We start from the raw sequence: 57,450 nt of genomic DNA, 5'->3' as shown, positions 1-57,450 counted from the left end.
ACTGTTCTCCATCGGTCTTCAATTACAATTCAATGGATGGAGAGACGAACTCAAGCATATCAGCGTAGCATTATTGTATAAACTGGCCATCGCACCGCTACTCGTGCTCAGTGTGGCACTGTTGCTTGGCATTAAAGGAGATGTAGCCCACATTACCGTATTTGAAGCAGCAATGCCAACCCTGCTGACATCGGGGATCATAGCAGAACAGTACCAGCTTCAATCAAAAACCTGCAACCTCGTGATCGGCATTGGCATAGTTCTTTCTTTTATCACTACAGCCGCATGGTACTTTATCATTAACGCATTGTTGTGAACAACACAGTGGTGCCACTGTTATAAATAAAAATTTCTCCAACTATGCAAAAAAGACAATTAAGCGACACATCGCTTCACATAGCTCCCATTATTTTCGGCGGAAATATATTTGGATGGACTGTAGATGAAAAGAGATCTTTCGAAATACTTGACGCATTTACGGCTTCTGGCTTCAATGCGATAGATACTGCAGATTCCTATTCACGCTGGGCCCCGGGAAATAAAGGTGGCGAATCAGAAACAATCATCGGGAAATGGTTGAAACAAAAAGGGAACCGAAGCCAACTGATCATTGCGACAAAAGTGGGGTCGGATATGGGCAATGGTGTTGATCTTTCTCCAAAACATATCATCGCATCTGTAGAGGACTCGCTAAATCGTTTGCAAACTGATTATATTGATCTTTATCAATCTCATTATGATGATCCCAATACAGCACCGGAAGAAACACTTGCAACATATGATAAGCTCGTGAAAGATGGGAAGGTGCGTTATATCGGCGCTTCAAATGTGACCAAAGAAAGGATCGAAGCCTCTTTGCAGATCAGTGCAGAAAAAGGATTCGCAGCATATAAAACACTGCAACCGCTCTATAATCTTTACGACAGGGAGATCTTTGAAACACAATACCAGGATTTCTGTGCGGCAAACAATATCAGCGTAATTCCATACTACTCGCTTGCCAGCGGCTTTCTGACAGGTAAATACCGTTCAGAAAAAGATCTGAATAAAAGCCAGCGTGGCGGCGGTATTCAAAAATATCTTACCGAAAAAGGTGAGCGGATCCTTGATGCGCTCGACAAGGTAAGCGAAGCACACTATGCAACGCCTGCACAGGTGGCGATCGCCTGGCTGATCACGCAACCAACCGTTGCCGCAGCTATCGCGAGTGCAACATCCACTGCACAATGGGAGGACCTGGCAAAATCAGTGAACCTTCAGCTAAATGAATCCGAGCTCTCCTCTTTGACAGAAAGTTCAAAGTAATGATATAAAGAAACCCTTTATGCAAAAAAAGATAACCTGTTTTGTATCCTTATTACCTGACGTTTTTTTCTCTCTTAAAACGGTAAGAGGATAGGGATTCAAAACAGGTAAGATCTTACCATTGATCCGGCATTCTATCAGACCAATATCCCGGCAGAACTGACAGCAGTATCTGCGGAAAATATTAAGGTTTTACTAACCAGTAAATCTACGTTTTATCTTCCCGGGGCATATTATTTGTTTTAAGTTGCAAAAAATAATCTGCATGAATTGGGTAGACATTTCCCTGGCAATAGTTTTTCTGATCGCCTTATGGGCGGGCTGGTACAGGGGTTTTATTGTAGGATCATTTGACCTGCTTGGATGGGCGGGCAGTTTTGTGATCGGCTACCTGTTTTATCCGCATGCTGCTCAGTTATATGGGAAATGGTTTCCCAACCTGGGGCCGTGGTTACTTCCTATCTCGTTTCTTTCCATACTGGTTATTACACGGCTGATATTTGGATTGATCAGTGCAAGAATTATCCGCGCGATCCCGGACACCATGCAACGCTCGGGAGCAAACCGTCTTTTGGGATTGATCCCTGGCGCTATCACCGGATGGATCAGTACAGTGATCTTATCCGCCCTTCTCTTGTCACTTCCGTTAAAAGACAGCATCACACAGGGAAGCCGCGACAGTAAACTGGCGAGCCAGCTTGCCATGCAATCAGAATGGGCCAATAAAAAACTCGCGCCTGTATTCGATGAAGCGGTAAGACATACGATGAACAGCCTGACCGTTCATCCGTCATCCAATGAACAGATAAATCTTCACTTCACATACGACAAGCCGCAGGTACGCCCTTTTCTCGAGGCAAAAATGCTTGAACTTGTAAACGAAGAAAGAGCGAAAGAAGGACTTTCTCAATTGAAAGCAGATCCCGAGATGACAAGGGTCGCCAGAGCGCATTCAAAAGACATGTTTGCACGCGGTTATTTCGCCCATGTGAATCCCGATGGAGCCAACCCATTCGATCGTATGCGCGCAGCCAATGTAAAATTCAAAGCCGCCGGCGAAAATCTTGCACTTGCGCAGACACTTGAAATAGCCCATGTCAACCTGATGAACTCTCCCGGGCACCGCGCCAATATCATGAACCCGGCATTTGGCCGCCTTGGCGTCGGCGTACTCGACGGAGGATTCTACGGTCTGATGATCTCGCAGGAATTCCGGGACTAAAATATAAGAGATGGCAGAAAGGGAAGGTTAGTATTGCAGAGAGGGAACAATATTTCTCATAACATACTATCTCTTCCCTGTTCTCTTAAATATTTTGTTATAGAAAGATAATGTCCGATAGCTGCATGTTCTTCTTTTGATCATAAACCATCTTCTTTTTCTTCCTTTCCCCCGTTTTCCACTTAGCTTGGCATAGGGTTGGTTTTATATACGTATATCTATATAAAACCCAGAATTATGAAAGCGAATATCATCTTATTCTTTTTGTTTACGAACCTGATACTGCTAAGCAGTTGTGGTGCGGTGGAAACTGTTTTTAAGGCAGGAATGTGGTGGGCATTTTTTCTTGTCGGCCTTGTTGTAGTGCTTATCCTGTTCCTCATCTCTAAAGCGAAAAAATGAGTAGTATAATAAATATCGCGGCGATATCCGGAAGCCTGCGGAAAGGGTCATACAATACAATGTTGATGAATAGTCTCGAAGACCTGCTTCCTGAAGGAATGAAGCTGACCATTGTAAAGTACGATGACGTTCCGATGTACAATGCTGATCTGGATCTTCCGGATGCAACTCAGCGGCCGGAGCCCGTGGTAAAATTACGTGAGCAATTGGCTGCCGCGCAGGGCATCGTGATCGTTTCACCTGAATATAATTATTCTATTCCTGGTGTCATAAAAAATGCGATCGACTGGGCATCACGTGGAGAGGATTCCCCACTTTTAAAAAAGCCGGTTGCGTTGATGGGTGTGACGCCATACACGTGGGGAACCACAAGAATGCAGGTCGCGTTTCATCCGGTATTTGAATTCCTGAACATGAAGCCTGTTTATAAGCCGGAGATCACGGTTGCGCAGGCAAAAGACAAGTTTGATCCCTCAGGAAAGCTGATTGATGAAGCGACGAAAAAACTCGTAAGGAAGAAACTGGAGGGATTGAAGGAGATGATCCAGGGATAGAACTTTGGACGGCGGACTACAGGCTACGCATCATAAAGTGCAAAGGCCGATCTTGGCAAGGACGACAGGCCACAGGCTGCAGACGACCCTATTTTGGCAAAACGTAGTCCTGCCCTGAGAAAGAATCGTCTGCCGTCCACTTCAACCTTTCTCCTCTTAAGTTGTTATACCCTCATGTCAATTCTCTTCAGCCCATTATCTATAAAGGATATAACATTTCGCAACAGGATCGTCGTGTCTCCCATGTGTCAGTACAGTTCCCGGGATGGATTTGCCAACGACTGGCATCTGGTACACCTCGGCAGCCGTGCTGCAGGTGGCGCGGGCCTGGTCATCCAGGAAGCTACCGCAGTATCACCGGAAGGCCGTATCAGCTATGCAGATCTCGGGATCTGGAGTGATGAGCATATTGCACAGTTAAAACGTATCACGTCATTTATACACGAACAGGGGGCTGTGGCCGGCATTCAGCTTGCCCATGCCGGCAGGAAGGCCAGTACGGAACGTCCATGTATAGGTAATAACCAGATCAAAGAAGGAGAAAACAGCTGGCAACCCGTTGCGCCTTCCCCGATCCCATTCCGGGAGGGAGATATCACTCCTGCACCCCTTTCGCAGGAAGAGATCAGGGAGTTGATCCATCAGTTCAAGAAAGCCGCAGCAAGGTCACTGGAAGCGGGATATAAAGTGATCGAGATCCATGCTGCCCATGGTTACCTTATCCACCAGTTCCTTTCCCCACTCAGCAATTCCCGTGAAGATCAGTACGGCGGCAGCTTTGAGAATCGCACCCGTTTTCTTCTTGAGATCATTGACGAAGTGAAAACAGTTTGGCCAGCCAATTTGCCATTATTTGTAAGAATCTCTGCAACTGACTGGGCAGAGAAAGGTGGTTGGGACCCCGGGCAAAGTGTGCAGCTTTCGATGATCCTGAAAGCCAGGGGAGTAGATCTGATCGATTGCTCTACTGCGGGTATGCTTCCACGTGTGTCAATTCCTGTTGGGCCGGGTTACCAGGTCCAATTTGCTGAACTCATAAAAAAAGAAGCCGGTGTTCTTACCGGTGCCGTAGGCCTGATCACCGAAGCAAGACAAGCCGAAGAGATCCTCCAAAAAGGCCAGGCTGATCTGATCTTACTTGCAAGACAGCTTCTCCGTGATCCATACTTCCCCTTACATGCTGTAATGAACTGAATGCGGAGGTCAAATGGCCGGAGCAGTATGTGCGAGCAAAGTAATCCCAAAGTAAATTGATCGGGATTATGAAATTTGGGAATGGCGATGTTGCGGGCACCTGCCATTCCCAAAAATCCCGTAAATCCAGTAAATCACAATTATCTTTGCACCCTACTCGAACAGTTGCTGGCCATATTGTTTCTTCAAGCAACTTTATGAAAACAAGTATAAACAGTTTATTCAGGGTTCCCCAAAAATTGATAATGCCTCTGTTATTGTCGCCCGCCAGATGGATCGGTGGTGGTGATCCGCAAAGTGGTTCCTATAACAATAAGCAGATCAGAATGGCCGTATCGGTATTCTTTTTTTGCCAGGGACTCTGCTTTTCTTCCTGGGCCAGCCGCATTCCGGACATCAAAAGTGCACTCCACCTGACGGATGCCGCATTGGGCAGCATCCTGCTTGCGTTGCCTGCGGGTCAGCTGACGGCGATGCCATTTTCAGGAAAACTTGTCACACATTTCGGTAGTAAAAAAGTATTGCGCATCTGCCTGGTGCTGTATGCGATCTGTCTCACCAATATGGGACTGGCTACGCAGCCATGGCATCTTGCGCTTGCGTTATACATTTTTGGCGTTTGCGGAAATATGTGCAATATTTCAGTGAACACACAGGCGATCGCTGCGGAAAAATTATACGGCCGCCCCATCATGACTTCTTTCCATGGAGCATGGAGCACCGCAGGTTTTACCGGTGCCGCGATCGGTCTGCTGATGGTCGGACAACGCATTTCACCCTATATCCATTTCTGGATCGTGACCAGTATCGTTTTTATCGCCATTGTTTTTTCACAACGGTACCTGCAGGCAGGCCGCTCTTCTGTAAAACAGGAAAAGAAAAAGTTCTTCTCAAAACCCAACGGAGTATTGGTTCAACTCGGCATCATCGGCTTTTGCAGCATGGCAAGCGAAGGCGCCATGTTCGACTGGAGTGGTGTTTATTTCAAACAGGTGGTGGAAGCACCGGAACAATTGATCGTTCTTGGTTACGCATCTTTTATGATCATGATGGCGACTGGTCGTTTTGTTGGTGATAAACTGATACTGCAATTCGGACGGAAAAAAATGCTCCGCATCAGTGGTATCATGATCTCATCAGGTTTATTTATCTCTGTATTATTCCCTTATCTGGCAACGGCCACACTTGGCTTCCTGATCGTAGGCCTCGGCGTTTCCTCCATCGTACCAATGGTGTACAGCAGCGCAGGTAAGATCCCCAATATTCCGCCGGGCATTGCGCTTGCTTCCGTATCCAGCATCAGCTTCCTTGGCTTCCTGATGGGGCCGCCGCTGATCGGCTACATTGCAGAAATATCCAGCTTACGTTATTCATTTGCCGTGATCGGCTTACTGGGATTTGGCATCGCGGTAATGGTATCGAAACTGAAAGCGATACATTAGGACGTTGACCGTTGTCCGTTGTCCGTTGTCCGTTGTCCGTTGTCCGTTGTCCGTTGTCCGTTGTCCGTTGTCCGTTGTCCGTTGTCCGTTGTCCGTTGTCCGTTGTCCGTTGTCCGACACAAATTAAAAGAGCGTGGTTATCGTTAAAAAACGATAACCACGCTCTTTTAATTTGTATACGAATATGCAATTCTATTCACCACGCTTGAATTCCGGACAACGGTCAACGGACAACGGACAACGATCACAGTACAACGGTCAACGATCACCGGTCAACGGTCAACGTACAACCACCGTCACCACAAAATCCGTACTCTCCGGATCGCCGGCCATCATATTGGGGCTAACATATAAGCGATAAGTGCCTTTTTGCTTTGCCGTGTATTCGATCGTTTGGCCAAATGGTCCGTCTGAACTTCCGTCCGGCATGTAGATATGACTGAACCGGATATTTGCACCCGCTTTGTCCGGGATTACCTTACCGGTGAGCTTGTTTCCTTTATCGAGATCAAGATAGCAGATCACCGGTGTACCTTTTTTATCAATATGTCCTTTACCGCTTACAGAATCTATCCCCCCTCCTTTAAGCACCAGGTGAATAGTGCTGTCTTTTTGCACAAAAGCAATATCCACTTCAGTTGGTAGTGGTTGTGCAGCCGCTGTATCTTTCGCTTCTTCCTTTGCTTCTTTCACGGGAGCTGAATTATTACAGGAAAGAAAAAAGAGGCTGCCGGCGAACAGGGACAATATTCTTCTCATGATGTTATTTTTTATATTCATTACAAAAAGGCTGCCCGATTATTCCTCCTCGCTGATAGCTTGCTCTGTGGAAATACCGGCAGTTATGTCCGATCTTCTTTCGCCGATCTGCTGGCGCCACATGGCGTAATACAAGCCTCTTTTTTCGACAAGGTTATCATGCGTTCCCTGTTCTACGATCTTTCCTTTTTCCAGAACAAAGATCGTATCTGCATACATGATCGTGGAAAGGCGGTGTGCGATCATGATCGTGATCGGATCTTTCTGCAGCGATATATCACGGATCGTTTGTGTAATGGCTTCTTCTGTTAACGAATCCAGCGCAGACGTTGCTTCATCAAAGATCAGCAGGCGTGGATGCCGCAGTAAAGCACGGGCGATCGCGATGCGTTGCTTTTCTCCCCCGGATAATTTCATTCCTCCCTCGCCTAACATCGTATCAAGGCCTTTCTCCGACCGGCGGATCAGGTTATCACAGGATGCTTTATGCAGCGCGTCCTTCATTTCAGCTTCTGTAGCATCTGGTTTTACGAACAAAAGGTTGTCGCGGATCGTACCATAGAACAATTGCGTCTCCTGCGTTACAAAACCGATCTGTCTGCGCATTTCATTATACCGGATATCGGCTGAGGGAATATCATTGAAATAAACAGCGCCGCTTACAGGCCGGTATAAACCGACCAGTAATTTAACCAGTGTCGATTTGCCCGATCCAGACGGACCCACAAACGCAACAGTATCTCCATTCTTCACCGTGAAAGAGATCCCATCGATGGCATTCTCCGCGGACGTCGAATGCCTGAACACGACATTTTCAAAACGCAATGTCTCCAGCACGCCCAGCGCAATAGGTTCTTCAGGACGAGTCTCTACAGGCTTTTTCATCAACCGGTCAAACGTCATCAAAGAAGCCTCCGCTTCCCGATAAAAAAGAATGATATTACCAAGGTCCTGCAATGGACCGAAGATCGTCGTGGAAATAAATTGCATACTGATCAACTCACCCGTGGTCAGCACCTTCCGGAAGATCAGCCATAGTAAAATAAAAAGGATCGACTGCTTTAATAATGTCAGTGATGCGCTTTGCAGGAAAGACAGGGTACGCACTCTTCTCACCTTGAGCATTTCCAGGTCGAAGATCTTTTGTGTTTGCAAACGAAGACGCCGGATCTCGGGATATGTCAACCCAAGGCTCTTCACCAGTTCTATATTCCGCAACGACTCAGTGATCGCTCCCGACATCTGATTTGTTTCCCTGTTGATCGATCGCTGGATCGTTTTGATCCGTTTACTGAGCAATCCTGTCAACCCTCCTAATACCACCACACCGATCAAAAAAACAGGGATCAGCAACCAGTGTTTGGTGATCGCATACCAGATCAGAAAGCCAATACCGATAATAGAAGAAAACAGGATATTTATAAATGAATTGATAAAGCGTTCAGTATCCACCCTCACTTTCTGCAAGGTGGATAAGGTCTCACCGCTTCGCTGATTTTCAAACTCGGGAAAAGATAAACGCAGTGTTTGGCGAAGTCCATCATTAAAGATCTGCATCCCGAACTTCTGCACGGCCAGCCGCATTACATAATCCTGGAATGTTTTAGCCAGCCGGGCCAGCAGGGCTATCCCAACAGCTATTGCAAGCCAGAACACTACACCATTGACCAGTTCATGTTCCGTCTGATTGACCTTATTGCCGGCATAGTCATCCACGATCTTTCCAAAGATCAGTGGATCTACCAGCGTAAGCAATTGAGCAATGCCCGCGAGAACCAATGAAAAGAAGATAAGCCAGCGCTGGGGTTTGAGATAGGTCCACAGTATTTTCACGAGAGATTGATTGGTGTTTGGTTAAAGGTACGGAATGTCAGGGACCGTTGATCGTTGACCGTTGACCGTTGTCCGTTGTCCGTTGACCGTTGACCGTTGTCAGCCACAAATAAAAAGAAAAACTATAGTTGCTGACAATAGCTTCTTCAAGTTTTGGTTACACAGGAAAATCAATTCTTCCCGATCGCCGTGTCTTCGGACAACGGTCAACGGTCAACGGACAACGGGCAACGGACAACGGTCAACGAACAACAGTCAACGAACAAAAAAGGCTCCACTTTCGTGAAGCCTCTCCGACTATTGCTTATTCAACGCATCAACGTTCAAATTAATCACGTCTTCTTCCTCCGCCTCGCTGCCCTTCATTACCACCACCGCGGCGTTCGGAACCCTGGCGGGTTTCCATTTGACGTTGCGGCTGAGGTCTTTGCTGTTCGCGATTCATCTGTGGTGAAGACTGACGTGCGGGTCTTTCAACATTCATTCTCCTCTGCGCATCGTTATTGCCTTCTTTTCTTTCGAATGTGCGCCTGTCCGGCTGACGATCTGCCTGCTGACGATTCCTGTCAGGTCTTTCAACAGGAGCAGACGGACGTTCTACTGTTTCCCGCGGCTGACGGTTGAACATGTTCTGACGCTCAGCATTGTTACTGTTATTGTCACGCTCGTTATTCCGCTGCCTCCAACCCGTGTTACGGTTTTCATTAACCCGTTCAGGAGTGGTCGCAGGACGCTCACGATTATTGTTATTGTCGATGTTATTTGCATCATTATTCCTGCGGTCATTCATCTGCCTCCAACCGGTATTGCGGTTCTCATTTGTTCTCTCCGGGCTGGTATTTACACGCTCACTCGTGTTATTGTTATCACGACGGCGTTCATTTGCCTGATTCCAGCCAGTGCCTCCATTGTTGTTGTTATTATTGCGCTCATTCGCCTGTCTCCAACCAGTGCCGCTGTTTCCATTTCTTCCATTACCCTCATTTTGTCCGTTACGGTTGTTATAGCGATCAAAATTGCGTGGAGCAACGGTGCGGTCATTGTCGCGGCGGATCGATGGCCTGTAAAAGGAGACCTCATTATTGCGAACTCTTGTTCTGCCAGGTGTATTTACTTCGCGGAAGCGGACAGGCTTTATACGTCCTGCATATCGCTCAGCATCACCCCGGCGCGGACCGTTCACAAATATGTTATTGGTGGTACGACGGTTATAGTTGTTAATGATGGTGGTGTTATTGATGATCGTTACGTTCTGCCTGGAAGGAATAAAGTGATTATAGATCCTTGCAGAAGAAATATAACGTCTGGGTGTAAAGCACCAGTAATCAACCGGAGGATTATAACTGCCAATATTAAAGTTGATACCAAAACTAAATCCCGGTTGGATCGGCGCCCATCCATAATAGTCTCCTCCATCTCTCCAGGCTACCCATGCCGGTGACCAGTCATAGCCCGGCACCCACATCCAGCCATACATTGGATCCATGAACCAGCGGCCATAGTGGAATGGAGCCCATCCCCAACTGTAATCCGAAGCCCACATCCATTCGTAATCATCTGACCAGACCCAACGGCCATTGGTTCCATAAGGCCTGAAGTCTGACCCAACATTCGGCATCCAGACATACCCATAGTCAGGGTAATCCATCCAGCGCCCGTGCGGACTAAGCTCATCATAAAAATCCTGGTAAGAGATCTGCACGCCTACGCCCACCTGTGCAGAAGTTGGGTTCTTAACCGAGGCGGTCAGTACCAGGGATACGGACAACGCCAGGATGGATAAAATGCGTTTCATGTTCTAAAATTTACGGTTTATAATAACCATTGAGAATCTGAATGATATCCTCTACTCAATCGTTTGTGTAAATATGAGCTAATTTAATGCCATCAGGTTGCACAGGAATCAGGGATGAACGATTGTTAGGAAAACATTTGGTGAAAAGTGTTAACAAATTCGTTGACCGTTGTCCGTTGACCGTTGACCGATGGCCGATGGCCGTTGTCCGATGGCCGATGGCCGATGGCCGATGGCTGATGGCCGATGACCGATGGCCGATGGCCGATGGCCGATGATCGATGGCCGATGGCCGATGATCGATGGCTGATGGCCGATGACCGATGGCTGATGGCCGATGGCCGTTGTCCGATGACCGATGGCCGATGACCGATGGCTGATGGCTGATGATCGATGGCAGATTATCAAACTTTCATAGGGAAAGTCTTTTCTTGTCACCATAGGGTTCGCCATATTGCACAATAACTATATTTATACAGGACAGCAAGTCGGCCATCGGCCATCGAACATCGGCCATCGTCCGTTACTAAGACCCTTGCTGGTATAATCGAACATTCCCTAACTTTAACCACACCTCAAACACAAACCATGGATCAACGCATTATCAATCTTTATGATGAATACACCCATATTCCGCTGAGCAGAAGCGAATTTCTTCGTCGCCTTGTTATGCTGACCGGAAGTACGGCAGCTGCACTTGCTGTATTACCGATGATCGAAGTAAACCAGGCCCATGCGGCAGTGACGAAAAGCGAGGATCTTTTTACAGAGTATATCAGGTATGCGGGAGTGAATGGCGAGATGCAGGCCTATGTTGCACGTCCCAAGGCGGAAGGCAAATACCCGGCAGTGGTGATCATACATGAAAACAGGGGACTGAATGCGCATATCGAAGATGTGGCTCGCAGAGCGGCTAACGCCGGATATCTTGCTATTGCTCCGAACGCCCTCGCCCCGCTGGGAGGCACGCCGGCGAACGAAGATGAAGCCCGCACAAAATTTCAGCAATTGAAAGCGGAAGACAGCCTGCAGAACTTTATTCGCGTATTTGATTATCTCGGAACACGTAAGGATTCCAATGGGAAGTACGGCTGTGTCGGCTTTTGCTGGGGTGGCGCAATGGCAAACAACCTGGCGGTAAATGTTCCGTCCCTGAAAGCCGCTGTTGCATTTTATGGACGGCAGCCCGAAGTGAAGGATGTAGAAAAGATCAAAGCAGCCATACAATTACACTATGGTGGCCTCGATGAAAGGGTGAACGCTGGTATACCCGCCTATGAGGAAGCACTGAAAAAGAACAATATTCCGTATGAAGTCTATATCTACGAGGGAGCAAACCATGCCTTTCACAACGATACGGCACCGACCCGGTATAACGAGGCAGCCGCCAAACTGGCCTGGTCGCGCACCATCGGCTTCTTTGGGAAATACCTGAAGTAAGTTGCTTTAGAAGAAAGTTTAGCTGATGGCCGATGACCGATGTTCGAATGCCGAATTCCCTATCTTCGCCGACGGTGCAATTGAAAGACTACTATACAATACTTGAAATACCTCCCTCCGCTACACTTGATGAGGTAAAAAAAGCCTACCGCAGGCTTGCGCAACTGTATCATCCCGATAAAAATAATAATGACGTGTATGCTTCTGCTCAATTTGCTGAGGTAAAAGAAGCTTATGAAACGCTTAGTAACGCTACTCTGAAAGATCAATATCTGCAGCAGCGTTGGTATGCACGGAGCCTTGGAAGAAAAACGACCCAGGGCCCTATCACACCAGAGTATGTTCTGAAGCAATTACTGGAACTGGATAAATATGTTCGCCTGCTTGACGTACACCGGATGGACCAGGAAGGCCTGCATCATTATCTCGAAGACTTCTTATCTGAAGATACCATAGAGAAAGTAAACAGCTTTAAACAACCGGCACTTAACAAAGAGATCGTACTGATCGCTCTTAATACCACACACCCTCTTTCTTATTCGCTGATCTCAAAAATCACTCAGCGTTTAAAAAAACTGGAGGTAAATGACGAAAGAGTTCACGACAAAATTGACCGGTTCGTACAGGCACGTAAAACGAGTGATTACTGGGAGAAGAGAAAGATCTGGCTTATACTGATCTTCGTCGCAATTATCTGCGGCATCATTTGCATTGCAGCCTAGGAGAAAAAGTAAAAAGTAAAAAACAGATTCCTGATCATTTGAAGAATATCTCAATTTTCAGAACTCTGTTTTTTACTTTTTAATTTTTAATTCCCTAGCTGTCTTTCCCTGCCATTTTATCTTCTATCTTATGCATGAAGCTGGAGATCGGACCTTCCATTTTGTTGGTACGATCATCGAGAGTATTATCGCCCAGCAGATATCCCATCTGCATTGCCGCAGGCAGGTATACCAGGATATTATGCCGCTGATCACCCATGATTGCTTTTACTTTACCTGGGGTCGGCGTATTCTTTACAAGTTCCTGAACCAGCCGCACTGCTTCTGCTGCAATACGTTCCATGGCGATCCTCGACTTTTCAGCAGGTACGCCTGTATATCGTGACACCTTTTCTACCGCCACATCTTCCTTACGTTCAAACAGCAGTTGCAAGGCGCCGGCATCCGGATCTGCCTCCAGGATCTGGGACGCACCAGTTTCTGACTGGCTCTGCTTATATAAACCCGCCAGCACGGCTGGAATAGCCGCCTGCCCGAGCTCATGGGTAAATTTGTGGCCATTATCACTTTTCAGCTCCTGCTGATTTGGGTCTATCTTCTCCAACGGAGGATAACCCAGATTTTGTTGTATTGTATCTATTAAATTGGTAGCCATAACATTGATTTCCTTATATAGAAGGAAAATTATGCCATACTTAAGTCAAAACTAAAAACTGGATGCTGACAGACAGGCGTATTTCAACTCCAGGATTCTTTTCTTAATTTTTACTTTTGACTTTTGACTTTCTACTCTCTTCACCTTCCACAGCTTATCTTTGCGGAATGCATTATGTTTCTGTAGAAAATCTGGCGAAAAGCTATGGTATCCAGCCTCTTTTTAAGGGCATTTCATTCCATATTGAAGAAGGTGATAAGATCGCACTGGTAGCCCGCAATGGTTATGGTAAGTCGACCCTTTTAAGAATACTTTCCGGTAAAGAGACCGTCGATGAAGGAAAAGTGTGGATCAATAAAGATGTGGACGTAGTACTTTTTGAGCAGGACCCACAGTTTGACGAAACCAAATCGATACTCGATAATATCTTCTTTCACAATCACCCCGTAATAAAAGCGATCCGTGATTTTGAGATCGTAAGCGAATCAAATGATCTGGACAAGCTAACAGACGCGATCGTACAAATGGACGAACTCGGTGCATGGGATTTTGATGCAAAAGTGAAACAGATCCTCGGCAGGCTGAACATACACCATCTGCAGCAACCGGTCAATACACTCAGCGGAGGACAACGTAAACGCGTTGCTCTCGCAAAGACCCTGATCGATATCGGCTTCGAACATAAACACGTATTGCTGATCATGGACGAACCGACCAACCACCTCGATGTGGAAATGGTAGAGTGGCTCGAACATTATCTCGATAAAGAAAATGTAACCCTCCTTCTTGTAACGCACGACCGCTACTTTCTTGACGCTGTTTGCAACGAGATCTGGGAACTGGAAGGAAGCAACCTTTACGTGCATAAAGGCGATTACGAAAACTTTATCGAAAAGAAAGCTGCAAGGATCGAGAACGAATCAGCCAGCATCGATAAAGCACGTAACACTTATCGTCGTGAACTGGAATGGATGCGCAAGCAACCAAAAGCACGTACAACAAAGTCCAAAAGCCGCCAGGATAATTTCTACGAAGTAGAAAAGAGAGCAAAACAGAAAATTGAGGATCAGCAACTGGAGCTGCAGATGAAAATGAACCGTCTTGGAGGCAAGGTGGTTGAAATGAAAAAAGTATACAAATCCTTTGGAGAAAAGATCATCCTTAAGGGTTTTGACTATACTTTCTCCAAAGGTGAACGCATTGGGGTAGTAGGAAAGAATGGCGCAGGTAAATCTACGTTCATCAATATCCTTCAGCAGATCGAAATGCCCGATAGCGGAAAGATCAATATCGGCGATACAGTGATCTTTGGTAACTACTCTCAACAGGGCCTGGTAGTAAAAGAAGATATGCGTGTGATCGAGTTTGTGAAAAATATTGCGGAAAATTTTCCCCTTTCTAACGGCGCGTCGATGACCGCCGCCCAGTTTCTGGAATTGTTTTTATTTAATCCGGATAAACAATACACTTATATCAGCAAATTAAGTGGTGGAGAAAAAAGAAGATTGCATCTTTTATCCATTCTTTTCCGCAATCCGAACTTTTTGATATTGGATGAACCAACCAACGACCTCGATCTTCCCACACTTGGCGTACTGGAAAATTTCCTGAGCGAGTTTCCCGGTTGCCTGCTGATCGTTTCTCACGATCGTTATTTTATGGACAGGCTTGTAGATCACCTCTTTGTGTTCGAAGGAAATGGAGAGATCAGAGATTTCCCGGGCAACTATACACAATACAGGCTGGAACAATCAAAGCCGGAAAATAAAAATGCCGCCAAACAGGAGGTTAAACCTGCCGAACCCGCTCCTGTGGAAACACCAAAGCGTCAACTCACCTTTAAAGAAAAACGCGAGTTCGAAACGCTAGAAAAAGAATTAAAAGACCTGGCTGCAGAAAAAGAAAAAACTACTGCGAAGTTGAGTGACAGTGGTTTACCTTATAACGAAATACAACAACTCTCTAATCGCATCAGCGAAATAACGCAACAACTGGACGAAAAAGAGATGCGCTGGCTCGAATTGAGCGAAGCGCAATAGTTATACACATATGGCTGCGGGATTGTCCCAATAAAGTTTCTTCCTGTTTATCATAGCACCCTGAAGAAATATTTTCATGACGCGGAACCAGTTATGCACACTGGTCGTATATAGTCGTGCGCGACCCGTAGCGATGGCACAGATTTTGGATTTTCTTAACGCAACTGGATGATTGATCAGACAGTTTATATCCAACATCTTAAGAAAGAAACCGTAATCGTAAAAGTCCGATGTTAAGAACTTTCCCTATCGTGCTATTGCATGGTAAAAAAACGGAGAGTACTTTAGCCTCAGATTTCGATACACACCCAATTCCTGCGAAAACAATTCCAATCTCCTGAATTGTTTAATTAAAAGGTTACCCTACCCATGAGCAGGACATTTACACCAGATCAGGAATTGATCGATCGCCTCTTACTGAATGACACGGATGCATTTGAAGAATTGTATTGCCGTTATTGGTACAGCCTGTATAATTACAGCGTTAAGAAGTTACAGTCTTCCACTGATGCACGTCAGATCGTAAAGGATATTTTTATTGACCTGTGGGAAAAGCGTCATACACTTCCCGCTAACTTCTCTGTATCTCAACATCTGTATTCTTCTGTAAGAAGAAATGTAGTTACCTGTCTTAATGACAAGCTTGAAAATGCTGACTACTCAGAGTTACTCGAGCAGCAGATTGCAGCAGGTTTTACCGTAGAAGCATTACAGGACGCACGTAAGCCGGTGCAGAAGAAACAGCTCGCACCGACCGCTTCAGAACTGATCAGACAAAACACCATCTCCCGTGAACAACCACGCAACCACGTATTGAATATGGCCAGTATGAAATGGCTCGTCAGGATGGTAGCAGCTAAGCTGGACTAACCCGACGGTGATAAATACCCTACTTCTTACCTAAAAGGAAAAATTATGAAAACAGAAATCTTACATAAGAAACTCGAAAGATATGTGAATGGTGAAGCGATGCCCGCTGAAACTAGGCAAATTCAAGCCTGGCTTTCCTGCACTACTTCAGAGACAGAACTCTCTGCAACCGACAAAATGAAACTGGAAGCGGACATCCTGAAAGAAATACAGGACGAGACAGCATATCCTCTCTTTTACCCTAAACAGGAAAAACCCTGGTGGCAGAAGATCACTGCGATGTTCTAGACTAAAAGTTTTAAGAAGATAAAGAGTTGGAAGAGGTCATTAAGGTGAAGATTATTCCCTTGATGACCTCTTTCCTTTTTCTCTCTTTTTTTACCCTCCTTTCATTTTATCCTCTTTTCTCCTTATCCCGGATCAAGCGTAAAAGTTGTGGGATGGTTGTCTAAATGTTTAATGTTTAAAAGTTTAAAGTTTTTGCTTTTGCTTTTGCTCCGGTCCCTCGCCTGATCTAATCAGGCCTGCCGGTATGCTGTAAACGGGTTATTATACTTGTCCACTTACGGTTTTTTAAGCGATGGCTGTCTGATCGGGCACAAAAACGTGAGCACGCCTTGAAGCGATATATGCTCCTTAGATACGACATTCTGGCACGTGAAGCCAGCTGATATGTTGACTGATGATAATCATTCAGGCTCAAACTTCGCGTGTTTTTGAAATGCTTGTTAGTCGTCGTTAGTTCGTCTCTTGGTCGTCCTTTGGCCGTCCAAAGTTTGACGGGATCTTAGGCAGTGAAAAATGGTGACAAGCTGACACGCTGAGGGCGATAGCTCTTTTGAGCGACTGGCCCAGGTTCCCTCCTCCACTTCGCTACGGTGGAAGGGCCGCCAGAAGTTTATGTGAGGGATGCTCATCCCGAACATTTCAATCCAAGCCATTTTGTAGACCATCCCCAAACTTTTCAACTTGATCCCTTACCCTCGTTTCCCTCTTTCCTCCTCTTAGCGTAGATTTGTGGCCAAATCAGAAATATCTTATGATCAGTAATTCAGCGAACTCGATTTTTGAGGCTTCTATAACAGATTACCACGTGAAGGATCATGTTGATACCCCAATCAATAACCCCTATCCAAAAGATAAACTGGAGCACTTACTTTACCTGAAGAACTGGATCGATACGGTACAGTGGCACCTCGAAGATATTATCCGTAATCCGTCGATTGATCCTGCTGAAGCACTTGCGCTCAAAAGAAGGATTGATTCTTCCAACCAGGAAAGAACGGATGTGGTGGAGTATATCGACAGTTATTTTCTTCAGCAATATGCAGAAGTAAAACCGCTTGGTTCAGCTTCTCTCAATACAGAAAGCCCGGCATGGGCGATCGACCGCCTTTCCATCCTCGCACTGAAGATCTATCACATGCGCGTGGAAGCGGAAAGAACAGATGCAACGCCTGTCCACATTGCCGCATGCCAGCAGAAACTATCTGTATTACTGGAGCAACGTAAAGATCTTTCTGCAGCAATAGACGAATTGCTTGCAGACATTGAACAAGGTAAAAAATATATGAAGGCGTACAAACAAATGAAGATGTATAACGATCCTTCATTGAATCCTGTCCTGTACCAGCAGCAAACCGGCGGCAACAATGAAGCCTAAACATCTTCTTGTTATACGAAATTCAGCACTTGGTGATGTAGCGATGACAGCACCGGTATTGCAGCAATTATTGCAGCAATATCCGGAATTGAGACTTACTGTTGTTACTACACCTGCATTCTCCCCGATCTTTGCACCGCTGGAAAGAACAGACGTGATCGGGCTGGACAAAAGAGGACGGCATAAAGGTTTCTTCGGCATCTATAAATTGTTTCAGGAATTGCGATCCGCCAACCGCTTTGATGCCATTGCGGATCTGCATAACGTACTTCGCTCAACTATTCTGAGGAACCTGTTTCGCCTGACAGGTATTCCTGTCGCTAAAATTGATAAAGGACGGAAAGAGAAAAAAGAGCTTACCAGAAAGGAGAACAAGAAACTGGTACAGCTCAAAACATCTTTTCAGCGATATGCAGATGTATTTGCAGCACTGGGTTTTCCTGTGAAACTGGACAAAGAAGTACAGCCCTACGCTAAACAGACTTTGCCGGCTGCCGCTGCTTCATTATTTCATCCCGGGAAAATTCACATCGGCATTGCGCCATTTGCAAAGCATGGAGAGAAAATGTATCCGGTTGATAAAATGCTCCTGGTAATACAGCAATTGCATTCAGCTGATCAACATCAATTGTTTTTACTGGGAGGAGGAAAAGAAGAAGTGAAGCTATTGAATGAATGGGCTGAACAATTCCCGGGTATCATTAATCTTGCTGGCAAGTTTTCATTCAGCGAAGAGCTGGCGATCATCAGCAATCTTGATAAGATGATCAGTATGGATTCTGCGAATATGCATCTTGCATCACTCTTTGGTGTGCCGGTGGTTTCTATCTGGGGAGCTACCCATCCGTATGCAGGATTCTATGGGTGGGGGCAGAAAGCGGAACATGCCGCACAGGTGGATCTGTATTGCAGGCCGTGCTCAGTGTTTGGCAATAAGCCGTGTTACAGAGGTGACCATGCGTGTATGGAGCAGTTGCCGGAGAGTCTGGTGATGGAGAAGGTCTTTCAAATCTGACTGGCGTAGTTTCCCGCAGATTATGCAGATTTTTCCTGGCGCTGTTTGAAAAGTTCGTTGTCAAACAGATTCATCTTTTTATTTAATGCGCAGATCCGCAGATATTTCTTTTACAAGGAATTCATCTGCGGATCAGCGTGATCTGCGGGAACCTTACGCCAACCCTATATAAAACTACTCTTCCGAATAATTAAGATCTTTATGAAAGGTCTCTTCCGTAAAATAGGCAGACACTAATGTGATCGCCATCACTATACAACCCGTGATGATCCCGCTTTGAACAATATCCCATCCCCAGGTTTTCTGAAACAGGTCCAGGAACATCATATTGATCAACGGCAATGCCCCGCGAACCATATTGGGAACAGTGGTTGCAGCTGTTGCCCTAAGATTCGTACCGAACTGTTCCGCTCCCATCGTTACGAAGATCGCCCAGAACCCTGTACTGAAACCAAGTGCCGCACAGACGGCATACATCGCTACATCTCCCTTGATGATACCGCTAAAGAATATAATGCCCGACAGGATCGTGAAGGCGTAAAATAAGTACAAAGCCTTCTTCCTGCTTTTGAAATACTGGCTGACGAGTCCGACGGCAATATCTCCTACGGCAATGGCCGCATATGCATACATGATAGCCCGGCCGGATTCGATCGCATTTGTACCATAAAAAGCAGTGGCAAACCTGTTACTGTAATTCACCAGGATGCCGATCACATACCATGTCGGCAATCCGATCAGGATCGCCAGTATGTATTTGCGGAATCGTTTCTTGTTGTTAAAAAACATAAGGATATTACCGCGTGATACGCTTTTATCCTTTGTCTCTTTGAACATTCCACTTTCCGCAACCTTAACGCGGAGGAGTAATAATCCTATCCCTAAAGCGCCGCCTATTTTATAACAGAGACGCCAGTCGTTGGTAAACTTGAATGTGAAATACGCGAATACCGCACCGAACAAACCAATACCCGCCACCAGCGATGTGCCGATGCCTCTTTTATTCTTCGGTAACAATTCGCTTACAAGTGTGATGCCGGCACCGAGTTCCCCCGCCAGGCCAATACCTGCTACAAAGCGTGCATAGGCATACTGATCTGTTGTTTGTACAAAACCGGTGACAAAGTTGGCCACCGAATACAAAACGATTGAGCCAAAAAGCACTGACAGCCGTCCTTTCTTATCCCCCATTACCCCCCAGAGAATCCCACCGATCAGCAAACCGATCATTTGCCAGTTGATGATCTTTGTACTGGCACCCAGTACGGCTTTAGCATTCAACAGGTCAACACCAAGATCTTTGAGACTTGGTTCCCGTACGATAGTGAACAACAACAGGTCGTAGATATCTACAAAATATCCGAGGGCGGCGACGATCACAGCAATGTTGAGGATCGACTCCTTTTTGGCAGGCAATGTCATGGCGGATTATGGATTTACATTAGTGTCAGTTGGTGGTGGCACCACCGGTTTTTTTGCAAAGAAGAGTTTGTACACAACAGGCAGTGTGGTGATCACAACGATAATGATCGTGATCGCCTCGATATGATCTTTGAGGCTGAAACCGAATTTGCGCTCCACCCATGTCTGAAGGAAATAGCCACCCAGCATCATGGATGTAACCCAACAGATACTGCCCAGTACGTTATAGAACAGGAACTGTTTCTTTGGCATCTTAACGATACCGGCAACAATGGGCGCGAACGTGCGGATCACCGGTAAGAATTTGGCCAGGAAAACTGTCGCCTTGCCATATTCATGATAGAAGTCACGTGCTTTGATCAGGTGTTTCTTTTTGAAGATCCAGGTATCGCGGCGTTCAAACAGCAACGGGCCGGTCTTATTACCAAACCAATAGCCCACGATATTACCAACGATCGAGGCAAATATGATCATCAGGATGATCGCGATATGATAGAAACCAAAATCAACATGAACATCTCCGCTGATTCCCGCCAGTTCTTTTACCAGGTTATTCATGAAGATACCTGCGGCAAACAATAGCGAATCACCGGGAAGAAAAAAGCCGACAAAGAGTCCTGTTTCGGCAAAAACAACAAATAACAGGAAATAAAGCCCCCCATTTTCAATGATCCAGGTGATAAATCGTTGGATCATTCCATTTCCATCTAACAAATAAATCTGTAATAAACTTTCCATGCGTTAAATATATAAATCAATCTTGGATGATACTAGGCCTTATGTATTGGTATTAAGTTAAGGATCCTGCGGCGGGGTCCACCAGCTCTCCTTCCCATTTGCTCACCACGCTGGTTGCAAGCGCATTACCCACTACGTTAGTGGCTGTGCGGAACATATCGCAAAAGTGGTCGATCGGGAGGATGAGCGCAATCCCTTCCGGCGGAATATTGAACATGGCACAGGTAGCGGTAACCACCACCAGTGACGCCCGCGGTACGCCGGCAATCCCTTTACTGGTAAGCATCAGCACGAGGAGCATGGTCAATTGTGAGCCAAGGTCCATCTGGATACCATAAGCCTGTGCGATCGCGAGGCTGGCGAATGTCATATACATCATACTGCCATCCAGGTTAAAGGAATAACCCAGGGGTAGTACGAAAGAAACGATCTTGTCTTTACAGCCAAAACGCTCCAGTTCTTCCGTTAGTTTCGGAAACACCGCTTCACTGCTGGTAGTGCTGAATGCGATAAGTAAAGGTTGCGAAATGCGGCGAAGCAATTCCTTCAATCGCTTACCCAGCACAACATATCCAACTCCCAGCAGAATGACCCATAACAAGGCGATCCCTATCAGGAAGTAAGCAAAATATTTAAGATAAAACTCAAAGATCCCTAATCCATTAACGGCGATTGCGGCAGAAATAGCGCCGAAAACACCTAAGGGAGCAAAGTTCATCACATAGCCCACCATCCTCAAGATCACATGCGCCACCGCGTCAAGTCCCTTCACCACAATTTTGGCTTTATCGCCAAGAGCGGCACAGGCAATTCCGAAAAATATGCTGAAGACAACCAGTTGGAGGACTTCATTGGTAGCCATCGCCTCTACGACGCTTTTAGGGAAAACGTGCTCAACAAACTTGGCAAGAGAAAATTCCTGGGTTTTACCGATCAGATCCTGAGCACTGCTTGCATCCACAACAGCATCTTTGATGACACTGCCCGGCTGAAAAATATTAACAAGTAAAAGGCCTAAAAGTAAACTTGCGAGTGAGGCTGTAACAAACCATAACAAGGCTTTTCCTCCAACACGGCCTACGCTTTTGAGGTCACCCAGTTTAGCGATCCCCACCACAAGTGTGCTGAATACAAGTGGAGCGATGATCATCTGGACCAGCCGCATGAAGATGGTGGTCAGCAGTTTGATATTTGTCGAAAACGACTTGATTGTTTCCGGAGAGGCCTGATCATGAACAAGATATCCAACCAGTATACCGATCGCCATTGCGACGAGGATGTATAGGGTGAGCCTGTTTCCTTTAGACATAAGCAATTGGTATAAAAAGAGACTTTGTTTGGTTAAGAATGAACCTTAGTCGTTTGCAGGCAACCTTCGCCATAGCTCCCGGCTGCCGGAGGCCGAAAATCGGAAAAAATACCGGGAAGTAAAAAACATTTCCCCAAGGGAGTGTGCATTTGTTAAAAGAAATAAAGGCTGAATTAAATTATTGTTTACTTTACGACCTTAATTTTCGAACTAAAACATAATAAAACTACTTATGAGTTTATTTGTGAAGAAGCCCCTCGGCCAACTGCTGGCACAAGCTGCTGACAGTGAGAAAGGCCTTAAACGGACTCTGGGGGCCGGCAACCTGATTGCCCTCGGGATCGGTGCCATTATTGGCGCTGGTTTGTTTGTAAGGACGGCCGCCGCCGCGGGACAGGCAGCGGGCCCTGGTGTTACACTTTCCTTTATCGTTGCTGCGGTCGGTTGTGCTTTCGCCGGTCTTTGCTACGCAGAATTTGCCAGCATGATCCCGATCGCGGGTAGTGCTTACGCCTATTCCTATGTAACGATGGGAGAATTGGTTGCCTGGATCATCGGTTGGGCGCTTATCATGGAATATGCCCTCGGTGCTGCTACTGTATCTATTGCCTGGAGTGAATACTTAAACAAGCTATTGGGAGGGGCTATTCCGTATGAATGGTGCCACTCGCCGTTTGAGAGCTTTACAGACTCAACCGGCGTTCTTCACAGCGGTATCATGAACGCCCCGGCTCTTGTAATACTTTTATTGTTAACCCTTTTGCTGATCAAAGGAACGCAGGAATCTGCCTTTGTAAATGCTATCATCGTATTTATCAAAGTAGCGATCGTTCTCCTCTTTATCGCACTCGGCTGGCAGTATATCAAACCAGAGAATCATACACCTTACCTGATCCCTGAAGGAACTCCGGCTGTAGTAGACCAGGGAGGCAAGGTCATTGCCGAATATACCGGCTTCTTTAAACATGGCTGGGGTGGTATTCTTGGTGGTGCTGCTATCGTATTCTTCGCCTTTATCGGCTTTGATGCGGTAAGTACGGCTGCACAGGAAGCAAAAAATCCGAAACGCGATATGCCGATCGGTATCCTCGGCTCACTCCTGGTTTGTACCATCCTTTATATCCTGTTCGGACACGTACTGACAGGTGTGGCGAACTGGAAAGATTTCGTAGACCCTGAAAAAGGCCGCGAAGCCTCTGTTGCTTACGCGATCTCCCAATACATGACCGACTATGGCTGGCTGGCAACAGCAGTTACTGTAGCGATCCTGGCAGGCTTCTCCTCCGTTATCCTCGTGATGCTGATGGGCCAAAGCCGGATCTTCTATACCATGAGTAATGACGGTCTGATCCCTAAAGCGTTTGGCGAACTTCACCCGAAATTCAAAACACCTTATAAAGCTAACTGGATCCTTTTCGTATTCGTGGGTCTGTTCGCGGCTTTTGTTCCTGGACACGTTGCGGGTGATCTTACGTCGTTCGGTACCCTGTTCGCGTTCGTACTTGTAAGTGCAGGCGTCTGGATCCTTCGTAAAAAGGAGCCCAATATCGAAAGGCCTTTCAAAACCCCGTTGGTACCAATCGTGCCGATACTGGGAATTGTTATCTGCGCGGGTATGATCGTTGCCCTGGACGCTCAGACACTGAAAGTAGCCCTCGCATGGATGGCGCTCGGCCTGGTTGTATATTTTGCATACAGCCGCCGCCACAGCAAGCTCAAAAAGAATTAAAAGGTCAAAATTAAAATTAAAAAAAGCCCGGTTGTGTCGGAAAACTCCTTCATAACCGGGCTTTTTTTAATTTTTAATTTTGACTTTTTACTTTTTACTTTTGCCGGATCATTCAACGTATAATATACTAACAACAGATACCGATGGGAAGAATTTTCGAGGTACGTAAGTCCACCATGTTTGCCCGCTGGGACCGCATGGCCAAACAATTTACCCGTATTGGAAAAGAGATCATCATTGCCGTAAAAGCAGGCGGCCCCGATCCCTCCAGCAACGCCGCACTCCGCCGCTGCTTCCAGAATGCCCGCAGCGTAGGCATGCCAAAAGACCGGGTGGAAGCCGCGATCAAAAGAGCACAAGGAAAAGAACTGGTCAACTATGACGAGATCCTGTATGAAGGGTACGCTCCGCATGGCGTAGCCATCCTCGTTGAAACAGCTACAGATAACCACGTAAGAACAGTTGCCAACGTTAAGTCACACTTTAACAAAGGCGGCGGCACGATGGGGAACAGCGGAAGCGTTGCCTTCCAGTTCAAAAAAATGGGTGTGTTCAAACTGAAACCTGAAGGACTGAATGCGGAAGACCTGGAACTCGAACTGATCGATTTCGGGCTGGAAGAACTAGGAGAAGGCACCGGCGAGAACGGCGAAGAAGTGCTGGTCGTTCGCGTAGGGTTTACAGATTTCGGAAATATGCAGAAAGCCCTCGAAGACAAAAATATCAACCCAATCAGCGCAGAACTGGAATGGATCCCTTCTACCACCGTTCCCGTTAATGACGAACAGGCAGAAGATATCAGCAAACTGATCGAAAGACTCGAACAGGATGAGGATGTACAGAAGGTATTCCATAACATGGGATAAGTGCCCATCAGTTTAAAAGTTTAAAGGTTTAAGAGTTTAATAGTTGTTTGTCAACCGTTAAACTCTTAAACCTTTAAACTTTTAAACTAATGAGCGTGCAAACTGTTTTAACTTGTGTTATGACAACAGGCCACCCTATCGTGCTATTCGACGGAGTTTGCAACTATTGCAACTCGTGGGTGAACTATGCGATCAGGCATGACAGGAAAGCAAAGCTGAAATTTGCAGCGTTGCAGTCTGAGATTGGTCAGGAATTGAGGAAACAATATGGATTGGACCCTTCCATTGAAAGCGTACTGCTGATTGACAAAGGAAGAGTTTACGAATATTCGGATGCGGCTTTGGAGATTGCAAAGCGGCTCGACTGGCCGGCAAAAGCCATTTATGCGTTGAAGATCTTTCCCCGCTTTTTACGGACACCGGTTTACAAATGGATCGCTCGCAACAGGTATAAATGGTTTGGAAAGAAAGACGCCTGTATGATCCCAACTCCTGATATTAAAAGTCGTTTCTTATAAAGCCTAGCGCGCTTTGCGTTCCCTCTGCGTGCTTTGCGATACCTATTGGCCTGGCGTAGGAGTATCGCAAAGCACGCAGAGGGAACGCAGAGTATGCTAAGCAATTACAATAAGATCTCCCTTTCATGTAAAACACGCACTGCCCTCCAATTAAAAGCCGGAAAGTTTAATGGTTTTACCGGCGTTATCACTACGCGCGATTGTCACGATTATAAAATCGCGGTAAACCCAAATGAAATCTCACCGCAATGATCCTGATCACAAAGATGACCAGTATACAAACAATTTTCGCCAGGTCATTATCAATACCAAACTTCAGGAACAGGAAATAGAGTAAGCCCCCGATGATGCTGGCCAGTGCGTAGATCTCTTTTCGGAACACCAGTGGAACTGTATTCAATATCACATCCCTGATGACGCCACCGAAACAGGCGGTGATAGTTCCCAATGCAATGGAGACGCCGATGCTGAAGTTCATCTGTATTCCTTTTTCGATACCTATAAAAGTAAAGAGGCCGAGCCCGAGTGCATCAAACACAAATAATATCATATTGAACTTACGGATGAACGACCCAAAGAACATACTGGCAATGGCGGAGGAAAAGATCACGATCGTGGCAGTAGGATTGCGGAGCCAGCCCACGGGAAGGTCTCCGATCATCATATCACGAAGCGTTCCACCGCCTATGGCCGTGATAAAAGAAAGGATCAATACGCCAAACGGATCAAGCTTCTTCTCCATCGCAAAGAAGGCTCCTGATACCGCAAAGGCAAAGGTTCCGAGAATGTCTATCAGGTAGAGAAAGTCCATGCGGGATAATCTTAGGTTGAAGATAGATAATAAGCATGTTACGCGGATCTCCTCGCGCAGGTAATCGAAGCGGGTTTAAACAAAAGATCCCGTACAAATCTGCACGGGATCCGCTATTTAAAATTTCTTCCTTTTATTCCGCCATCATTTCCTTGATAGCCGTTTCAATCTCTTCCACGTTCGGCTTGCTGAAATAATCTCCATCACTTCCATAAGCAGGACGGTGTGCTTTCCCCGTTACTGTCCGTGGTGCCACATCAAGATATTTATATCCCTGCTGTTGCTCCATTACGTGATTGAACATATAAGCAGCAGCTCCTCCGGGTACATCTTCGTCCACAAAAAGGATCCTGCTGGTCTTTTTCAACGATTCCACGATCATGTGATCTGTATCAAAAGGCAAAAGCGTTTGCACGTCTATGATCTCACAGGAGATATTATACTTTTCCAGGCCTGTCGCGGCTTCCTGGATAATTCGCAATACAGAGCCATAAGAAACGATCGTGATATCCGTTCCTTCACGGATGACTTCAGGTTTCCCAAGCGGCACAGTCATCTCCAGCAGATTGGAAGGCAGCTTTTCTTTCAAACGATAACCATTCAGGCATTCGATAATGATCGCCGGGTCGTTTCCTTTCAATAAAGTATTATACATTCCCACCGCCTGCACCATATTTCTTGGAACGCAAACATACAATCCGCGCAGGGAGTTAACGATCATACCCATCGGAGAACCGCTGTGCCAGATCCCTTCGAGCCTGTGACCACGGGAGCGCACGATCAGCGGACAGCTCTGCTGTCCATATGTCCGGTAATGGAGACTGGCTACATCATCACTCAATGGCTGAAGGCCGTACAACAGGTAATCCAGGTACTGGATCTCAGCGATTGGTCTCAACCCACGCAAAGCCAGGCCTATGCCCTGCCCCATGATGGTCAGCTCACGGATGCCTGTATCGAAGATGCGGTCTTCGCCATGCTTTGCCTGCAGGCCGCTAAAGCCCTGGTTCACGTCGCCAATATTGCCGAGGTCTTCACCAAAAGCAATTACTTTTTTATTATGCGAAAAGAGCTCATCGAAATACTTGTTCAGTACTTCATAACCGTTGATCTGCTGAACTTCTTTAGGGAACACTGCTTTTACTTCCGGCACGCGCAATGCGCTTTTCGCTCCTTCATTGTAAAGCTTTGTATTGTACAGCTCTTTATTTTCAGCCTGAAGATCTTTATAATAATCTTTCGTCCAGAAGGCAGCATCATTCTTTCCCGCGATAGCGATTGCTTCATAAAGGGCTTTCATGATATCGCGGCGAAGCGGCTCACGGTTCAGTGTCAGTTGGGAAACGATCTTTTTCAATGCGGCACCCTCTTCAGGTAAGCTGTTGGCCATCGTATTGAGGAGATCAGTTGTTTTCTCAACCTGTTTCTTAATAGGTGTCAGGTATTTCTGCCACGCATTATCCTTGCTTTCTTTTACGTCTTTTTTAGCCTGGCGTTCTATCTGTTCAATCTCGTCTTCGTCGCTGAGAGAATTTTCGAGGATCCACTCACGCATTTTCTTGAGGCCGTCCCATTCCCTTTCCCAGGCAAGCCGTTCCTGCGTTTTATAACGTTCATGGCTGCCGGAGGTAGAGTGTCCCTGCGGCTGAGTGATCTCTTCTACATGGAATAGAACGGGAACATGCTGTTCCCTGGCAATGCGCAAACCTTCATCAAAGGTTTCGCACATACCGGCATAATCCCATCCCTTTACTTTATAGATGTGTAGCCCGTTTGTATTTTCCTGCTTTTGTAAACCGCTCAGGGCTTCAGAAATGGAGCCTTTGGTTGTCTGGTATTTTTTTGGAACGGATATGCCGTAACCATCATCCCAAACAAAGATGGCGAGAGGTACCTGCAGAACTCCGGCCGCATTCACTGTTTCCCAGAAATGGCCCTCCGAAGTGGAGGCATCGCCGATCGTGCAAAAACATACTTCATTGCCATTATCTGAAAGACCTTTTAATTCTTTCAATTCGGGTACCCGTCGGAATAACCGGGAAGCATACGCCAGTCCCAAAGATCTCGGCATCTGGGCCGCTGTGGGAGCCATATCGCTTGCCGTATTGCGGCGGTTGGCAAGATCGAGCCATTCCCCGTTCTCATCCGTCAGTGGCGTACAGAAATGGGACACCATCTGCCGTCCGGCATTGTTAGGATCATTATTGATATCAGGATCGGCATATAACTGGGAGAAAAAATGATCTACGGTCGACTGACCGATGGCGAAATGGAAGGTCTGATCACGGTAATAGCCGCTCCGGAAATCGCCCGGCTGGAAGAACTTGGCCATAGCCACCTGCGCTATTTCTTTTCCATCCCCGAAAATGCCAAATTTGGCTTTCCCGGTCAACACTTCTTTTCGAGCTAAAAGACTGGCTTCCCGGCTGATACATGCTATGCGATAGTCGCTGAGCACCTCTTCCCTGAATTTATCGAAGGACAATTTTGCATCTGCCGGCATCGTTAATGGAGTCGTATTTTCCATGCAGCAAAAATAGGGAGATTAGGGTCATTTGAGCCGCTCCCAAAAAATAGAGTGTTAACGCTGCAACCCTTATTTGAAGTCTTTCATCTTTGATGTACTTTTGAAGCCCTAACCCTTACGTATGAAGAAACTTTTTACGCTTACTGCATTTCTGATCGCTTTTTTTGCGGCCAGCGCCCAGTCAACCGGCGCGGCACCAGAGGTGTTGAAGTTGAAAGAATCTGACCATAATTTCGGAGATATCCCCCAGCACAAACCGGTTTACTATTATTTCGAGGTTACAAACAGCGGGAATACTCCTCTCAAGTTGGATAATGTACAGGCCTCTTGCGGATGCACCACCCCAGAATGGAGTAAGGACGCGATCGCTCCGGGAGCTTCCAGTAAAATTAAGGTCGGCTTTAACGCCGCCCTGGAAGGCCCTTTTACAAAAGATATCACCATTATTTACAATGGCAACCAAAGCAACCGGTTGACCATCCACGGCAACGTCTGGAAAGCCCCCGAAGGCGCCGCTCCTGCCAATGCATCCGTTCAGTTTTTAAAAAAGCAATCATTATAAAATACAAACCATGAAGAAGATCGTTCTTTTCGCAACCGCTGTTTTTTTTAGTGTAGTAGTTATGGCCCAGGCAAAACCTGATGATGTGGCAAAATTCAACACAGAGAACCACAATTTTGGTAAGATCAAACAGGGTACTCCCGTTACATATTATTTCGAGATTAAAAATATAGGCGACAAACCGCTGGTGATTGCCAACGCAAGCGCAAGCTGCGGTTGCACAGTGCCTGAAAAACCGGAACAGCCGATCGCTCCGGGCGGTACTGGAAAACTGAAAGTTGTTTTCAACGCGGGAACTCTCGGTCCATTGAAAAAAGATGTTTATGTAACTTTCGCTGGTGTGGAGCAGGTTAAAACTGTTCACATCACAGGTGAGGTAGTTGCAGCCAACTAATCGACAAACACGTTAATCGCTTTTAACCTATAATAAGTGTCCCCTGCAGTTCTCTGCGGGGGACTTTTGTTTATACCCAGGAATAAAAGGTCTAAGGTTAAACCCGTAAATGTCTACATCATTTTCGCCCGGAAACAGGGTATCAACTGTAACGTAATTTTACCGCAGCGGGAAAATATTCATCATATTCATTTCCCCACCGGACGATCATGATCACAACATGATATTTTTTTAAAACTCCTTCACTTCATTTATCCACAATCCCAGGGCTGAAACCCTGATTCCCAATCTCCATCATTTTCCTCGTATTAACACGGCACGAAATTTCCAGTATACTATCTAATAACGTTTGCAATGAGCCACGAAATTCACCAATTAGAGAAAGGATTTTCTCTGTCCGGACTGACAAGTTCGGTAACAAGTTTTGTTCACACTCAGCTCGACAGATTCGAAAAGAGTGTTGAAAGAAGAGTGTTGAATCCGATCAACAATTACCTGAAAACGCCGGATGAGATCGACGCAGATCTTACACAGCAGGTTAATTTTCAACAGGTAGTTGTAAGCGTAGAGGTCGATGGATCCTACGGTAAATTAAAAGCGTACAAGGACGGTTACAATAACATACATGACCTCGGCCTAATCAACCAGGAATTTATGGAAGAGAACTACTAGTTATTATAGAATTGACGAATATAACATCTAGTAGTTACAGGGGCAGCCAATGAAATGGCTGCCCTTTCTTTATGAACACGAATGAACACGAATGGCCGCGAATGAACACGAATGGCGCGCATGAGCACGCATAAAGTCCGACAGCCGGGAACATGCACATTCCCGCATAGAGGTCCTAAGCCGGTCTGAGTCTATTCGCGATTATTCGCGGCCATTGGCGCTCATTCGCGTTTTATGTACATTCGCGTTATGCTAAACATTTCTACCCGTGGCCAGGAAATGCCACCCTCCCCCATACGGAAACTGGTACCGTTTGCCGAAGCGGCCAAAAAGAAAGGAACAAAGGTTTATCACCTAAATATTGGTCAGCCAGACATTGAAACTCCGCCAGCCATCATGGATGCGGTAAAGCATGCCGACCTGAAGGTTCTGGAATACAGCCATAGTGCGGGAAATGAAAGCTATCGCCGCAAACTGGTTGAATACTATCAAAAAGTAGGCATCTCCGTTTCGCATGATCAGATCATGATCACAACAGGTGGATCTGAGGCGATCCTTTTCGCATTTTTTACCTGCCTGAATCCAGGTGATGAAGTGATCATTCCCGAGCCGTTCTACGCCAACTACAATGGTTTTGCCTGTACCGCTGGTGTGGAAGTGGTTCCGATCACCTCACATATCGAAACCGGTTTCGCCCTTCCCCCGATCGCTGATTTCGAAAAAGTGATCACATCCAAAACAAAAGCGATCATTATCTGCAGCCCGAATAACCCGACAGGCTACCTCTACAGCCGCGAGGAAATGGAGGCCCTGAAAGATATCTGTCTTCGCCATGATCTATACCTGTTCAGCGATGAAGCCTATCGCGAATTCTGCTATGACGGCGAATACGTAAGCGCTATGCAGCTGGAAGGAATGGAGCAGCATGTGGTATTGATGGACACGATCAGCAAGCGCTACAGCGCCTGTGGTGCAAGGATCGGTGCACTGGTTACCAAAAACAAGCAGGTATATGATGCTGCCATGAAATTTGCTCAGGCCAGGTTAAGCCCTCCCGGCCTTGCCCAGATCCTCGGCGAAGCAGCGGTTGATCTTCCTGATAGCTATTTTGATGGTCCGAAAAAAGAGTACCAGGCACGCCGCGATCTGCTCGTATCCCGCCTGAACGCTATGCCGGGTGTATTCTGCCCGAATCCGGGCGGCGCTTTCTATGCCATTGCACGCCTTCCTATCGATGATGCGGATAAATTCTGCCAGTGGCTGCTGGAAAGCTTCAGCTATAATAACCAGACCGTGATGCTTGCACCGGCAACTGGTTTTTATGGAACTCCTGGACTTGGAAAGAACGAAGTACGGCTGGCTTATGTACTCAACCTGGAGTCTATTGCCGGTGCAATGGATTGCCTGGAAAGAGCATTGGAAGAATATCCGGGAAAAGTAAAAATTGAAGAAAAGAAACAGGCTTTGGCCTGAAAGTAAAATAGACTGAATTAAAAATCCCCGGGACGAATTCCCGGGGATTTTTAATTTCCACTCGAAGAAGAACAACGAGATCTCTACCGGAAATAGGGCGTAAGAATAAGCAGGCCTTGCACAGCCGGGACGTCTTCACACGTTTCACTTCAAAATTGATCGCTGCTCAATGAATTGTTTGGCAAATAACTTTATTTCATCCCGCACTGCACGGAAGCTGTTCATTATATCGGTTTCCGTACCTGTAGCTTTTGCCGGGTCGGTAAAATTATGATGGATCTTTTCAGCATGCCCCGGAAAATAAGGACAGCGCTCTTTAGCATTATCACATACCGTGATGATATGATCAAACTCAACACCTGAATACTCTTTAAGATCATTGGAGGTGTGATGAGATATATCAATCCCGTCTTCTTTCATGATAGCTATTGCGCGGGGGTTCACGCCATGCGTTTCAACACCGGCACTGTAAACCTCCGCTTTCCCTTTTCCAAAGTGTCTTAAATAGCCTTCAGCGATCTGACTGCGGCAACTATTGCCCGTACAAAGAACAAGGATCTTTATCATGTTTGTTGTTTAAAAGGCATCAGCCGGATCAGCTCGATAACGGTGAATTTCGGATCAGGCCCTAAAATCATGTTAGCAATATGACCGATGATATTCGCGTTCAGAATGATCAGCAGCAATCAGGTGTGCAACAATCCTTACCAGCTTGCACAGGTTTTTCCGCATACACGGTAATGCTATAGATCCCCGTGTTACTGTTTCGGAACTGTTCTGTTTCTTCAGCAGAAAGGTATTCTGAAAGTATGTCGTCAGGAATGACGATCGCTTTTGATTTCTGAATCGTAACAGCGGTAAATCCATTTTTCAGGATCAATGCGAGATAGTCGTCTTTTTGAATTGCCCCGGAAACACAGCCGGCATACATTTCAGCACCTTCCTGAATGGCAGAAGGTAGGTTTCCTTCAATGACAATATCAGAGATGCTGAAATGGGCGCCCGGCTTCAACACCCTGAGAATCTCTTTCAGCACGGCATCCTTATTTGGGACAAGATTGAGGACACAATTGCTTACGATCACATCAGCGATTTCCGCTGACACCGGCATCTTCTCAATATCGCCCTGCCGGAATTCGACGTTATTAAATCCGAGTTTTTCAGCATTCTCCCGTGCCTTTTGTATCATCGCCGGTGTAAAATCAATACCGATCACTTTGCCGCTCTCTCCCGTTTCCGCACGGGCAATAAAAGCGTCGTTACCGGCCCCCGAACCAAGATCAATAACGATATCCCCTTTTTTGATCTTTGCAAATTGAGTAGGTAGTCCACAGCCCAAACCCAGATCTGCTTCCTGCTTATATCCGTCAATTGCCGTGTAATCATCGGTCATGATGTTATACACTTCCGTTGAGCAACCTCCCGATCCGCAGCAGGACGCTGCATTTTCGGCTTTATCCTGTAAAGCGATCTCGCTGTACTTCTGCTTTACCAGCTCTTTTAATTCCTGCTCCGTTTTCATATCTGATCTTTTATTTTTTATAATCGCAATATTGCGATGAATAAGTGTAAAAAAATTTAACAGCAGGTCCCCTTATTTACATAGGAGACGAAGAACGTGTCGAAGGCTGACCTGTACTGATTCCATACTTTCGGGTCTATGCAATAGCAAACGCTGGTTCCTTCGATGGTACCCTGTATCAATCCCACACTCTTTAATTCTTTCAAATGCTGGCTGATGGTTGCCTGCGCAAGGCCTAATTCTTCAACAAGGTCTCCGCATATACACGCCTGGCTCTTCACCAGGTATTGCAGAATGGCGATACGTGCGGGATGAGCAAGTGCTTTCATCATCTGCGCAAGCTTGTTTTGCTTTTCTGTAAATATTTCTGATTTAGTCAATCCCATCAATCGCAATATTACGATAAAATATCCATAAACATCCATTCCGTATTGATACATTTGTTATATGCAGACATGACATTGAATTTCAGGGATTTTTGATTCTGCTTATCATCATGTATGCAAATCTTACATTTTATGTTAGAGTTGCATACATAATAAGCCGGCGACTCGAAACAAAATCAAAGATGCCTTAACGCGTAGTCCCTCTGTTGCTCTTCTGGAAATAATGCAGATCGCATCTCGAACCGCCCCTAACGTAAATTGCCTGAGAAAATAGATTTAAATTCTAAGCCTTATTACCCAAACCAATACTGCCCCAAACTTGGTGAAGCAATACATCTTTAGTTCACTCTTTGCATAATCTGAAAAACATTTCCTTCAGGATCTTTCCCATCGAAATGGATGTAAGGAAAGCCTTCAAATGACTTAATTTCCATCACTGACACATTGTTACGGATAAGCAACTCCCTTAATCCGGCCAGATCTTCTGTAGTTTGAAACACCAGCTTCACATTACTTTCAGCAGTTGAGCCTGCGGCAGTATTGGAAGGAGTTGCCTTGTGAAGCGCCAGTTCACAGATCCCCGAGTTCAATACGACCCATTCATCTGGTATTTCTTCCAGCACCTTGAACTGAAAGTTGTCAACATAAAAATGCCTGAGTGCATTTACATGCTGCACAAACAAGATAACTCTGCCGAAGGATAAATGCATATGCTTCCTGATTTAGCTGGATGAAAAGTACAAAGGTTAATGGAGATATAACTCTAACAAAGATCGTCAGACTACAGTCGGTTCTCCAATAGCCTAACACAACTTATCCGCTATCTTTTAATGGCTGTTTGATGGCCGGTTATATCCCGACCAGAAAACTCTTATGATAATTAGGGATTTCAATCCAATAATATCATATTACAGAGGCCAAATCGGGTGAATTACCTAGCCGCAGTATAACTAAAAAAGCCCAAAATACTGGAAACCAATATTTTGGGCTTTGTACCGGAGAGCAGACTTGAACTGCCGACCTTCGGGTTATGAATCCGATGCTCTAACCAGCTGAGCTACCCCGGCTTTTTCCGGTTGACCCATGATACCTTACGTACCACAGAAAGGTATTTTTTATACCATCAAACGGGCGGCAAAAATAAAGGTTCTAACTATAAGTTGGAAATCATTTTCTTAAAAACTTTGCAAATACCCCGGAATAATTGAAGTACAACCGTTAATCCGCATCTTTGCAAGGTTCCGCAGAGAATGAATTACCATGAGCGTCAACCTCAAACAACTCGCAAAAGCCCTCAACCTGGCCCCCTCCACTGTCTCCCGTGCACTGCGTGACAGTCATGAGATCAGTGCGGACACAAAGGAAAGGGTGAAAAAACTGGCCGCTGAGCTGGGTTTCGAGCCAAACCCCTTCGCGAGCAGCCTCCGGCAGAGCAAGAGTAAGACCATTGCGGTGATCGTTCCGGAAATTGAGAACAATTTCTTTTCGCAGGCAATGAACGGCATTGAGCTCGTCGCCCAGCAAAAAGGGTATCACGTACTGATCTATATCACGCACGAGAATTTCGACCGCGAAAAAAGTATCCTGCAATTACTCCGCAATGGACGGGTTGACGGCCTGCTGATCTCCATATCAAACAACACGAAGAACTTTGATCACCTGGATGAATACGTACACGCAGGCGTACCGCTGGTGTCCTTCGATCGCGTGTACGAATCCGCCGCTATTCCTTCCGTTACAACAGACGATGTAACCGCTGCACGGAAGGCCACCGAACATTTACTCGCCGGCGGATGCAGGCATATCGCCTTCCTGTCACTCGCCGAAGGCCTCTCTATCAGCAGCCGCAGAAAACAGGGGTTACAGGATGCCCTGAAAAAGCACCGGCAGGTAACGGCTACCACAATAGAATGCAGCAATGATGATGAAAGCAACCGCATACTGATCAGGAAACTCCTGCAGCAAAAACAGCGGCCGGACGGCATCTTTGCAGCCGTTGAGAAACTTGCCGTGAATGCTTACGAAGTTTGCCAGGAGCTAAAGATCTCCGTCCCGGGCAAATTGAAAATAATCAGCTTCTCCAATTCCGCATCAACCGCATTGTTCGATCCCCCACTCTCCACTATTGTACAACCAGCAAGGGAGATCGGGGAAGAAGCCGCCAAGATCCTCTTCAAACTCATCGACAAGAAAGTATTGATCCCTTCTGAAAAAAAACAGATCCTTCCATCTTTCATCAATGCACGGAAGTCATCGGCCCCAAAGTAAATTTGCAACGCCTGAACAGAGCCGCAACCGAGGCAAAAAGATCATCCGGTGTCAAAGCGTTTCAGCTCATTCTTCCCGGTACCCGGCAGTCATTGCGATACGTGCCCGCCAATCCGCGGCTTACCCACACTGATTTTGTTTCTTACCAACCGGCTGAGTTATCACCTCTTCACCTTCTTTTCACATTATCTGAATACTCCTCTTTGGCTTGCCGGTTTTCGGAGACGAACAGAGGAGGATCCGGGAAGGCAAAGAGGAAGCAATGAGGAGGATCCGGGGAGAAATTGCCGAACTCCACGGGGTTTGAAGCTGCTCACCTCCCATTTCCACCCTTCACCCAATTCTCCCGACAGTTTTTCGGGGGCCACAGCTTCTTTAGATCAAAAAGACCTGCTGCTGTTTCCCGCTCAGCTAAACCACCCATATATTTACCTGTTGAATCTGCTACTGACCCGGCGGGTCTCAGGGGAAAATATTCCCCATATTGTAGACATGTTTCATCGATAGGAAATTCATTCTCAACACAATAGTTCGGCCCTTTTTTAGTACTTTCACTGATTCTATTTAAGCATAATAACCGATTTATCACTACTCGATCACCCCGGAGTTTCTTATGATTCTTATTGTTGACGACAAACCGGAGAACATTTACTCATTAAAGGCATTGCTTACCCTTCACTCGTTCCCTGTGGACACCGCCCTTAGTGGTGAAGAAGCTTTGAAAAAAATACTTGCGCATAATTATGCGCTTATCATCCTTGATGTGCAGATGCCCGGCATGGATGGATTTGAAGTAGCTGAATCTATCTCCGGCTACAGCAAGTCCAAAGACATCCCCATCATTTTTTTAACCGCCGCCAATACAGACAAGAAATATATCACACGCGGTTATTCTTCTGGCGGTGTAGATTATATCACCAAGCCCATCGATCCTGATATCCTGCTGCTGAAAGTAAAAACGCTTTACCGGCTGTATGAACAAAGCCGCAAGCTGAATGAGATGCATGACAACCTTGTTGTTGAAGTGGAATACAGGAAAAAAGCAGAAAGGGAAACCAGTGAAAAAGCTGCGGAACTTCGCTCTATACTTGAATCCATTCCGCAGATAGCTTTTACCATCCGGACTGACGGAACACTGGAGTTCACCAATCACCGCTGGCTGGAATACTCGACTTCCCCAGGTCACTTTCCACCGGTGCACCCGGAAGACATAGATATACAGGAAGAGGTCATCAAGGCCATTGCTTTGCAGAAGCCTGTTGAACTTGAAACCAGGTTGAAAAGGATTGCAGGAACAGACTACAGGTACCATTTGCTACGCCTTGTTCCCGTATTGGAGAATGATACCATCGTGAAATGGGCCGGCACCTTCACAGATATTGAAGACCAGAAGCAGGCCAGCCGAAGAAAAGATGAATTCCTCAGCATCGCAAGTCATGAACTGAAAACGCCCCTAACGAGCATCAAAGCATATATCCAATTGCTTGAACGCGAATCAAAAGATAATTCGCAATACAAACCATATGTAGACAGGGCCCTTACGCAGGTAAGCAAGCTCAACAGCCTGATCACCGACCTGCTTGACATATCCAAAATCCAGAGCGGTAAGCTCGAATTCAATAAGAAGGAATTTGACTTTGATGCAATGCTCAAAAGCCAGTTGGAAATGACGAAACAGAATCATCCTGATTATCATCTCGATCATCATGGAACCACGGAAACACTGGTATATGGTGACGAGATCAGGCTTGAGCAAGTGATCACCAACTTCATCTCAAACGCGATCAAGTATTCACCCAAAGAAAAAAAGATCGTTATCGAAACCCGCGCAGATGATCAGCATGTTCATTTTGCTGTAACGGATTTTGGCATTGGCATTCCAAAAGATGAACAGAAGAACCTGTTCCGGAAATTCTACCGGGCACAGGGCGCAGCACCGCATTTCCAGGGCATGGGCCTCGGACTGTATATCTGTTCAGAGATCATACAGCGGCATGATGGAAGCTTTGGCGTAAATAGCGAACCCGGAAAAGGATCGACCTTCCATTTCACCATCCCTTTTAAAAAACAACTTTCCTAATACGTTTTTTCACCTATGCAACCCAACCACATTAAAGCTTTGCAGGCCGGATTCGGACTCTCATTGCTGATACTGATCGCTACGTCAGCGGCCTCTTATATCAGCATCCGCAATCTGATCTATAGTTCAGGCGAAGTCAATCATACCAATGCAGTCCTGAAGCAACTGGAAAACGCTATCTCCTACGCAAAAGATGCGGAGACTGGTCAGCGTGGCTATCTCGTGACCGGAGATTCTGTCTTCCTCGATCCGTATTGGGATGCCGCAGACAAATCGATGCTGGCGCTTGATACGGTGGGCTCATTAACGACAGACAACCCGTTGCAGCAGGAAAAACTCACCCGTCTCCGGAATACCCTTGCCGCAAGATTCGATATACTGGACGAGTCTGTCAAGAGTAAAGAAATAAACAAACCCGAGCTTGTACTCGGCAAAGCTGTCATGGACAGCGCACGGATCATGATCAATGAGATGCAAACCGTCGAGACCAATCTCCTGGCTGAACGTACGGCAAGCCTCAACGCATTCTCCAGCTTCACCCCGGTGATCATTATCATCGCTGCGCTCATTGCCCTTTTCATCACGATCTATTTCTACAGAAAAGTAAGCGAGAACTTCAAGGATAAGATCAAACTCGCAGATGCCCTTCAGAAAAAAGACATTGAAATATCACAACGCATAGACATCATCAAACGCATCGCCAGCGATATTTCCAAAGGACAATACAAGATCAGGCTGAATGTAGAACAGAACGATAACCTGGGAGAGATCTCCACCGCGCTGAATGCAATGGCCAATTCCCTTGATCAGTCATTCACCGAACTTGGGGAAAGAGAATGGCTGCAAAGAGGCATCTCCCAACTGAACGATCACATGGCCGGAGAAAAAGATGTATACACGCTTTGCGCTTCGATCATCGGCCAACTGGCAGAATATACCAACAGCCAGGTCGGCGCATTCTATCATTCAGAAGCAGACGGAACCCTGGTGTTGAAAGGAGGATATGCCTATAAGCCTGATGGAAAAAATGAGCGCATCTCCATCGGTGAAGGAATTATCGGCCAATGCGCACAAAACAGAAAAGAGATCCTCACACAGAATATCTCTGCTGATGACTTCCTCATCTCGTTCGGCGCAGGCGAGCTAAAACCTAAAAACATTATCGCGATCCCCGTCTTCTTTGAGAACAGGGTAAAAGCTGTTATTGAATTAGGTTCCATTCACAGCTATGACGAAAAGACGCTGGACTATCTTAAATCAGTCAGCCATAATATCGGCATCAGTCTTAATACTTCCGTGAACCGTGCAAAACTGCAGGAACTGCTGGAAGAAACACAGGCACAATCGGAAGAGCTGCAGGCCCAACACAGCGAACTGGAAAGCCTCAATACAGAACTCGAAGCACAGGCAGAAAAACTCCAGGCTTCAGAAGAAGAATTGAAAGTACAGCAGGAAGAATTGACAGAAGCAAACCAGGAATTGCAGGAACGTTCAAAACTCCTGGAAGAGAAAAACGAACTCGTTGTCAGCCGTAACATCGAGATCCAGAAGAAATCAGAAGAGCTTGCATTGAACGCTAAATACAAATCTGAGTTTCTTGCAAACATGTCCCACGAACTGCGTACACCACTCAACTCGATCTTATTGTTGTCGAGATTGCTCGGAGAAAATAATGACAGCAATCTCCGCCCTGACCAGGTCGAGTTTGCAAAAGTGATCCAAAGTTCCGGCAATAGCCTGTTGTTGCTGATAGACGACATCCTCGACCTGTCGAAGATCGAGTCAGGTAAAATGGAGCTGGAGTATGAAACCGTTGCACTCGAAGAGATCGCCCGCGATATCAATATGACCTTCGCTCCCATCGCAGATGAAAAGAAGATCCGCTTCACCATACAACTCGAAAAAGAAGCTCCGGTTGCCATTGAAACAGATAAACTCCGTCTTGAGCAGATCATCAAGAACCTTGCTTCAAACGCGATCAAGTTTACGACTGAAGGCTTCGTGGAAGTAAGCATTCTTAATTCTCCTGACCGCAACGATTACCTGGAAATTAAAGTAAAAGATACCGGTATCGGCATTGCTTCAGAAAAACAGCAATTGATCTTTGAAGCTTTTCAGCAGGCAGATGGTTCTACACGCAGAAAATATGGTGGTACAGGATTGGGCCTCTCCATCAGCCGTCAGCTTGCCGTTCTCCTGAAAGGTGATATCAAACTTGAAAGCGCATCCGGTGAGGGAAGTACATTCACACTTTCAATCCCGAAAAGCAAACAGGCTGCGGAAGAAGCAGCTGCAAGAGAAATTGAAATAACGGAAGACGTTACAGAAGAGATCATCCAGCCGGCGACAGTCTCACCTGCGCCTTCATCAGGGCAGTACATTGCTTTGCAGATCCCGGAACCAATTCCTGACGACAGGGATTCACTTGGAGAAAATGATAAGGTGATCCTGATCATCGAAGATGATACACCATTTGCAAATGCCTTACTGGAGTTTACCAGGAAAAAGGGATATAAAGGATTGATCGCTGTCCGTGGTGATCACGGCATTGAACTGGCCAGGCAGTTCAGACCCATCGGCATCCTGCTGGACATCCAATTGCCGGTCAGGAGTGGCTGGGAGGTAATGGCGGAATTAAAAGCGGATAAGCTTACACGTCACATCCCCGTCCATATCATGTCGTCATTCGAAGTAAAGAAGCAGAGCCTGCTGAGCGGGGCCATCGACTTTATCAATAAACCAATGGCTTTCGAGCGGATGGATAATATCTTCCGCAAGATCGAATTCTACCTCCAGAAGGATTCTAAAAAAGTGCTGATCATTGAAGATAACAGCAAGCACGCCGAAGCACTTTCTTACTTCCTCGGCACACACCAAATCAGCTCGGTCATCTCCAACAAGGTAGATACCGGCCTTGAGTCATTGCAGAAAAATGAAGTAGACTGTGTAATACTCGATATGGGGATCCCGGATATCAACGCTTACGAAACACTGGAAGCGCTGAAGATCAGCAAAGGAATGGAGAATATTCCCGTGATCATCTTCACAGGTAAGAGTCTTTCCCGCAGTGAAGAAGCACGGATCAAGAAATACGCTGATTCAATAGTGGTGAAAACAGCTCACTCCTATCGCCGGATCCTTGACGAAGTATCGCTGTTCTTACACCTGATGGAAGAAAGCAAACAGAAAGACAGTATCAAAACAGGAAAATCACAACCGCTTTCGGAAGTATTGCGAACAAAAAAAGTACTGATCGCTGATGATGATGTCCGCAATATCTTCTCCCTTACCCGTGCACTGGAGCAACACCAGATGGAGGTAATGGCGGCGATTGATGGTAAAGAAGCACTGGCGTCGCTCGAAAAAAATCCCGATACAGATATCATCCTGATGGATATGATGATGCCCGAAATGGACGGCTATGAGACCATCACACGGATCCGTAAACATCCGAAATGGAAAAATCTGCCGATCATTGCGGTAACAGCCAAAGCAATGACGGGAGACAGAGAGAAATGTATTCAGGCCGGCGCATCCGATTATATATCCAAGCCCGTAGATCTTGATCAGTTGATCTCGCTGCTGAGGATCTGGCTCTATGACAGCACTGCTAAAAAATAAATATACAAGCGATGGCGGGAAAGAAAATACTCGTAGTGGATGATGATCCTAAAAACATCTTTGCACTGGTGGCCACTCTCCGTGCAAAGGGATTCACAACAGCTTCAGCGAACAGTGCTGAGGAAGGCATTGCTATCCTGTTGCGTGATACCGATATTGGTCTCGTGCTGCTGGATATGATGATGCCGGAGATGGATGGCTACCAGGCCATTTCTGTCATCCGTGCACACGACAGCCTGCGCTCGCTGCCGCTCGTGGCTGTTACCGCCCAGGCAATGAAAGGCGACCAGGAAAAATGCCTTGAAGCCGGCGCAGACGCTTATATTTCAAAACCTATCGATGTCGAGTTGTTATTAAAAACACTGACACGGTATTTAAACTGATCCGGACTTGGACAAACCATCCGATATACAGATCACAGAAGAAGACCTGACGCTCCTGATCAATGATATCCATCTCACACATGGATATGATTTCAGCGATTATTCAAGGGCTTCCTTCAGACGGCGCATAGAAAGACTGATCACCATCGACCAGCTTTCAAGCTTTGCCGAATTGCGCTATCGCGTGCGGACAGACCCGGCATACTTTGCACATGTGGTGGAAGAGATCAGCGTCACCGTTACAGAAATGCTGCGTGATCCCGCATTTTATAAGATCGTTCGCAATAATATCATACCGGTACTGGCTACTTATCCATTCATTAAAGTGTGGCACGCGGGATGCGCCACCGGGGAAGAAGTATACTCAATGGCGATACTGCTGAAAGAAGCGGGGTTGCTCCATAAATCGCTTTTATATGCTACGGATATGAATCCGGCAGCATTAGCTAAAGCAAGAAAAGGGATCTTCCCCCTGAGCCAGATGCAGCAGTATTCAAGGAACTATATGCTTGCCGGAGGAACACAGGACTTCTCGTCTTACTACACCGCGAACTATCACTTCGCCAGCTTTGATTCCCGGCTAAGTGAAAAGATAATTTTTGCGCAACATAATCTGGTGACAGATTTTTCTTTCAATTCATTCCAGCTGATCTTTTGCAGGAACGTATTGATCTATTTTAATAAAGATCTTCAGAATCGCGTGCTGAAGCTATTTGATGACAGTCTTGAATTCAACGGCTTTCTCGCACTGGGTACAAAAGAAAATATCCGCTTCTCCAGCATAGCACCCAATTATAAACAGATCATCGGAAGAGAAAAGATATGGCGAAAGATCAAGTAAACTCCCGTCCCTCGATGATCATTATCGGAGGTTCGGCTGGCAGCCTGCAGGTAGTCTTTTATTTGCTGGGAAACTGTCCGCCTGACTTTGATATACCGATCCTGATCGTTCTCCACCGTGATCCTCAGGGAATCTCACGGCTTGCAGAATTACTGGCAACCAAAACCACACTGACCGTAAAAGAAATTGAAGATAAAGAACCGATCGAAAAAGGATGTGTGTATGTGTGCCCGCCGGATTACCATACATTGTTTGAAGACGAGAGCAGCTTTTCCCTGGATTATTCAGAGAAGATCAACTTCAGCCGCCCCAGCATTGATGTCACATTCAGATCGGGTGCAGATGTGTTTGGCAACAGGCTGGTTTGCATATTACTTTCCGGCGCAAATGCCGATGGCGCAGACGGATTGAATTATGTACGAAGCCATTCCGGTATCAGCGTCGTACACTCTCCGGAAGAAGCCGAGGTGCGCTATATGCCTGAACAGGCATTGCTTCAGGGCAAGGCAGATCATGTACTGCGCAAGGATGAGATCATGCAGTTCATTCTCCGGCTCGCCTGAACGATCTGTCCACAGGTCAGTGCATATGATTGTAGATCGTGATCAGCAGGATCACGTCGGTGATCGCCTGTACGGTATGCGGTACCCCCGGATGACAGGCGATGATATTGCCACTCTTCATATCCACATCACCATCAGCTGTAGTAACACGGGCGTCCCCTTCTACCACCTGCATTGTCATATGCGCCTGCACATTATTATGATCGAGGACCGCTGACGCCTGTAAGGCCGTCACCACCAGCGAGAGTTCCGATGACTTAAAAACAGTGATACCGTTACGGTCATTCTTTTCCCACGCCTTCTCCCGCCTGATCTGATCTATCACCGCCGGGATATCCACAAACACATAAGGAGCATCGATCACCCGGTCTCCGTCTGGACGATTCATCGTCGCTTCATTTCGCTTGATTTCCATTTTTCTCGTTTTCTATAGTGGCGAAAAACTATGCCATGGCTGTCTGATGTTCATAACCACAGGTTCAGGCAGATCTGTTACGCCATCTTATTTAAAAAATACCCATTAAAGGCAACAAATTCCACAAGACTTATTTTCCAGCATACACATCGCTTTATCTCCAGGCATTATACCTCCTTTTTACACCATGTATTTGCTGGCTGTATCTACAGGTAAACACTGAAAATGATGCCTGTCCGGCTAAAGTTATAAGAATAGATATTGGTAAGCGCTTACCATGGATAAGATGGCATATAGTTAGCTGCGTTTATACAAAATCACAGGTATGAAAACGACGCGTTGGGGCATTATCGGACCAGGAAGCATCGCCCGCACTTTTGTAAACGATCTTTCTTTGCTTTCAACAAAGCAGGAAATTGTAGCGTTGCTTGGGCGCTCGGAAGACAGCACTACCTCTTTTGCAAAAGAGTTCGGTATCAGGCATTACTCCCTCGATCCCGCGCACTGGCTTGATGAGGTGCAACCGGATGTGGTTTATATCGCTACACCGCACCCGGACCATTTTGAACAGGCGCTCGATTGCCTTCAACGAAAAATACCGGTGCTTTGCGAAAAACCGATGACCGTCAATGCCGACCAGTGCCGGCAATTGATAGAGGCATCAAATACCAATCAGACCTTCCTGATGGAAGGCATGTGGATCCGTTTCCTTCCCAGCATTCAACTGACGCTGGAGATGATCAATAAGGGCATGATCGGAAAGATCCTTTCAATAAAAGCTGCCACAACGTTCAAGGCTCCGCCGGATGAGAACAGCCGCTATTTCGATCCTGAAAAAGGTGGTGGCTCATTGCTTGACCTGGGCATCTATCCCGTTTACCTCAGCTTATTGCTGTTAGGAAGACCACGATCTGTCAAAGCGATCGCAAAGCTTTCTGATGAACATATCGATGAAGCCTGCTCCATGATGCTGCAGTATCGTGATGGCGCTTACGCGATGCTCGAATCATCCCTGATCTCTAATTCAGATGCACCTGCAGAGATCATAGGCGAAAAAGGAACCATAAAGATCCATCATCCATGGTTTGAAAAAGCTACCGGCATTGAGTTAAATATCGAAGGCGAAGGAAAGATCATCTATCCTTGCTCATGGGAAGGTCATGGCATGCATTATGAAACGGAAGAAGTATTGCGCTGCCTCGAAGAAAACAAACTGGAAAGCAAAGATCATTCGCATACGATGAGCCTTGATCTGATCACATTACTCGATGAGATCAGACGGCAGATCAAAGTTGTATACCCGCAGGCAGATACTGTTGAACTGTAGCGTCATTAACGATATATAATCTACTTGCGTAACAGTTTCTCGCGAAGGACATAAAGGAACCGCAAGCGCTGAAAAAATACTCAGCGTTGCAGTCAGTTTGCGTCCTTCGCTACTATTATCTATTACGCTGTTATGAACAGATCCAGCAGCAGCACACCGATCAACCCCAGGACAGAGATCACCATTTCCATCACACTCCATGACTTGAAGGTTTGCTTTAACGAAAGGCCGAAGAACTCTTTGAACATCCAAAAACCAGTATCGTTAATATGCGATCCGAACACGCTTCCGGCTCCTACAGCCAGCGCCATCAGTTCCGGAGAAGCTTTTCCTGATAATACAAGCGGCGCAACAATCCCGGCTGCGGTGATGGCGGATACAGTGGCGGAACCGATCATCAGCCGCATCAATGCCGTCACCAGCCACCCAAAAACAAGTGGCGGCATGGCCCATTGACTGCTAAGGGAAGCAATATAGTCCGCAGTACCGCTATCCGTCAGCACCTGCTTGAATACACCACCGGAAGTGATGATGAGCAGGATCATGGCAATATCTCCGACAGCCTTACCAGCCCAGTTCATCAGTTCAGCCGTGGGCTTGCCACTTGTTCTTCCAAAATAAAAAACGGCGAGCATTACAGTGATCAGCAATGCAATCGTAGAATCTCCGACGAACATCAATACCTGTCGGACAACATTCTCTTTCTCAAGGAAATTACCCGCGATCACAGCCAGGCTGATCAGGAATACCGGCAATAATGCAATACAAAAACTCGCTATCGCCCCGGGCAGTTTATCAAAGGGCGATTCATTTTCATCAGAGAAGAATTTACCCGAAGCCGGTTTGATCTGGCGCATGAGCCTGCCAAGCCCGGGACCAGCCAGTACCAGGATCGGAATACCAATGATCAGACCGTATATGAGTGTCAACCCCATATCTGCTTTGAATGCATTCACCAGTAATACCGGACCGGGATGTGGCGGAAGAAAACAATGCGTGACAGAAAGTGAAGCCGCCATCGGGATCGCGAGATACAAAAGAGGTAGCGATGTTCTTTTAGCGATAGAAAACACCAGCGGAACAAGGATGATGAACCCTGCATTATAATAAAGCGGAATACCAACCAGGAACCCGGTCAGCAGAACAGCCCACTGGATATATTTTATGCCGAACGCATTCACGAGCGACGACGTGATCTGGGTGGCCGCTCCGCTTGCCTCAAGTAATTTACCCAGAATAGCCCCGAGACAGATGATCAGCACAAGGCCTCCCAATGTGCTTCCCACGCCCTTCTCCATCGACGACAGCAATTCCGCGGGTGACATCCGCAGCAGCAGACCCGCTACTATGGCGACGATCAGCAATGAAAGGAACGGACTGATCTTTTTGGCAGTTAGGAACACCTGAAGTGCGATCGCGAAAAGGACTACAAGCAATACCATCCGGATGAATTTAAGCTGAGAAAGATTTTGGGGTTGTTCATTGACTGTCGCTGACAGCCAAAGTTGTTAAGTTAAGCAACAATTTCTGTTCTTTCTTACCCTGCCTGGAGCCTCGCCCGTATGGATCGGCCTCCGAAGGGTAAGAAGGCAATAAAGAACCTAAGCTGTCCATATTTCTAGCTTATTCAGCAGTGTAATGAGCGCCCCGTCGCCTGAAACTCAATTAAGGGTGATTGGGCGTCCGGGATGGGAGAACTAAAAATATGGTATTTTTATCCTGCGGACGGCCAACACCGGTGATCGCCGCCTAACAGTTTGCAACACACGAGGTATGAAGCCAAAAAGAGACGTAACCATCTATGATATCGCCAGGAAACTGGAACTATCCTCCGCAACCGTAAGCCGCGGTCTGCAGGACCACCCCGCCATCAACAAGAATACACGCAAACGGATACAGGAAGCCGCCAGGGAATTGGGCTACCGCCATAATAACTTTGCCAGCAATCTCCGCAAGCAAAAGACCAATACGATCGGCGTGATGGTACATGAGCTGAACAGTAACTTCATTACCTCCGTATTGTCCGGCATAGAAAAGATCACTGCAGAAGCGGGATATGATCTGATCATTGCCCACTCATCAGAAAGCTATACTAAAGAAGCCGCCAACGCACTCAACCTTTTTCATAAGCGGGTTGACGGGCTCATCGCTTCACTCGCATTTGATACTACCAGTCTTGAGCATTTCAAACCATACGAAGAAAAAGGTATTCCCGTGATATTTTTTGACCGTGTGGAAGAACAGGGAGATAGCACTAAAGTGATCATTGATAACTACGCGGCCGGCTACCAGGCAACCAAACACCTGATCGACCAGGGCTGCGAACGGATCGTGCTGGTCACCGCAAATCTTCAACGGAACGTATACGCACAACGCCACCGCGGGTATGAACATGCCTTGCGCGACAGCAATATACCCTATAGCAAAAACCTTGTACTCATTAAAGACCTCAGTGAGCAGTGCGGTGTGGAGGCTGCTATGCAGATCCTTTCCATGAAACCAAGACCGGACGGTGCTTTTATCACCAACGACTTCTCCGCAGCCGTGTGTATGCAAACCCTGAAAGAGCATGGAATAAACATACCCAAAGACATTGCGGTAGTAGGATTCAACAATGATGCGATCAGTAAACTGGTAGAACCGCGATTAACTACAGTTGACTATCCCGGTGTAAATGTCGGAGAGATAGCCGCACGTAACCTCGTGAACCATTTAAAAGGGATCTCAGACATCAAAACCACGAGTACGATCATCGTGAATTCTGAGCTGATAATCAGAAAGTCATCCCTGAAAAGTGAAGCCAAATAGTGTCAGCGCATAAAAAGATCTGCAACCTGCTCTTTATGCATACGCCTCACTGCGTCTTTTAAAGGAAAATTTGCGCTGATTGAAGTAAACTTCCATAGCAGATCTGAGTGCGGCAAAAGTATCCGGAAATTGATTGATACCCGCTTTGGGGCAAACCCACACATCGCCGGCTGTCCTGGTGAAGATGATCTCGTTACCTTCATCAGTGCTGGCACATTCAGCTGAAACCTCCGCATTTTGGGGAACAACAACGATCACGTCTTTAACGGCCCCGAAGTTGAAGACCAGGAGGGATTTAATATCCTGCCCGCGGTGCCGGAATTGAATGTGTGCTATCATAAGAATGATTGGAAGAGTAATGCGCTGATATCAATTTACGACAAAAAATAGTCCTGCCCTAATTTATTACCGGTCCCATCCGGTCTGGCGCTGTCCCAAAAAACGCAGAGGGCCTCAACGGATGCAAAAATTTCAGCAGGAATTCCATTACGTCCTTCGGCCTCCGGGTTAACAGCAGCTATTAAGACGCTTCCTGTACAACCTTGCGGAATGGCATCATTTTTTTAGTTATATATGAAACGCCTCTGTTATGAACAGGATAAAATCACTAGCCATTTTCAATACTTTATTCTTCCTTGTACATGTATGTCTCTCTTACATGACCCAGTTCAACCTGATCAATGCCAGCGATGTAGGAGAAGTATCAGACCGCTATGAATCCCTCTTCACACCCGCCGGGATCACCTTCGCGATATGGGGAGTTATTTACACTGCACTGGGCGTTTTCTGCCTCTACCATATCATTATGGCCTTCAAACATGACAAGGACCATCCTGCAAATGTTGATCTCTCCAACATCGGAGGCTGGTTCATTTTCAATAATATCGTAACCGCGTCATGGCTTTTCTTCTGGACCAATGACCGGATCGCCCTATCCCTGCTTATGATCATTCTGCAATTGTGCTCGCTGATCGCGATACATATGAGACTGGGCATCCTGGACCGGAGGCGTGAGTCGGGCTCTATCGTCTGCACACAATGGCCGCTCAGCATATACCTGGGATGGATCTCTATTGCTACCATCGCCAACACCAGCATCTATCTCGTTGCCGCAAACTGGGACGGGATGGGGATCAGCGCAGTTCGCTGGACCGTGATCATGATCGCCATTGCTGTAGGCATTACACTGATGATGGTATTCGTACGGAAGAACGTGAGCTTCGGCCTCGTGGTGATCTGGGCCTTATACGGAATAGTGTTGAAGCGCCAGGATTCATCCCCCGAACTTTATCAGCTTCTGATCATGACGGCATGGACGGGAATGATCATTGTCGGGATTGCCTGCATCATCCAGTTTATCCTGAATCTGAAATATCACCGCCCCGGCCCACACTTCCCCGAGGCTAAATATTCATTGAAGTAATCTGATACTATATCATTTATGGATCTCAGGTCACCCTATCCCTACTGGCTGCTGCGCCATGGGATCATAAACACCTACCCTTCGCTGCAAGAAAATATCAAATCGGATGTCGTGATCATTGGCGCGGGTATCAGCGGAGCACTTGTTGCGTGGGAACTAACAATGGCAGGGCATCGGGTCGTCATCGTTGACAGAAGGCATGCCGGTACCGGCAGCACTGCCGCCAGCACGGCATTGCTGCAATATGAGATCGATACACCGCTCCATCAACTTATAAAAAAAGTTGGGCAGGACCACGCCATACGCAGCTACCAGCTCTGCCGGGACGCTATCTATGATCTGCAGAAGATCTGCAAAAAATTGAAAGATGATAAACTGCTAACGCTGAAGCCAAGTCTTCAGTTTGCCTCATTCGATTCCCATGTCAAAAACCTGGAGAAAGAATATGAGCTGCGCGTGGAAGCCGGATTTGATCTGCAGTGGATGGAACAACGTGAACTTAGATCTGTCTTTGGCTTCCGCAAACCTGCCGCCATCCTTTCCAAAGACGGCGCAGAAGCAGATGCCTACAGGATCACTCACCTCCTGCTGAAAGAATGTATTGATCTTGGCGCGGAAGTATATGACAATACAGAGATCACACAAATTAATCATCAGAAAAATGGAGTTGAACTGCTGACTTCGACGAAATGCCGTATCAAGGCAAAAAAACTCGTGATCGCCTGCGGTTACGAGTCGCAGAAATATATCCCGAAGAAAGTTCAGGAGTTGCAATCAACCTTCGCAATCGTCAGCGAACCATTCGGAACAAAAGACTTCTGGCATAAGAACGCATTGATCTGGGAAACGAGAACACCGTATCTCTATCTGCGGACAACTGATGATAGCCGTATCCTCATCGGCGGCAAAGATGTTGAATTCTCCGATCCTTTGTACAGGGATCAGATCCTGTCCCGCAAAGCAAAAGATCTGGAGAGATCCTTCGCAGATTTATTTCCGAAGATCTCTTTTAAAACAGATTTTAAATGGGCGGGAGTATTTGCGTCAACAAAAGATGGGTTACCATACATAGGCTCGATCCCAGAAAGACCGCACACTTACTTTGCACTTGGATTTGGAGGGAATGGCATCACCTTTAGTGTGATCGCAGCAAGAATGATCAAACAAATGATCGGGGGAAAGAAGGATGATGATGCACCTGTTTTTTCCTTTAACAGGTAAAGCTCTAACGCGCTATAGCTAATCCTTCAGTGACATCCGGCCACCGCGGAATATGTGTTTGCCGCCTCGTGAAGTCAATCAAAAGAAATACCCAAAGGCGAAGGAGAACGTTAGGAAAATGTACGATTTTATCAGGAAGCCATTTTCAAAGCAGTTCCAGGTTGTCTCTCGTACACCTGTTTTTCCTCCAGCCATGTTAAGCTTCCCTCTGAAGCACGCACAAACCAACATGCTTTAAGTATAATGATTGAAATGATGGTCTTATTTTTTTTAACAACAGACTCCACCTTTCCAGTAATATAGATATAGTCATCCTTGTATTTCTGTACAAGTCTTACCTGTTTGTTTTGCAGCCCTTTCACTTCATCTTCCGTTACACAATCAAAACAATGATCGGTTCCGGAGGCTGCTTTCACCTGTAAGGAAACGGGGCTGTCTTTCACGCGGAACTTCAGCAGTCCTGACTGGATCGCATTGATCTTCTGCTGGATTATTTTTAATGCATTACTCATAGGTACTATGTTGAACTTTTGGAAAAACGGATTGCTCGCGATGCTCAAGGGAGAACGTCCGCAGGAACCAGCTGTATGCCTGTTTTACATATTTCTCGATCTGGGACTCTGCCTTTTCTGCATTTGGTTCTGTGTACTCTACCTCATTCATGTCCATTCTTAAGAGTACGATATCTTCCTTGTGACCATTGTACATGTAATTGACCACGGTTGCTTTCCCACTTACTTCTACACGATAGTCGAACCCTTTCCTGTAGAAATTGAGTCTTGCCGGGAACACCTGTTCGCACTGTTGCATGTAACCCGCAGGACGTTTAATGGTAAACCATAACACGCCTTCTTTATCCACCTCTACGGCTTCGGCGATATTATTCTGTACGCGGAGTACATCCTGGCTATTATTATACATAATAGCATTTTTGAGTTCGCTGATCCTTTCCCGGATAAAATGAAGATTTGTGTCTTGAGTCATAACAGTAATTTTTACTCTGCACATAATTCAAATCAGGGGCCAATGCATTTTGCGCTGAAGCTCAGCTGAACAATCCCTTTTCCTGTCCAACAAATTCCCCAACACGTACCTGTGATGTCCCCCGAAAGCCCGCATGGTTAAGGCTTTCACGATGTGCACAAAATGTGGCATTCATTTTTCCTATCCTTAGCAAATCAACCCGCGTGAAAGAAAATGTCCGTCTCTCCCACCGTCAGCATCTATTGCTGGATAAAGACCATGAAAAAGCTGCGAAAGCAGCCAAGCTCATTTATGTGTCAGATAAAACACCCGGGATTTCCCGGATAAAAAAAGGAAAAGCATATAGCTACATCTATAAGAGTAAACCAGTGAAAGAAGAAAAGCAACTGGAGCGGATCCGTAAACTGGCCATTCCACCCTCATGGTCAGATGTATGGATCAGTTACAGTCCCAATGGACATATACAGGCAACCGGGCTCGATCTTAACAAGCGTAAACAATACCGTTACCATACGAAGTGGAATGAGTTGCGTGGCGAAACCAAATTCCACCGCCTGTTCGAGTTTGGAAAGGCTTTACCCAGGATCCGCCGGAAGATCAAAAAGGATATGAACACCCCCGACCTGAGCGATACAAAGGTTGTTGCCACAGCCATTGACCTGATGGAGAAAACATATATACGTGTGGGTAATAATGAATATGAGAAATTGTATGGTTCCTATGGGCTGACCACTCTTAAGGACAGGCATGTAAAAATAGGCAGAGAAAAGATCGACTTTGTTTTTACAGGTAAGAAAGGGATCGAGCATCGTATCACGCTGAACAACAAACGCCTGGCCCGGATCATCAAACAGTGCAGGGAAGTGCCCGGCAAAACCCTTTTCCAGTTCTATACAAATGGAAGCAAACATAGGGCGATCGATTCAGGTATGGTAAACCAGTATATCAAAGAAGCGGCGGGCAGGGATTTTTCGGCGAAAGATTTCCGGACCTGGGCCGGCACACTCGAAGCTCTTGAATGTCTGCGCGGAATGGACGATGTCCCCGACGAGAAACTCATCAAAAAGAACATGCTGGAAGTACTGGACAAAGTGAGTGAAAGGCTGGGAAACACCCGGGCGATCTGCAAGAAATATTATATCCACCCAAGTCTGTTTCAGCTGTACGAAGAAAAGAAACTGTTGAAATGCATCCGTAACTGTGGCAAAAAAAGTACACACAAGGGGGATTTCAGCCCGAAAGAGCGGCTACTGCTCGGGATCCTGGAGAAATGCAGCTGATAAAAACATCCCGGCACACTGGTATGATTTTTTGACCTGTTCCCGCGTGAATGATTGTTAATTGAAAAATCAAAGATTATGAAAACGAATGAACAAACAGCAGAAGTGCTGAACGATCTGATACAAATCAATAATGACCGCATTGAAGGATATGAAAAAGCATCCAGGGAAACAGCTCCCGCCGATGCCGATCTTCGTGCACTATTCGATAACATGGCTGCAGAAAGCCGTGACTACGTAAATCAGCTAACGAAGCAGGTGTCTATCTCCGGAAATGAACCAGCGGATGGCACAACGGTGAAAGGGAAGATCTATCGCGCCTGGATGGATGTAAAAGCGACCTTTACGGGTAAAGACCGTAAAGCGATCCTCGCATCCTGTGAGTATGGAGAAGATGCTGCTCAGAAAGCCTATGATCAGGCACTGGCCACAGACGCAGAATTGCCAACAGAACTCCGCCAACTGATCACTGATCAGAAAGCCAGCCTGCGAAAATCGCATGATAAGATCAAAGCCATGCGCGATGCGCAACCGGCATAAGAACATAAAGAGTGACTGAATGATCAGTCACTCTTTCCATAAACATTAAACCTATCTGACACATTAAAATCGACTTTATGCAAATTGAATCCACAGAAGAAGACATGAAAACATTGTCGTCCTGCATGAACAAACTTATTGCAGACGGCTATTCTGAGCACTTTAAAGTAGGCGAAGAAGGACTGGAATCACCGGATTCAGGTAAAACATACAAACCACAGGAAGTACATGTGTTGAACTTCTTCCGGTTTGAGGGAGCCAGCGATCCTGATGACAATTCTATCCTTTACGCTATCGAAACAGATGGCGGGGAAAAAGGCCTCCTGACAGATGCATATGGAACATATGCAGATCCAAGAGTGGGTAAGTTTATGCAGGAAGTGGAGGATATTAATAAAAAGACGACGAAGAGCTGATGCCGAAATATCTGTTTCGGGTTGCGTAGGAGCATCGCAAAGAACGCAAAGGGATCGCAGAGCTCGCGAAGTATTACTTTGCGTCTTAGCGATCCCTTTGTGTATCTCTGCGATACTCTTACGATACTCAAATTCGAGTCAGGTAACCGAAGTATATTCTACCATAATTGTTTCCCCTGATAGTAATCCAAAATCTTTGTCCGCAGTGCATAATCATACTTCGCCTGTATTGAATTACTGTTTGCCCGGTCCATATTGTTCTTTGTTATAAGGTAATCGATAGATGTCCCCACACCAGCATTAAAGCGAACTTCAGCCGCTTTGAACGATTCAGTGAACGCCTGCACCTGTTCCAGCAAAGTCTTATAGCGCTCAGAAGCGGTGGTCATGTTGATATGCGCCTCTTCGATCGATTGCTGCAATTGCGTTTTTGTTGTGCTGGCAACATATTCAGCATTCTTGAAATCGATCTTTGCCTGGCGGATGCGGTTACGCTGCGACCATGCATTGAAGATGGGGATCTGAAGGTTAAGGCTGAATGAATAGAATATATTATTCTTTACCTGTTTCCCATAGCCGATCTTTTCGGAAGCGAAATTATTCTGCCTGGTGATCACATATGATGGCGCGCCATTGATCATCACATAATCCGTGGTGGGCACTTCGCCTGATCCGAGGAAAATATTATTGCGGGCAGCGCTGGAATAGTTGGAATTCACGTTGCTGTTAAAGCTAAGCGTAGGGAACAACTGGCCACGGGCTACTTTTATTCCCCTGTAGGCGCTTGCCTGCCTGAGATCTACCGCCTTGATCTGCGCAAACTGCTCTAACGCGGTTGAATAAATACTGTCCGGCGTAATATCATAGCGGGTAGCAAAAGCAGCTGCATCGATCTTTTCCAGCTGTGTACTTTTATCATATGGGATATTCATCAGCCGTGCGAGGCTCAGCTTGGATTGTTCAAGTGAATTTTTAGCACCAATGATACTCAGCTGATCATTCGCATACTGACCGCGAAGATCCGATAGTTCAGAAGGTTTGATCGCTCCGTCGGCATTCATGATCTCCAATCTTTTTACCTGCTCCTGGGATAATGCAGATTGTGTCATCGCCAATGCAAGCAGATCCTGGTTTGTTAGTACCTGCAGGTACGCGAGAATGATATTGATCGTGATATTATCCTTCACCTGTTGCCAGTCCATCTTAGAAGCTTCATACGCCAGCGCATTTTGTTTGACCGCATTCTGCATGGACAGGCCGCGGAAAAGTGTGACGCCGCTGCTTGCTCCATAACTGGAATAATTTACCTGTTGATTTATATACGAGTTGGTAAAAGGATCGATACTACGTCCCTGGTTGATACCACTTCCCGCGCTGGCATTCAGGTCAGGAAGCATATTCAATCGCGCCTGGTTCCAGTTGATCTTGCCGGTTTCCATCCTGAGACCAGCCTGTAATACGTCGAGGTTGTTATTCAATCCCGTTTCAACACATTGTTGCAATGTGAGTACTTTACCATTTTTTTCCTGCGCCAGGGCATTACCTGAGATAAGCAGCATCCACCCGCCAAGGCCTAAGGCCAATATTCGTTTCATCGTTGTCATATTAATTTTTCGGAACGGTGTTTATTTTTGAACCATTCCATCAAGCAGGTTTATGATCCGGGAACCATAAGCCGCATTCTTTTCCGAGTGTGTAACCTGTATGATGGTTACACCTTCTTTATTTAATTCATTAAAAAGTTGCATGATCACTTCTCCCTGTGCGGAGTTCAGGTTTCCGGTAGGTTCATCCGCCAGCAGTAATTTTGGTTTGCCGATCAGTGCTCTTGCAATACCAACAAGCTGTTGCTGACCACCGGAAAGCTGGGTGGGGAATAAGTCCTTCTTACCAACGATCTGGAACCTGTCGAGGATATCGGCTACCAGCGCCTTTCTTTCAGCTGATTTAACGCCCTGGTAGATCAACGGCGTTTCGATATTCTCATACACAGTCAGTTCGTCTATCAGGTGATACGCCTGGAATACGAAGCCGATATATCTTTTATAAAGATCAGACCGTTGCTTTTCCTTCAGCTTGTGTACTGACTCATGAAGAAAGTAATATTCCCCCTCATTAAAATCATCAAGCATGCCGATGATATTCAATAAGGTCGATTTACCCGAACCAGATGGCCCCATGATGGAAACAAACTCTCCTTCATTAATGGTCAGGTTGATATCCTTCAGCAAAAATGTCCGGTTGTTACCCGCATTCACCCATTTGTAAATTCCTTTTAGATCTAACATAAAGTGGTTATTTTTTCAATTCTCCTGATGTATGTATGTTTAACTATTCTGAACGCAATGACTTTACCGGGTTGATGACCGCTGCCCTGATCGCCTGTACACTGACCGTCATTACTGCTATCAGCAATGCAATGCCGGCAGCCATGGCGAACACCCACCAACCAATAGATACCCTGTAGGCAAAATCCTGTAGCCAGTTATTCAATGCCCACCACGCAAGCGGCGACGCTATACAAACTGAGATCAGTACCAGCTTAACAAAATCACGTGACAGCATCGAGGTGATGCTTCCCACGCTTGCGCCAAGTACTTTTCTGATCCCGATCTCCCTCGTACGCTGCTGAGCAGAAAATGCCGCCAGTCCGAACAGGCCCATACAGGCGATCAATACTGCTATCACTGCTGCACCTACAAACACATTTCCCAATTGCTGCTCACTTGCATACTGGCGGTCAAATGTATCATCTGCAAAAAAATATTCAAACGGATTACCCGGAAAATATTGTTTATAGAGCGCGTTCAGGGTTGACAATTTCGATGGCAGATTATCCGATCCCGTTTTCACAGTGAAATATACAAAGGACGTGGACGGGAGGAAAATGACAGGATCTATCGGTTTATGCAACGATAAATGATGATAATCTTTTACAACTCCGCCGATCTCATATTCAGTTCCGCTCCAGAGGATCTTCTGACCCGCCACCTGCGCTCCTTTCGCAAAACCCAATTGAGAAGCTGCCTTTTCATTCACCAGCACCTTCTTCGCGTTCATCCATGCTTTCATTGCCTCTTCTGCAGTGAATGCCTTTCCCTGAACAAATGATATGTCATACGTATCGAAAAACTTATCGTCTGAAATGAACATGGAATAGCTCTTCTTTTCATCACCTGTGGAAGGATTCAGCCTGGTAATATTGGCGGTGGAAAAATTATATCCTTTACCCGGCACATTATTCGAGCCCGCATATTTCTGTACGAACGGCAGCCGGCCTAACTGGTTCTTGAATGCATCATTTTTCTCTGCCTGCTCTTCGCTTGAAACGGTTGGCCCTTTGATCACCACCAACTGATCAAGATTCATCCCCAGGCTCCCACCTTTCATATATTGCAATTGCTGATACAATACGATCGTGGCAATGATGAACACAACAGA

The 57,450-nt window shown here is 46.3% G+C and carries 55 protein-coding genes and 1 tRNA gene (2 of these 56 running past the window's edge); 34 read left to right on the top strand and 22 right to left on the bottom strand.

Translation table 11 applies throughout. From position 1 onward, the window contains the following. The 7 genes from LZZ85_RS23155 to LZZ85_RS23125 all read left to right on the top strand — a co-directional run. Positions 1–316, top strand: the end of a protein-coding gene (locus LZZ85_RS23155) for an AEC family transporter (protein WP_237875753.1). It extends 590 nt beyond the left edge of the window; the window shows 316 of its 906 coding nt (coding positions 591–906); its start codon lies beyond the left edge, outside the window; it ends in the stop codon at positions 314–316. Between the two features lie 44 nt (positions 317–360). After that, positions 361–1,305 carry an aldo/keto reductase gene (locus tag LZZ85_RS23150; RefSeq protein WP_237875751.1) on the top strand — a complete coding sequence of 315 codons (945 nt, stop codon included), beginning with the start codon at positions 361–363 and terminating at the stop codon, positions 1,303–1,305. A gap of 265 nt (positions 1,306–1,570) precedes the next feature. Then, positions 1,571–2,527: a CvpA family protein gene (locus LZZ85_RS23145; RefSeq protein ID WP_237875749.1), complete on the top strand. Its 957-nt coding sequence runs from the start codon at positions 1,571–1,573 to the stop codon at positions 2,525–2,527. 237 nt (positions 2,528–2,764) lie between these two features. Next, positions 2,765–2,929 (top strand): hypothetical protein, encoded by a 165-nt coding sequence (locus LZZ85_RS23140; RefSeq protein ID WP_237875747.1) that lies wholly within the window; start codon positions 2,765–2,767, stop codon positions 2,927–2,929. Then, on the top strand, positions 2,926–3,483 hold the full coding sequence (locus LZZ85_RS23135) for an NADPH-dependent FMN reductase (RefSeq protein WP_237875746.1): 558 nt from the start codon (positions 2,926–2,928) through the stop codon (positions 3,481–3,483). Before LZZ85_RS23140 ends, LZZ85_RS23135 begins: the two co-directional genes overlap by 4 nt. 174 nt (positions 3,484–3,657) lie before the next feature. After that, on the top strand, positions 3,658–4,677 hold the full coding sequence (locus LZZ85_RS23130) for an NADH:flavin oxidoreductase/NADH oxidase (protein WP_237875745.1): 1,020 nt from the start codon (positions 3,658–3,660) through the stop codon (positions 4,675–4,677). Positions 4,678–4,922: 245 nt separating this feature from the next. Further along, entirely contained in the window at positions 4,923–6,119 is a 1,197-nt protein-coding gene (locus tag LZZ85_RS23125; RefSeq protein WP_237875744.1) for an MFS transporter, read from the top strand. A 279-nt stretch (positions 6,120–6,398) separates the two neighbouring features. Here the strand turns inward: LZZ85_RS23125 and LZZ85_RS23120 are convergent, their stop codons facing one another. From LZZ85_RS23120 to LZZ85_RS23110, 3 genes are all read right to left on the bottom strand, one after another. Then, positions 6,399–6,878, bottom strand: coding sequence for a hypothetical protein (locus tag LZZ85_RS23120; RefSeq protein WP_237875743.1), 480 nt, complete (start codon positions 6,876–6,878; stop codon positions 6,399–6,401). A gap of 39 nt (positions 6,879–6,917) precedes the next feature. Next, positions 6,918–8,711, bottom strand: coding sequence for an ABC transporter ATP-binding protein (locus LZZ85_RS23115; protein WP_237875742.1), 1,794 nt, complete (start codon positions 8,709–8,711; stop codon positions 6,918–6,920). Positions 8,712–9,039: 328 nt separating this feature from the next. Beyond that, positions 9,040–10,506: a DUF6600 domain-containing protein gene (locus LZZ85_RS23110; protein ID WP_237875741.1), complete on the bottom strand. Its 1,467-nt coding sequence runs from the start codon at positions 10,504–10,506 to the stop codon at positions 9,040–9,042. A 588-nt stretch (positions 10,507–11,094) separates the two neighbouring features. Here LZZ85_RS23110 and LZZ85_RS23105 point away from each other — a divergent pair. Next, positions 11,095–11,946, top strand: coding sequence for a dienelactone hydrolase family protein (locus LZZ85_RS23105; protein ID WP_237875740.1), 852 nt, complete (start codon positions 11,095–11,097; stop codon positions 11,944–11,946). Between the two features lie 47 nt (positions 11,947–11,993). Further along, entirely contained in the window at positions 11,994–12,668 is a 675-nt protein-coding gene (locus tag LZZ85_RS23100) for a J domain-containing protein (RefSeq protein ID WP_237875739.1), read from the top strand. Between the two features lie 94 nt (positions 12,669–12,762). Here the strand turns inward: LZZ85_RS23100 and LZZ85_RS23095 are convergent, their stop codons facing one another. After that, a complete protein-coding gene (locus tag LZZ85_RS23095; protein ID WP_237875738.1) occupies positions 12,763–13,323 on the bottom strand; it encodes a hypothetical protein in 561 nt (186 codons plus the stop codon). A 167-nt stretch (positions 13,324–13,490) separates the two neighbouring features. Between LZZ85_RS23095 and LZZ85_RS23090 the strand changes: the two genes are divergently transcribed. From LZZ85_RS23090 to LZZ85_RS23070, 5 genes are all read left to right on the top strand, one after another. Further along, complete coding sequence (locus LZZ85_RS23090; protein WP_237875737.1) at positions 13,491–15,362, top strand: ABC-F family ATP-binding cassette domain-containing protein; 1,872 nt, start codon at positions 13,491–13,493, stop codon at positions 15,360–15,362. Positions 15,363–15,731: 369 nt separating this feature from the next. After that, positions 15,732–16,232 (top strand): RNA polymerase sigma factor, encoded by a 501-nt coding sequence (locus LZZ85_RS23085; protein ID WP_237875736.1) that lies wholly within the window; start codon positions 15,732–15,734, stop codon positions 16,230–16,232. A gap of 45 nt (positions 16,233–16,277) precedes the next feature. Beyond that, the gene (locus LZZ85_RS23080) at positions 16,278–16,520 is read left to right on the top strand and encodes a hypothetical protein (RefSeq protein ID WP_237875735.1); all 243 of its coding nucleotides are present in this window, start codon (positions 16,278–16,280) and stop codon (positions 16,518–16,520) included. Between the two features lie 751 nt (positions 16,521–17,271). Further along, on the top strand, positions 17,272–17,895 hold the full coding sequence (locus LZZ85_RS23075; RefSeq protein WP_237875734.1) for a DUF4254 domain-containing protein: 624 nt from the start codon (positions 17,272–17,274) through the stop codon (positions 17,893–17,895). After that, positions 17,885–18,910 carry a glycosyltransferase family 9 protein gene (locus LZZ85_RS23070; RefSeq protein ID WP_237875733.1) on the top strand — a complete coding sequence of 342 codons (1,026 nt, stop codon included), beginning with the start codon at positions 17,885–17,887 and terminating at the stop codon, positions 18,908–18,910. Before LZZ85_RS23075 ends, LZZ85_RS23070 begins: the two co-directional genes overlap by 11 nt. 174 nt (positions 18,911–19,084) lie before the next feature. Here LZZ85_RS23070 and LZZ85_RS23065 read toward each other — a convergent pair whose 3' ends face one another. From LZZ85_RS23065 to LZZ85_RS23055, 3 genes are read right to left on the bottom strand one after another with little or no spacing between them, the layout of a single operon-like run. After that, positions 19,085–20,332, bottom strand: coding sequence for an MFS transporter (locus tag LZZ85_RS23065; RefSeq protein WP_237875732.1), 1,248 nt, complete (start codon positions 20,330–20,332; stop codon positions 19,085–19,087). Between the two features lie 6 nt (positions 20,333–20,338). After that, positions 20,339–21,070: a DedA family protein gene (locus tag LZZ85_RS23060; protein ID WP_237875731.1), complete on the bottom strand. Its 732-nt coding sequence runs from the start codon at positions 21,068–21,070 to the stop codon at positions 20,339–20,341. A 52-nt stretch (positions 21,071–21,122) separates the two neighbouring features. Then, positions 21,123–22,379, bottom strand: a complete 1,257-nt coding sequence (locus tag LZZ85_RS23055; protein ID WP_237875730.1) for a dicarboxylate/amino acid:cation symporter — start codon at positions 22,377–22,379, stop codon at positions 21,123–21,125. 232 nt (positions 22,380–22,611) lie between these two features. On the opposite strand from LZZ85_RS23055, the gene LZZ85_RS23050 reads away from it, so the two are divergent. From LZZ85_RS23050 to LZZ85_RS23040, 3 genes are all read left to right on the top strand, one after another. After that, on the top strand, positions 22,612–24,108 hold the full coding sequence (locus LZZ85_RS23050) for an amino acid permease (protein WP_237875729.1): 1,497 nt from the start codon (positions 22,612–22,614) through the stop codon (positions 24,106–24,108). Positions 24,109–24,251: 143 nt separating this feature from the next. Next, positions 24,252–24,974: a YebC/PmpR family DNA-binding transcriptional regulator gene (locus LZZ85_RS23045; RefSeq protein ID WP_237875728.1), complete on the top strand. Its 723-nt coding sequence runs from the start codon at positions 24,252–24,254 to the stop codon at positions 24,972–24,974. Positions 24,975–25,093: 119 nt separating this feature from the next. Then, on the top strand, positions 25,094–25,492 hold the full coding sequence (locus tag LZZ85_RS23040; protein WP_237875727.1) for a thiol-disulfide oxidoreductase DCC family protein: 399 nt from the start codon (positions 25,094–25,096) through the stop codon (positions 25,490–25,492). A gap of 190 nt (positions 25,493–25,682) precedes the next feature. Here LZZ85_RS23040 and LZZ85_RS23035 read toward each other — a convergent pair whose 3' ends face one another. Both LZZ85_RS23035 and LZZ85_RS23030 read right to left on the bottom strand, forming a co-directional pair. Next, positions 25,683–26,303: a trimeric intracellular cation channel family protein gene (locus LZZ85_RS23035; protein WP_237875726.1), complete on the bottom strand. Its 621-nt coding sequence runs from the start codon at positions 26,301–26,303 to the stop codon at positions 25,683–25,685. Positions 26,304–26,436: 133 nt separating this feature from the next. Beyond that, entirely contained in the window at positions 26,437–28,830 is a 2,394-nt protein-coding gene (locus LZZ85_RS23030; RefSeq protein WP_237875725.1) for an alpha-ketoacid dehydrogenase subunit alpha/beta, read from the bottom strand. Positions 28,831–28,951: 121 nt separating this feature from the next. Here LZZ85_RS23030 and LZZ85_RS23025 point away from each other — a divergent pair, with 121 nt between their 5' ends. From LZZ85_RS23025 to LZZ85_RS23010, 4 genes are all read left to right on the top strand, one after another. Then, positions 28,952–29,392: a DUF1573 domain-containing protein gene (locus LZZ85_RS23025; protein ID WP_237875724.1), complete on the top strand. Its 441-nt coding sequence runs from the start codon at positions 28,952–28,954 to the stop codon at positions 29,390–29,392. Between the two features lie 10 nt (positions 29,393–29,402). Then, the gene (locus LZZ85_RS23020; RefSeq protein ID WP_237875723.1) at positions 29,403–29,786 is read left to right on the top strand and encodes a DUF1573 domain-containing protein; all 384 of its coding nucleotides are present in this window, start codon (positions 29,403–29,405) and stop codon (positions 29,784–29,786) included. Positions 29,787–30,140: 354 nt separating this feature from the next. Further along, complete coding sequence (locus LZZ85_RS23015) at positions 30,141–30,458, top strand: hypothetical protein (RefSeq protein WP_237875722.1); 318 nt, start codon at positions 30,141–30,143, stop codon at positions 30,456–30,458. Between the two features lie 249 nt (positions 30,459–30,707). Continuing rightward, the gene (locus LZZ85_RS23010; RefSeq protein WP_237875721.1) at positions 30,708–31,931 is read left to right on the top strand and encodes a pyridoxal phosphate-dependent aminotransferase; all 1,224 of its coding nucleotides are present in this window, start codon (positions 30,708–30,710) and stop codon (positions 31,929–31,931) included. Between the two features lie 144 nt (positions 31,932–32,075). On the opposite strand, the gene LZZ85_RS23005 is transcribed toward LZZ85_RS23010, so the two are convergent. The 5 genes from LZZ85_RS23005 to LZZ85_RS22985 form a co-directional block, all read right to left on the bottom strand. After that, entirely contained in the window at positions 32,076–32,498 is a 423-nt protein-coding gene (locus LZZ85_RS23005; RefSeq protein WP_237875720.1) for an arsenate reductase ArsC, read from the bottom strand. 109 nt (positions 32,499–32,607) lie between these two features. Continuing rightward, the gene (locus LZZ85_RS23000) at positions 32,608–33,453 is read right to left on the bottom strand and encodes an arsenite methyltransferase (protein WP_237875719.1); all 846 of its coding nucleotides are present in this window, start codon (positions 33,451–33,453) and stop codon (positions 32,608–32,610) included. A gap of 56 nt (positions 33,454–33,509) precedes the next feature. Then, complete coding sequence (locus LZZ85_RS22995) at positions 33,510–33,839, bottom strand: ArsR/SmtB family transcription factor (protein ID WP_237875718.1); 330 nt, start codon at positions 33,837–33,839, stop codon at positions 33,510–33,512. A gap of 338 nt (positions 33,840–34,177) precedes the next feature. After that, positions 34,178–34,549: a VOC family protein gene (locus tag LZZ85_RS22990; protein ID WP_237875717.1), complete on the bottom strand. Its 372-nt coding sequence runs from the start codon at positions 34,547–34,549 to the stop codon at positions 34,178–34,180. A gap of 283 nt (positions 34,550–34,832) precedes the next feature. Next, positions 34,833–34,906, bottom strand: a tRNA-Met gene (locus LZZ85_RS22985). 193 nt (positions 34,907–35,099) lie between these two features. Here LZZ85_RS22985 and LZZ85_RS22980 point away from each other — a divergent pair. From LZZ85_RS22980 to LZZ85_RS22955, 6 genes are all read left to right on the top strand, one after another. Further along, complete coding sequence (locus LZZ85_RS22980; RefSeq protein WP_237875716.1) at positions 35,100–36,107, top strand: LacI family DNA-binding transcriptional regulator; 1,008 nt, start codon at positions 35,100–35,102, stop codon at positions 36,105–36,107. A gap of 613 nt (positions 36,108–36,720) precedes the next feature. Beyond that, positions 36,721–38,187, top strand: coding sequence for a sensor histidine kinase (locus tag LZZ85_RS22975; protein WP_237875715.1), 1,467 nt, complete (start codon positions 36,721–36,723; stop codon positions 38,185–38,187). 15 nt (positions 38,188–38,202) lie between these two features. Then, positions 38,203–41,808, top strand: a complete 3,606-nt coding sequence (locus LZZ85_RS22970) for a response regulator (protein ID WP_237875714.1) — start codon at positions 38,203–38,205, stop codon at positions 41,806–41,808. Between the two features lie 11 nt (positions 41,809–41,819). After that, a complete protein-coding gene (locus tag LZZ85_RS22965) occupies positions 41,820–42,191 on the top strand; it encodes a response regulator (protein WP_237875713.1) in 372 nt (123 codons plus the stop codon). 7 nt (positions 42,192–42,198) lie between these two features. Then, entirely contained in the window at positions 42,199–43,032 is an 834-nt protein-coding gene (locus tag LZZ85_RS22960; RefSeq protein WP_237875712.1) for a CheR family methyltransferase, read from the top strand. A 14-nt stretch (positions 43,033–43,046) separates the two neighbouring features. Next, entirely contained in the window at positions 43,047–43,595 is a 549-nt protein-coding gene (locus LZZ85_RS22955) for a chemotaxis protein CheB (RefSeq protein ID WP_237875711.1), read from the top strand. Between the two features lie 16 nt (positions 43,596–43,611). Here the strand turns inward: LZZ85_RS22955 and LZZ85_RS22950 are convergent, their stop codons facing one another. Then, entirely contained in the window at positions 43,612–44,010 is a 399-nt protein-coding gene (locus LZZ85_RS22950; protein WP_237875710.1) for a cupin domain-containing protein, read from the bottom strand. Positions 44,011–44,335: 325 nt separating this feature from the next. Between LZZ85_RS22950 and LZZ85_RS22945 the strand changes: the two genes are divergently transcribed. Next, complete coding sequence (locus LZZ85_RS22945) at positions 44,336–45,337, top strand: Gfo/Idh/MocA family protein (protein WP_237875709.1); 1,002 nt, start codon at positions 44,336–44,338, stop codon at positions 45,335–45,337. Positions 45,338–45,459: 122 nt separating this feature from the next. On the opposite strand, the gene LZZ85_RS22940 is transcribed toward LZZ85_RS22945, so the two are convergent. Next, positions 45,460–46,779 (bottom strand): gluconate:H+ symporter, encoded by a 1,320-nt coding sequence (locus tag LZZ85_RS22940; RefSeq protein ID WP_237875708.1) that lies wholly within the window; start codon positions 46,777–46,779, stop codon positions 45,460–45,462. Positions 46,780–47,110: 331 nt separating this feature from the next. Here LZZ85_RS22940 and LZZ85_RS22935 point away from each other — a divergent pair, with 331 nt between their 5' ends. Next, positions 47,111–48,145 (top strand): LacI family DNA-binding transcriptional regulator, encoded by a 1,035-nt coding sequence (locus LZZ85_RS22935; RefSeq protein WP_237875707.1) that lies wholly within the window; start codon positions 47,111–47,113, stop codon positions 48,143–48,145. Positions 48,146–48,178: 33 nt separating this feature from the next. Here LZZ85_RS22935 and LZZ85_RS22930 read toward each other — a convergent pair whose 3' ends face one another. Further along, positions 48,179–48,484, bottom strand: coding sequence for a hypothetical protein (locus LZZ85_RS22930; RefSeq protein ID WP_237875706.1), 306 nt, complete (start codon positions 48,482–48,484; stop codon positions 48,179–48,181). 250 nt (positions 48,485–48,734) lie between these two features. Here LZZ85_RS22930 and LZZ85_RS22925 point away from each other — a divergent pair, with 250 nt between their 5' ends. Both LZZ85_RS22925 and LZZ85_RS22920 read left to right on the top strand, forming a co-directional pair. After that, positions 48,735–49,568: a tryptophan-rich sensory protein gene (locus LZZ85_RS22925; RefSeq protein WP_237875705.1), complete on the top strand. Its 834-nt coding sequence runs from the start codon at positions 48,735–48,737 to the stop codon at positions 49,566–49,568. 18 nt (positions 49,569–49,586) lie between these two features. Further along, positions 49,587–50,789, top strand: a complete 1,203-nt coding sequence (locus tag LZZ85_RS22920; RefSeq protein ID WP_237875704.1) for an NAD(P)/FAD-dependent oxidoreductase — start codon at positions 49,587–49,589, stop codon at positions 50,787–50,789. A gap of 131 nt (positions 50,790–50,920) precedes the next feature. Here LZZ85_RS22920 and LZZ85_RS22915 read toward each other — a convergent pair whose 3' ends face one another. Together LZZ85_RS22915 and LZZ85_RS22910 are read right to left on the bottom strand one after the other, a co-directional pair. After that, positions 50,921–51,301 carry a hypothetical protein gene (locus tag LZZ85_RS22915; protein WP_237875703.1) on the bottom strand — a complete coding sequence of 127 codons (381 nt, stop codon included), beginning with the start codon at positions 51,299–51,301 and terminating at the stop codon, positions 50,921–50,923. Beyond that, positions 51,294–51,773 carry a hypothetical protein gene (locus LZZ85_RS22910; protein ID WP_237875702.1) on the bottom strand — a complete coding sequence of 160 codons (480 nt, stop codon included), beginning with the start codon at positions 51,771–51,773 and terminating at the stop codon, positions 51,294–51,296. The genes LZZ85_RS22915 and LZZ85_RS22910 overlap by 8 nt, the downstream gene beginning before the upstream one ends. 164 nt (positions 51,774–51,937) lie before the next feature. Between LZZ85_RS22910 and LZZ85_RS22905 the strand changes: the two genes are divergently transcribed. The 3 genes from LZZ85_RS22905 to LZZ85_RS22895 all read left to right on the top strand — a co-directional run bounded on the left by LZZ85_RS22905 (position 51,938) and on the right by LZZ85_RS22895 (position 54,009). After that, positions 51,938–53,053 (top strand): DNA topoisomerase IB, encoded by a 1,116-nt coding sequence (locus LZZ85_RS22905; RefSeq protein ID WP_237875701.1) that lies wholly within the window; start codon positions 51,938–51,940, stop codon positions 53,051–53,053. A gap of 78 nt (positions 53,054–53,131) precedes the next feature. Next, positions 53,132–53,593, top strand: coding sequence for a PA2169 family four-helix-bundle protein (locus LZZ85_RS22900; RefSeq protein WP_237875700.1), 462 nt, complete (start codon positions 53,132–53,134; stop codon positions 53,591–53,593). Between the two features lie 77 nt (positions 53,594–53,670). Beyond that, positions 53,671–54,009: a hypothetical protein gene (locus LZZ85_RS22895; RefSeq protein ID WP_237875699.1), complete on the top strand. Its 339-nt coding sequence runs from the start codon at positions 53,671–53,673 to the stop codon at positions 54,007–54,009. Positions 54,010–54,167: 158 nt separating this feature from the next. Here the strand turns inward: LZZ85_RS22895 and LZZ85_RS22890 are convergent, their stop codons facing one another. The 3 genes in view from LZZ85_RS22890 to LZZ85_RS22880 are tightly spaced (at most 43 nt apart) and all read right to left on the bottom strand, a layout consistent with a single transcriptional unit that may run on beyond the window. Next, positions 54,168–55,604 (bottom strand): TolC family protein, encoded by a 1,437-nt coding sequence (locus tag LZZ85_RS22890; RefSeq protein WP_237875698.1) that lies wholly within the window; start codon positions 55,602–55,604, stop codon positions 54,168–54,170. 30 nt (positions 55,605–55,634) lie between these two features. Further along, positions 55,635–56,297 carry an ABC transporter ATP-binding protein gene (locus LZZ85_RS22885; RefSeq protein WP_237875697.1) on the bottom strand — a complete coding sequence of 221 codons (663 nt, stop codon included), beginning with the start codon at positions 56,295–56,297 and terminating at the stop codon, positions 55,635–55,637. 43 nt (positions 56,298–56,340) lie between these two features. Further along, on the bottom strand, positions 56,341–57,450 hold the end of the coding sequence (locus LZZ85_RS22880; protein WP_237875696.1) for an ABC transporter permease. It continues 1,320 nt past the right edge of the window; 1,110 of the gene's 2,430 nt are visible here — the last part of the coding sequence; its start codon lies off the right edge, out of view — the gene reads right to left on this strand; its stop codon occupies positions 56,341–56,343.

Source organism: Terrimonas ginsenosidimutans, assembly GCF_022012415.1.
In the GTDB taxonomy this organism is placed as follows: Bacteria; Bacteroidota; Bacteroidia; order Chitinophagales; family Chitinophagaceae; genus Terrimonas_A; species Terrimonas_A ginsenosidimutans.
This window is presented reverse-complemented; position numbering and strand designations above follow the sequence as displayed.

What these genes read in the sequence shown, in the direction of transcription:
- LZZ85_RS23050 (WP_237875729.1), top strand. Translation starts at nt 22,612, where the DNA reads ATGAGTTTATTTGTGAAGAAGCCCCTCGGCCAACTGCTGGCACAAGCT.
- LZZ85_RS23025 (WP_237875724.1), top strand. Translation starts at nt 28,952, where the DNA reads ATGAAGAAACTTTTTACGCTTACTGCATTTCTGATCGCTTTTTTTGCG.
- LZZ85_RS22975 (WP_237875715.1), top strand. Translation starts at nt 36,721, where the DNA reads ATGATTCTTATTGTTGACGACAAACCGGAGAACATTTACTCATTAAAG.
- LZZ85_RS23130 (WP_237875745.1), top strand. Translation starts at nt 3,658, where the DNA reads ATGTCAATTCTCTTCAGCCCATTATCTATAAAGGATATAACATTTCGC.
- LZZ85_RS22950 (WP_237875710.1), bottom strand. Translation starts at nt 44,010, where the DNA reads ATGGAAATCAAGCGAAATGAAGCGACGATGAATCGTCCAGACGGAGAC.
- LZZ85_RS23005 (WP_237875720.1), bottom strand. Translation starts at nt 32,498, where the DNA reads ATGATAAAGATCCTTGTTCTTTGTACGGGCAATAGTTGCCGCAGTCAG.
- LZZ85_RS22995 (WP_237875718.1), bottom strand. Translation starts at nt 33,839, where the DNA reads ATGGGATTGACTAAATCAGAAATATTTACAGAAAAGCAAAACAAGCTT.
- LZZ85_RS23015 (WP_237875722.1), top strand. Translation starts at nt 30,141, where the DNA reads ATGAGCCACGAAATTCACCAATTAGAGAAAGGATTTTCTCTGTCCGGA.
- LZZ85_RS22890 (WP_237875698.1), bottom strand. Translation starts at nt 55,604, where the DNA reads ATGAAACGAATATTGGCCTTAGGCCTTGGCGGGTGGATGCTGCTTATC.
- LZZ85_RS23150 (WP_237875751.1), top strand. Translation starts at nt 361, where the DNA reads ATGCAAAAAAGACAATTAAGCGACACATCGCTTCACATAGCTCCCATT.
- LZZ85_RS22980 (WP_237875716.1), top strand. Translation starts at nt 35,100, where the DNA reads ATGAGCGTCAACCTCAAACAACTCGCAAAAGCCCTCAACCTGGCCCCC.
- LZZ85_RS23120 (WP_237875743.1), bottom strand. Translation starts at nt 6,878, where the DNA reads ATGAGAAGAATATTGTCCCTGTTCGCCGGCAGCCTCTTTTTTCTTTCC.
- LZZ85_RS23055 (WP_237875730.1), bottom strand. Translation starts at nt 22,379, where the DNA reads ATGTCTAAAGGAAACAGGCTCACCCTATACATCCTCGTCGCAATGGCG.
- LZZ85_RS23070 (WP_237875733.1), top strand. Translation starts at nt 17,885, where the DNA reads ATGAAGCCTAAACATCTTCTTGTTATACGAAATTCAGCACTTGGTGAT.
- LZZ85_RS23065 (WP_237875732.1), bottom strand. Translation starts at nt 20,332, where the DNA reads ATGACATTGCCTGCCAAAAAGGAGTCGATCCTCAACATTGCTGTGATC.
- LZZ85_RS22885 (WP_237875697.1), bottom strand. Translation starts at nt 56,297, where the DNA reads ATGTTAGATCTAAAAGGAATTTACAAATGGGTGAATGCGGGTAACAAC.
- LZZ85_RS23085 (WP_237875736.1), top strand. Translation starts at nt 15,732, where the DNA reads ATGAGCAGGACATTTACACCAGATCAGGAATTGATCGATCGCCTCTTA.
- LZZ85_RS23125 (WP_237875744.1), top strand. Translation starts at nt 4,923, where the DNA reads ATGCCTCTGTTATTGTCGCCCGCCAGATGGATCGGTGGTGGTGATCCG.
- LZZ85_RS22895 (WP_237875699.1), top strand. Translation starts at nt 53,671, where the DNA reads ATGCAAATTGAATCCACAGAAGAAGACATGAAAACATTGTCGTCCTGC.
- LZZ85_RS22915 (WP_237875703.1), bottom strand. Translation starts at nt 51,301, where the DNA reads ATGAGTAATGCATTAAAAATAATCCAGCAGAAGATCAATGCGATCCAG.
- LZZ85_RS23040 (WP_237875727.1), top strand. Translation starts at nt 25,094, where the DNA reads ATGACAACAGGCCACCCTATCGTGCTATTCGACGGAGTTTGCAACTAT.
- LZZ85_RS23080 (WP_237875735.1), top strand. Translation starts at nt 16,278, where the DNA reads ATGAAAACAGAAATCTTACATAAGAAACTCGAAAGATATGTGAATGGT.
- LZZ85_RS23090 (WP_237875737.1), top strand. Translation starts at nt 13,491, where the DNA reads ATGCATTATGTTTCTGTAGAAAATCTGGCGAAAAGCTATGGTATCCAG.
- LZZ85_RS22965 (WP_237875713.1), top strand. Translation starts at nt 41,820, where the DNA reads ATGGCGGGAAAGAAAATACTCGTAGTGGATGATGATCCTAAAAACATC.
- LZZ85_RS22910 (WP_237875702.1), bottom strand. Translation starts at nt 51,773, where the DNA reads ATGACTCAAGACACAAATCTTCATTTTATCCGGGAAAGGATCAGCGAA.
- LZZ85_RS23035 (WP_237875726.1), bottom strand. Translation starts at nt 26,303, where the DNA reads ATGGACTTTCTCTACCTGATAGACATTCTCGGAACCTTTGCCTTTGCG.
- LZZ85_RS23100 (WP_237875739.1), top strand. Translation starts at nt 11,994, where the DNA reads ATGCCGAATTCCCTATCTTCGCCGACGGTGCAATTGAAAGACTACTAT.
- LZZ85_RS23135 (WP_237875746.1), top strand. Translation starts at nt 2,926, where the DNA reads ATGAGTAGTATAATAAATATCGCGGCGATATCCGGAAGCCTGCGGAAA.
- LZZ85_RS22930 (WP_237875706.1), bottom strand. Translation starts at nt 48,484, where the DNA reads ATGATAGCACACATTCAATTCCGGCACCGCGGGCAGGATATTAAATCC.
- LZZ85_RS22990 (WP_237875717.1), bottom strand. Translation starts at nt 34,549, where the DNA reads ATGCATTTATCCTTCGGCAGAGTTATCTTGTTTGTGCAGCATGTAAAT.
- LZZ85_RS23095 (WP_237875738.1), bottom strand. Translation starts at nt 13,323, where the DNA reads ATGGCTACCAATTTAATAGATACAATACAACAAAATCTGGGTTATCCT.
- LZZ85_RS22970 (WP_237875714.1), top strand. Translation starts at nt 38,203, where the DNA reads ATGCAACCCAACCACATTAAAGCTTTGCAGGCCGGATTCGGACTCTCA.
- LZZ85_RS23010 (WP_237875721.1), top strand. Translation starts at nt 30,708, where the DNA reads ATGCTAAACATTTCTACCCGTGGCCAGGAAATGCCACCCTCCCCCATA.
- LZZ85_RS23020 (WP_237875723.1), top strand. Translation starts at nt 29,403, where the DNA reads ATGAAGAAGATCGTTCTTTTCGCAACCGCTGTTTTTTTTAGTGTAGTA.
- LZZ85_RS23045 (WP_237875728.1), top strand. Translation starts at nt 24,252, where the DNA reads ATGGGAAGAATTTTCGAGGTACGTAAGTCCACCATGTTTGCCCGCTGG.
- LZZ85_RS23110 (WP_237875741.1), bottom strand. Translation starts at nt 10,506, where the DNA reads ATGAAACGCATTTTATCCATCCTGGCGTTGTCCGTATCCCTGGTACTG.
- LZZ85_RS23075 (WP_237875734.1), top strand. Translation starts at nt 17,272, where the DNA reads ATGATCAGTAATTCAGCGAACTCGATTTTTGAGGCTTCTATAACAGAT.
- LZZ85_RS22925 (WP_237875705.1), top strand. Translation starts at nt 48,735, where the DNA reads ATGAACAGGATAAAATCACTAGCCATTTTCAATACTTTATTCTTCCTT.
- LZZ85_RS22920 (WP_237875704.1), top strand. Translation starts at nt 49,587, where the DNA reads ATGGATCTCAGGTCACCCTATCCCTACTGGCTGCTGCGCCATGGGATC.
- LZZ85_RS23145 (WP_237875749.1), top strand. Translation starts at nt 1,571, where the DNA reads ATGAATTGGGTAGACATTTCCCTGGCAATAGTTTTTCTGATCGCCTTA.
- LZZ85_RS22940 (WP_237875708.1), bottom strand. Translation starts at nt 46,779, where the DNA reads ATGGTATTGCTTGTAGTCCTTTTCGCGATCGCACTTCAGGTGTTCCTA.
- LZZ85_RS22955 (WP_237875711.1), top strand. Translation starts at nt 43,047, where the DNA reads ATGATCATTATCGGAGGTTCGGCTGGCAGCCTGCAGGTAGTCTTTTAT.
- LZZ85_RS23060 (WP_237875731.1), bottom strand. Translation starts at nt 21,070, where the DNA reads ATGGAAAGTTTATTACAGATTTATTTGTTAGATGGAAATGGAATGATC.
- LZZ85_RS22900 (WP_237875700.1), top strand. Translation starts at nt 53,132, where the DNA reads ATGAAAACGAATGAACAAACAGCAGAAGTGCTGAACGATCTGATACAA.
- LZZ85_RS23105 (WP_237875740.1), top strand. Translation starts at nt 11,095, where the DNA reads ATGGATCAACGCATTATCAATCTTTATGATGAATACACCCATATTCCG.
- LZZ85_RS22935 (WP_237875707.1), top strand. Translation starts at nt 47,111, where the DNA reads ATGAAGCCAAAAAGAGACGTAACCATCTATGATATCGCCAGGAAACTG.
- LZZ85_RS23030 (WP_237875725.1), bottom strand. Translation starts at nt 28,830, where the DNA reads ATGGAAAATACGACTCCATTAACGATGCCGGCAGATGCAAAATTGTCC.
- LZZ85_RS22945 (WP_237875709.1), top strand. Translation starts at nt 44,336, where the DNA reads ATGAAAACGACGCGTTGGGGCATTATCGGACCAGGAAGCATCGCCCGC.
- LZZ85_RS23000 (WP_237875719.1), bottom strand. Translation starts at nt 33,453, where the DNA reads ATGAAAACGGAGCAGGAATTAAAAGAGCTGGTAAAGCAGAAGTACAGC.
- LZZ85_RS23140 (WP_237875747.1), top strand. Translation starts at nt 2,765, where the DNA reads ATGAAAGCGAATATCATCTTATTCTTTTTGTTTACGAACCTGATACTG.